Origin of the sequence: Sphingomonas flavescens (assembly GCF_030866745.1) — a bacterium.
GTDB lineage: Bacteria > Pseudomonadota > Alphaproteobacteria > Sphingomonadales > Sphingomonadaceae > Sphingomicrobium > Sphingomicrobium flavescens.
Genome location: NZ_CP133016.1, coordinates 2271584 through 2328055 on the forward strand (window position 1 = coordinate 2271584; position 56472 = coordinate 2328055).

59 protein-coding genes and 2 tRNA genes (1 of these 61 running past the window's edge) are annotated in these 56472 nt (G+C 61.0%); 35 read left to right on the forward strand and 26 right to left on the reverse strand.

The features are described from left to right. Window positions 1-1768, reverse strand: the 5' portion of a protein-coding gene (locus tag QU596_RS11645; RefSeq protein WP_308515679.1) for an amidohydrolase family protein. It extends 1556 nt beyond the left edge of the window; only the first 1768 of its 3324 coding nucleotides appear in the window; its start codon is at window positions 1766-1768; the stop codon falls past the left edge of the window. Window positions 1769-1900: 132 nt separating this feature from the next. On the opposite strand from QU596_RS11645, the gene QU596_RS11650 reads away from it, so the two are divergent. Further along, a complete protein-coding gene (locus QU596_RS11650; protein ID WP_308515680.1) occupies window positions 1901-2185 on the forward strand; it encodes a DUF3297 family protein in 285 nt (94 codons plus the stop codon). Here the strand turns inward: QU596_RS11650 and QU596_RS11655 are convergent. Then, window positions 2158-2370, reverse strand: a complete 213-nt coding sequence (locus QU596_RS11655) for a hypothetical protein (protein ID WP_308515681.1) — start codon at window positions 2368-2370, stop codon at window positions 2158-2160. The genes QU596_RS11650 and QU596_RS11655 overlap by 28 nt on opposite strands. A gap of 222 nt (window positions 2371-2592) precedes the next feature. On the opposite strand from QU596_RS11655, the gene QU596_RS11660 reads away from it, so the two are divergent. The 4 genes from QU596_RS11660 (at window position 2593) to QU596_RS11675 (ending at window position 4145) form a co-directional block, all read left to right on the forward strand. Continuing rightward, window positions 2593-2730 (forward strand): hypothetical protein, encoded by a 138-nt coding sequence (locus tag QU596_RS11660; RefSeq protein WP_308515682.1) that lies wholly within the window; start codon window positions 2593-2595, stop codon window positions 2728-2730. A gap of 148 nt (window positions 2731-2878) precedes the next feature. Continuing rightward, on the forward strand, window positions 2879-3496 hold the full coding sequence (locus QU596_RS11665) for a PspA/IM30 family protein (RefSeq protein WP_420030982.1): 618 nt from the start codon (window positions 2879-2881) through the stop codon (window positions 3494-3496). A 23-nt stretch (window positions 3497-3519) separates the two neighbouring features. Further along, on the forward strand, window positions 3520-3915 hold the full coding sequence (locus QU596_RS11670; RefSeq protein WP_308515684.1) for a PspC domain-containing protein: 396 nt from the start codon (window positions 3520-3522) through the stop codon (window positions 3913-3915). Then, window positions 3915-4145, forward strand: coding sequence for a hypothetical protein (locus QU596_RS11675; protein ID WP_308515685.1), 231 nt, complete (start codon window positions 3915-3917; stop codon window positions 4143-4145). Before QU596_RS11670 ends, QU596_RS11675 begins: the two co-directional genes overlap by 1 nt. Window positions 4146-4222: 77 nt before the next feature. Here the strand turns inward: QU596_RS11675 and QU596_RS11680 are convergent, their stop codons facing one another. Continuing rightward, window positions 4223-6406 carry a TonB-dependent receptor gene (locus tag QU596_RS11680; RefSeq protein WP_308515686.1) on the reverse strand — a complete coding sequence of 728 codons (2184 nt, stop codon included), beginning with the start codon at window positions 6404-6406 and terminating at the stop codon, window positions 4223-4225. 136 nt (window positions 6407-6542) lie between these two features. Between QU596_RS11680 and QU596_RS11685 the strand changes: the two genes are divergently transcribed. The 3 genes from QU596_RS11685 to xth all read left to right on the forward strand — a co-directional run bounded on the left by QU596_RS11685 (window position 6543) and on the right by xth (window position 9675). Then, window positions 6543-7442 carry a cation diffusion facilitator family transporter gene (locus tag QU596_RS11685; RefSeq protein WP_308515687.1) on the forward strand — a complete coding sequence of 300 codons (900 nt, stop codon included), beginning with the start codon at window positions 6543-6545 and terminating at the stop codon, window positions 7440-7442. 1 nt (window position 7443) lies between these two features. Beyond that, the gene (locus QU596_RS11690; protein ID WP_308515688.1) at window positions 7444-8640 is read left to right on the forward strand and encodes a threonine synthase; all 1197 of its coding nucleotides are present in this window, start codon (window positions 7444-7446) and stop codon (window positions 8638-8640) included. 261 nt (window positions 8641-8901) lie between these two features. Beyond that, window positions 8902-9675 carry an exodeoxyribonuclease III gene (gene xth, locus QU596_RS11695; RefSeq protein WP_337250313.1) on the forward strand — a complete coding sequence of 258 codons (774 nt, stop codon included), beginning with the start codon at window positions 8902-8904 and terminating at the stop codon, window positions 9673-9675. 207 nt (window positions 9676-9882) lie between these two features. Here xth and QU596_RS11700 read toward each other — a convergent pair. From QU596_RS11700 to QU596_RS11725, 6 genes are all read right to left on the reverse strand, one after another. Further along, window positions 9883-9957: transfer RNA gene (locus QU596_RS11700), tRNA-Thr, on the reverse strand. A 43-nt stretch (window positions 9958-10000) separates the two neighbouring features. Further along, complete coding sequence (locus QU596_RS11705; protein ID WP_308515690.1) at window positions 10001-10705, reverse strand: VIT1/CCC1 transporter family protein; 705 nt, start codon at window positions 10703-10705, stop codon at window positions 10001-10003. A gap of 25 nt (window positions 10706-10730) precedes the next feature. After that, window positions 10731-11582, reverse strand: coding sequence for a hypothetical protein (locus QU596_RS11710; RefSeq protein WP_308515691.1), 852 nt, complete (start codon window positions 11580-11582; stop codon window positions 10731-10733). After that, window positions 11579-11923 carry a hypothetical protein gene (locus QU596_RS11715; RefSeq protein WP_308515692.1) on the reverse strand — a complete coding sequence of 115 codons (345 nt, stop codon included), beginning with the start codon at window positions 11921-11923 and terminating at the stop codon, window positions 11579-11581. The genes QU596_RS11710 and QU596_RS11715 overlap by 4 nt, the downstream gene beginning before the upstream one ends. Then, the gene (locus QU596_RS11720; protein ID WP_308515693.1) at window positions 11923-13224 is read right to left on the reverse strand and encodes a mechanosensitive ion channel; all 1302 of its coding nucleotides are present in this window, start codon (window positions 13222-13224) and stop codon (window positions 11923-11925) included. The genes QU596_RS11715 and QU596_RS11720 overlap by 1 nt, the downstream gene beginning before the upstream one ends. Window positions 13225-13254: 30 nt before the next feature. Further along, window positions 13255-14595 (reverse strand): replication-associated recombination protein A, encoded by a 1341-nt coding sequence (locus tag QU596_RS11725; RefSeq protein ID WP_308515694.1) that lies wholly within the window; start codon window positions 14593-14595, stop codon window positions 13255-13257. 98 nt (window positions 14596-14693) lie between these two features. On the opposite strand from QU596_RS11725, the gene QU596_RS11730 reads away from it, so the two are divergent. Beyond that, window positions 14694-15326 carry a PadR family transcriptional regulator gene (locus QU596_RS11730; RefSeq protein WP_308515695.1) on the forward strand — a complete coding sequence of 211 codons (633 nt, stop codon included), beginning with the start codon at window positions 14694-14696 and terminating at the stop codon, window positions 15324-15326. Here QU596_RS11730 and QU596_RS11735 read toward each other — a convergent pair whose 3' ends face one another. Further along, window positions 15327-16496 carry a glycosyltransferase family 4 protein gene (locus QU596_RS11735; protein WP_308515696.1) on the reverse strand — a complete coding sequence of 390 codons (1170 nt, stop codon included), beginning with the start codon at window positions 16494-16496 and terminating at the stop codon, window positions 15327-15329. It lies immediately after the preceding gene. A gap of 24 nt (window positions 16497-16520) precedes the next feature. Between QU596_RS11735 and QU596_RS11740 the strand changes: the two genes are divergently transcribed. From QU596_RS11740 to QU596_RS11770, 7 genes are all read left to right on the forward strand, one after another. Next, entirely contained in the window at window positions 16521-17015 is a 495-nt protein-coding gene (locus QU596_RS11740) for a DNA-deoxyinosine glycosylase (protein WP_308515698.1), read from the forward strand. Window positions 17016-17060: 45 nt separating this feature from the next. Further along, window positions 17061-17366: a hypothetical protein gene (locus tag QU596_RS11745; protein ID WP_308515699.1), complete on the forward strand. Its 306-nt coding sequence runs from the start codon at window positions 17061-17063 to the stop codon at window positions 17364-17366. A 78-nt stretch (window positions 17367-17444) separates the two neighbouring features. Then, window positions 17445-18215 carry a MauE/DoxX family redox-associated membrane protein gene (locus tag QU596_RS11750; protein WP_308515700.1) on the forward strand — a complete coding sequence of 257 codons (771 nt, stop codon included), beginning with the start codon at window positions 17445-17447 and terminating at the stop codon, window positions 18213-18215. A 5-nt stretch (window positions 18216-18220) separates the two neighbouring features. Further along, window positions 18221-18562, forward strand: a complete 342-nt coding sequence (locus tag QU596_RS11755) for a hypothetical protein (protein WP_308515701.1) — start codon at window positions 18221-18223, stop codon at window positions 18560-18562. Window positions 18563-18643: 81 nt separating this feature from the next. Next, complete coding sequence (locus QU596_RS11760; protein WP_308515702.1) at window positions 18644-20275, forward strand: hypothetical protein; 1632 nt, start codon at window positions 18644-18646, stop codon at window positions 20273-20275. Next, window positions 20272-20766, forward strand: a complete 495-nt coding sequence (locus QU596_RS11765) for a nuclear transport factor 2 family protein (protein WP_308515703.1) — start codon at window positions 20272-20274, stop codon at window positions 20764-20766. Before QU596_RS11760 ends, QU596_RS11765 begins: the two co-directional genes overlap by 4 nt. A 49-nt stretch (window positions 20767-20815) precedes the next feature. Next, window positions 20816-20891: transfer RNA gene (locus QU596_RS11770), tRNA-Glu, on the forward strand. Window positions 20892-21090: 199 nt separating this feature from the next. On the opposite strand, the gene QU596_RS11775 is transcribed toward QU596_RS11770, so the two are convergent. The 4 genes from QU596_RS11775 to QU596_RS11790 form a co-directional block, all read right to left on the reverse strand. Further along, window positions 21091-22671, reverse strand: coding sequence for a recombinase family protein (locus tag QU596_RS11775; RefSeq protein ID WP_308515704.1), 1581 nt, complete (start codon window positions 22669-22671; stop codon window positions 21091-21093). Next, window positions 22668-23084, reverse strand: coding sequence for a DUF2924 domain-containing protein (locus QU596_RS11780; protein ID WP_308515705.1), 417 nt, complete (start codon window positions 23082-23084; stop codon window positions 22668-22670). Before QU596_RS11780 ends, QU596_RS11775 begins: the two co-directional genes overlap by 4 nt. Then, window positions 23081-23407 carry a DUF3489 domain-containing protein gene (locus tag QU596_RS11785; protein ID WP_308515706.1) on the reverse strand — a complete coding sequence of 109 codons (327 nt, stop codon included), beginning with the start codon at window positions 23405-23407 and terminating at the stop codon, window positions 23081-23083. Before QU596_RS11785 ends, QU596_RS11780 begins: the two co-directional genes overlap by 4 nt. A 275-nt stretch (window positions 23408-23682) precedes the next feature. Then, window positions 23683-24783 carry a helix-turn-helix transcriptional regulator gene (locus tag QU596_RS11790; RefSeq protein WP_308515707.1) on the reverse strand — a complete coding sequence of 367 codons (1101 nt, stop codon included), beginning with the start codon at window positions 24781-24783 and terminating at the stop codon, window positions 23683-23685. Between the two features lie 146 nt (window positions 24784-24929). Here QU596_RS11790 and QU596_RS11795 point away from each other — a divergent pair, with 146 nt between their 5' ends. Further along, complete coding sequence (locus QU596_RS11795) at window positions 24930-25559, forward strand: PEPxxWA-CTERM sorting domain-containing protein (RefSeq protein WP_308515708.1); 630 nt, start codon at window positions 24930-24932, stop codon at window positions 25557-25559. A 9-nt stretch (window positions 25560-25568) separates the two neighbouring features. Further along, window positions 25569-26207, forward strand: coding sequence for a PEPxxWA-CTERM sorting domain-containing protein (locus QU596_RS11800; protein ID WP_308515709.1), 639 nt, complete (start codon window positions 25569-25571; stop codon window positions 26205-26207). 217 nt (window positions 26208-26424) lie between these two features. Here QU596_RS11800 and QU596_RS11805 read toward each other — a convergent pair whose 3' ends face one another. The 6 genes from QU596_RS11805 to QU596_RS11830 form a co-directional block, all read right to left on the reverse strand. Next, complete coding sequence (locus tag QU596_RS11805) at window positions 26425-26970, reverse strand: hypothetical protein (protein ID WP_308515710.1); 546 nt, start codon at window positions 26968-26970, stop codon at window positions 26425-26427. Window positions 26971-27080: 110 nt separating this feature from the next. Further along, window positions 27081-28745: an amidohydrolase gene (locus QU596_RS11810; RefSeq protein ID WP_308515711.1), complete on the reverse strand. Its 1665-nt coding sequence runs from the start codon at window positions 28743-28745 to the stop codon at window positions 27081-27083. Window positions 28746-28760: 15 nt separating this feature from the next. Then, the gene (locus QU596_RS11815) at window positions 28761-31511 is read right to left on the reverse strand and encodes a TonB-dependent receptor domain-containing protein (protein WP_308515712.1); all 2751 of its coding nucleotides are present in this window, start codon (window positions 31509-31511) and stop codon (window positions 28761-28763) included. A 1029-nt stretch (window positions 31512-32540) separates the two neighbouring features. Continuing rightward, window positions 32541-33293 carry a ChbG/HpnK family deacetylase gene (locus QU596_RS11820; RefSeq protein ID WP_308515713.1) on the reverse strand — a complete coding sequence of 251 codons (753 nt, stop codon included), beginning with the start codon at window positions 33291-33293 and terminating at the stop codon, window positions 32541-32543. A 17-nt stretch (window positions 33294-33310) separates the two neighbouring features. Beyond that, window positions 33311-34192 (reverse strand): glycosyltransferase family 2 protein, encoded by an 882-nt coding sequence (locus QU596_RS11825; RefSeq protein ID WP_308515714.1) that lies wholly within the window; start codon window positions 34190-34192, stop codon window positions 33311-33313. 78 nt (window positions 34193-34270) lie between these two features. Then, on the reverse strand, window positions 34271-34825 hold the full coding sequence (locus QU596_RS11830) for a DUF4337 domain-containing protein (RefSeq protein WP_308515715.1): 555 nt from the start codon (window positions 34823-34825) through the stop codon (window positions 34271-34273). A gap of 152 nt (window positions 34826-34977) precedes the next feature. Between QU596_RS11830 and QU596_RS11835 the strand changes: the two genes are divergently transcribed. The 7 genes from QU596_RS11835 to QU596_RS11865 all read left to right on the forward strand — a co-directional run bounded on the left by QU596_RS11835 (window position 34978) and on the right by QU596_RS11865 (window position 41973). Then, entirely contained in the window at window positions 34978-35976 is a 999-nt protein-coding gene (locus QU596_RS11835) for a hypothetical protein (RefSeq protein ID WP_308515716.1), read from the forward strand. A gap of 179 nt (window positions 35977-36155) precedes the next feature. Beyond that, window positions 36156-37475 carry an HD-GYP domain-containing protein gene (locus QU596_RS11840; protein ID WP_308515717.1) on the forward strand — a complete coding sequence of 440 codons (1320 nt, stop codon included), beginning with the start codon at window positions 36156-36158 and terminating at the stop codon, window positions 37473-37475. Between the two features lie 146 nt (window positions 37476-37621). Continuing rightward, a complete protein-coding gene (locus QU596_RS11845; protein WP_308515718.1) occupies window positions 37622-38119 on the forward strand; it encodes a hypothetical protein in 498 nt (165 codons plus the stop codon). A gap of 169 nt (window positions 38120-38288) precedes the next feature. Next, window positions 38289-40028: a sensor domain-containing diguanylate cyclase gene (locus QU596_RS11850; protein WP_308515719.1), complete on the forward strand. Its 1740-nt coding sequence runs from the start codon at window positions 38289-38291 to the stop codon at window positions 40026-40028. A gap of 532 nt (window positions 40029-40560) precedes the next feature. Next, window positions 40561-41007: a hypothetical protein gene (locus QU596_RS11855; RefSeq protein WP_308515720.1), complete on the forward strand. Its 447-nt coding sequence runs from the start codon at window positions 40561-40563 to the stop codon at window positions 41005-41007. 52 nt (window positions 41008-41059) lie between these two features. Further along, the gene (locus QU596_RS11860) at window positions 41060-41674 is read left to right on the forward strand and encodes a hypothetical protein (RefSeq protein ID WP_308515721.1); all 615 of its coding nucleotides are present in this window, start codon (window positions 41060-41062) and stop codon (window positions 41672-41674) included. 56 nt (window positions 41675-41730) lie between these two features. Then, complete coding sequence (locus QU596_RS11865) at window positions 41731-41973, forward strand: hypothetical protein (protein ID WP_308515722.1); 243 nt, start codon at window positions 41731-41733, stop codon at window positions 41971-41973. Between the two features lie 67 nt (window positions 41974-42040). Here the strand turns inward: QU596_RS11865 and QU596_RS11870 are convergent, their stop codons facing one another. Beyond that, window positions 42041-42658, reverse strand: coding sequence for an SOS response-associated peptidase (locus tag QU596_RS11870; RefSeq protein WP_308515724.1), 618 nt, complete (start codon window positions 42656-42658; stop codon window positions 42041-42043). A gap of 249 nt (window positions 42659-42907) precedes the next feature. Here QU596_RS11870 and QU596_RS11875 point away from each other — a divergent pair, with 249 nt between their 5' ends. After that, window positions 42908-43129 carry a hypothetical protein gene (locus tag QU596_RS11875; RefSeq protein ID WP_308515726.1) on the forward strand — a complete coding sequence of 74 codons (222 nt, stop codon included), beginning with the start codon at window positions 42908-42910 and terminating at the stop codon, window positions 43127-43129. A 26-nt stretch (window positions 43130-43155) separates the two neighbouring features. Here the strand turns inward: QU596_RS11875 and QU596_RS11880 are convergent, their stop codons facing one another. Next, window positions 43156-43767 carry a tyrosine-type recombinase/integrase gene (locus QU596_RS11880; RefSeq protein WP_420030983.1) on the reverse strand — a complete coding sequence of 204 codons (612 nt, stop codon included), beginning with the start codon at window positions 43765-43767 and terminating at the stop codon, window positions 43156-43158. Window positions 43768-43923: 156 nt separating this feature from the next. Continuing rightward, entirely contained in the window at window positions 43924-44265 is a 342-nt protein-coding gene (locus tag QU596_RS11885; protein WP_308515730.1) for a thermonuclease family protein, read from the reverse strand. A 316-nt stretch (window positions 44266-44581) separates the two neighbouring features. On the opposite strand from QU596_RS11885, the gene QU596_RS11890 reads away from it, so the two are divergent. The 4 genes from QU596_RS11890 (at window position 44582) to QU596_RS13705 (ending at window position 48078) form a co-directional block, all read left to right on the forward strand. After that, complete coding sequence (locus QU596_RS11890) at window positions 44582-45667, forward strand: calcium-binding protein (protein WP_308515732.1); 1086 nt, start codon at window positions 44582-44584, stop codon at window positions 45665-45667. Window positions 45668-46491: 824 nt separating this feature from the next. Next, a complete protein-coding gene (locus QU596_RS11895) occupies window positions 46492-47349 on the forward strand; it encodes a succinate dehydrogenase/fumarate reductase transmembrane subunit (RefSeq protein WP_308515734.1) in 858 nt (285 codons plus the stop codon). Between the two features lie 104 nt (window positions 47350-47453). Beyond that, the gene (locus QU596_RS11900) at window positions 47454-47768 is read left to right on the forward strand and encodes a hypothetical protein (RefSeq protein WP_308515736.1); all 315 of its coding nucleotides are present in this window, start codon (window positions 47454-47456) and stop codon (window positions 47766-47768) included. A gap of 31 nt (window positions 47769-47799) precedes the next feature. Next, on the forward strand, window positions 47800-48078 hold the full coding sequence (locus QU596_RS13705; RefSeq protein ID WP_420030920.1) for a DUF3761 domain-containing protein: 279 nt from the start codon (window positions 47800-47802) through the stop codon (window positions 48076-48078). 703 nt (window positions 48079-48781) lie between these two features. Here QU596_RS13705 and QU596_RS11905 read toward each other — a convergent pair. Together QU596_RS11905 and QU596_RS11910 are read right to left on the reverse strand one after the other, a co-directional pair. Beyond that, window positions 48782-49588, reverse strand: coding sequence for a DUF5681 domain-containing protein (locus QU596_RS11905; protein WP_308515738.1), 807 nt, complete (start codon window positions 49586-49588; stop codon window positions 48782-48784). Continuing rightward, window positions 49588-50916 (reverse strand): site-specific DNA-methyltransferase, encoded by a 1329-nt coding sequence (locus QU596_RS11910; RefSeq protein WP_308515740.1) that lies wholly within the window; start codon window positions 50914-50916, stop codon window positions 49588-49590. The genes QU596_RS11905 and QU596_RS11910 overlap by 1 nt, the downstream gene beginning before the upstream one ends. A 107-nt stretch (window positions 50917-51023) precedes the next feature. Between QU596_RS11910 and QU596_RS11915 the strand changes: the two genes are divergently transcribed. The 5 genes from QU596_RS11915 to QU596_RS11935 all read left to right on the forward strand — a co-directional run bounded on the left by QU596_RS11915 (window position 51024) and on the right by QU596_RS11935 (window position 54920). Next, entirely contained in the window at window positions 51024-51353 is a 330-nt protein-coding gene (locus QU596_RS11915) for a helix-turn-helix domain-containing protein (RefSeq protein ID WP_308515742.1), read from the forward strand. Then, a complete protein-coding gene (locus QU596_RS11920) occupies window positions 51350-52174 on the forward strand; it encodes an ImmA/IrrE family metallo-endopeptidase (RefSeq protein ID WP_308515744.1) in 825 nt (274 codons plus the stop codon). The genes QU596_RS11915 and QU596_RS11920 overlap by 4 nt, the downstream gene beginning before the upstream one ends. 367 nt (window positions 52175-52541) lie before the next feature. Further along, window positions 52542-53546, forward strand: a complete 1005-nt coding sequence (locus tag QU596_RS11925; RefSeq protein WP_308515746.1) for a UDP-glucuronic acid decarboxylase family protein — start codon at window positions 52542-52544, stop codon at window positions 53544-53546. A 115-nt stretch (window positions 53547-53661) separates the two neighbouring features. Further along, entirely contained in the window at window positions 53662-54717 is a 1056-nt protein-coding gene (locus QU596_RS11930) for a nucleotide sugar dehydrogenase (RefSeq protein ID WP_308515748.1), read from the forward strand. Continuing rightward, window positions 54648-54920: a Rossmann-fold NAD(P)-binding domain-containing protein gene (locus QU596_RS11935; protein WP_308515750.1), complete on the forward strand. Its 273-nt coding sequence runs from the start codon at window positions 54648-54650 to the stop codon at window positions 54918-54920. The genes QU596_RS11930 and QU596_RS11935 overlap by 70 nt, the downstream gene beginning before the upstream one ends. 45 nt (window positions 54921-54965) lie before the next feature. Here QU596_RS11935 and QU596_RS11940 read toward each other — a convergent pair whose 3' ends face one another. Next, window positions 54966-56408 (reverse strand): mannose-1-phosphate guanylyltransferase/mannose-6-phosphate isomerase, encoded by a 1443-nt coding sequence (locus QU596_RS11940; protein ID WP_308515752.1) that lies wholly within the window; start codon window positions 56406-56408, stop codon window positions 54966-54968. Between the last annotated feature and the right edge of the window lie 64 nt (window positions 56409-56472).

Sequence of the window (56472 nt, forward strand, 5' to 3'; positions counted from 1 at the left end):
TCCAGCCGAGGAACTGCTCATTGGGCGACAGCGCGAATTCGGCCGCGTTGGTGGCCTTGAGGTGGGTGATCGGCTCGGCGCCGGTGACGCCGACCGACTTGAAGACCTGGTTGTCGCCTTCCTGGTCGGCGAAGAAGACGCGCTCGCTGTCCTTGCCGAACTGGGGGAGCGAGCCACTCTTTGAGACGCGCTTGGGCTTTCCGCCGGCGAGGGCCTGGACGTAGATGCCTGGGTCGCGGCCCCATAGCGGAGTTGCGAGCTGGCCGTCGTTTCCCTTGCGATAGGCGATGAGGCGGCCGTCGGGCGACAAGGCGGGCTCGCGGTAATAGCCGGGCTCGGTGGTGACGGTGCGCCCGGTGCCGCCCGCGGCGCCGACGACCTTGATCGCGCCGGCCTTGTCGTCGTCCCACGTGACGTAGGCGATCTGGCGGCCGTCACGCGACCAGACCGGATAGGCTTCGCGCTCATCGGCGCGGGTCAGGCGGCGCGGGGGTGAATTGCCGGCGACGTCCTTGATCCAGAGGTTGCCGAGCGCTTCGTAGACCACTCGGCGGCCGTCAGGGCTGGTGTGCGCGAAGCGGGCCATCTTCACGTCGAAGCTGTCCTGCCCGATGCGCTTGTCGACGTGCACCGCGTCCTCGACGAAGCGCGAGCCGGCGACGTGGAAGGGGATATCAGTGATGGCGCCGCTGGCAACGTCGATGCGGTGGATGCGGCCGCCGGCCCAATAGACGATCGACTTGTTGTCCGGCGTCCAGCTGATCCCCGGATATACGTTATGGATCGCCCAGGTTTCCTGCATGTCGCGCTCGAGCTGGTCGGTCAGCGCCGAGATGCGGCCCGATGCGATGTCGAGCAGCATGAGGTTGGACTTGCCGCGCACGCGGCGGACGAAGGCGAGCGTCTTGCCATCGGGCGACGGGGTCGGGCGAACCGCGCCGCCGGGGCCGGTGACGTACGGCTCGATCTCGCCGGTCTGCCGGTCGAGCCGCTGGATAACGTAGATCTGGCCGTTGACGTCCTTGCTGTACTGGAAAATCTCGCCGGGCGTCGCGTCGTCGGAGAAGTAGAGATAGCGGCCGTCGGGCGAGAAGGCGGGCTCGTTGGTGTCCTTCTGCTTCGTGCGCGCCTTGGTCATCTGCACGCCGCCGCCGACGCCGCTGCGGTGGTAGAGCCACATCTCGCCGGCGCCGAGCGAGCGCGACGAGGTGAAGTGCTTGCGGGCGACGAGGAAGTTGCCGTCCGGCGTCCAGTCGGCGCCGTTGAGGAGGCGGAAGGTCTCCTTGGTGATCGCGCGCGGGTTGGAGCCGTCGCGGTTCATCACCCAGATGTTGTCGCCGCCGCCGCGGTCCGAGGTGAAGCTGATCTCGCGGCCGTTGGGCGAGTAGCGCGGCTGCATTTCCCAAGCGATGCCGGTGGCGATCGGGCGCGCTTCGCCGCCGGTGATCGGCATGACATAAATGTCGCCGAGCAGGTCGAAGGCGATCTCGCGGCCGTCGGGCGAGACGTCGAGGTTCATCCAAGTGCCCTGATTGACGTTGATCGGCACGTCGTGGCCAGGTCCGTGGCGCGCGCTGACGTCCCACTTCTGGTCCTTCTTGCCGCCGGTCGGGGCGGAGGCGATGCCCGGCGGCTGGGCCTGGGTCATCGGCTCGGCGGCGCCGGGTTGCAGCAGGGGCGGCGCGACGGGCGGGGTCGGCGCGGGCTGGGCGCCAAGCGGCGCGGACGCGAGCATCGTGGCGACGAGCAGCAGCGAACGGATTTTCATGATGAGACCCCCTGATCAGGGGAGGATGTGTGGCCAGCCGCGTGCCGGAAGGCAATGGCCGGCGACACCGTTGGTCGAACGGACATAGCTGCTGGTTGACCCGGCGACCGGAAAGCCGGTAGCCGCTGCCGCATGGCCGACACTCAGACCGACACCCCGCCCGACCGCCTCTCGCTCGATCCTCGGAGCGAGCATTATGACGAGGCGCTGCTCAGTCGCGGGGTTGGCATCAAGTTCAACGGTCAGGAAAAGACCAACGTCATCGAATATAGCGTGTCCGAGGGATGGATCCGCGTCGCGGCCGGCAAGAGCCGCGACCGGTTCGGACAGCCGATGACGATCAAGCTAAAGGGCGAAGTCGCCCCTTATTATGAAGACGCGGGCGCCGCTCAGGACGGCGACGCCTCCGAGGAATAGCCGTCGCCGCGACGGCGGTCGCGGAACTTCCGGAAGGCCCAGCCGCCAAGCGTGATCGCCGCCAGGGCGGGAAAGCTGCGCCGTGCCAGCGCGGCCGCGCCATAGCCGATGATTGCGCCCTTGGTGCCGCGGTTCGGACCGGCCAGCTTTTCGCCCAGCCACGCGCCTGCAAGCTTACCCAACATCACTACACTCCTTCGTAAAACTGCTTTGCGGTTCGACGCGCCGGGTGCGGTGAATGTTCCCAACCATTGCGTGGGATTCGCCACCAACTGTTGGTTGGGAAATTCCGCCACCCAACTCGCTGACAGATGATTTTCCGCAGATTTCCGGGATTGGCACGCTCCTTGATTAGCATGATGCATCGAGCCGCACAGCAAACGCGGTCGAGAAAAGGGAGATTACCAATGTCGTCGCAGTCGCAATTCACCCGCACCCTTACGGCGCTGGCCGCCGCGCTCTTCATGAGCACGATCGCCATCGGTGCTGCCGTCGGTCCGGCCCAGGCGAATGCCAACCCTGTGAAAGTTTCCATCAATGCCTGAACTTGAGATCCTCGAAGCCAAGGTCCCTGCACGCACGCCTCGCCTGATCGAGGTCGAGAGCGCGCCGAACAGCGGACGTTTTGCCCCGGTTGCCGGTTGGCTCAACGGCCCCGTGTTCAGCCGCGCTCGCGACATCTTCGCGGCGAACATGGCGGACCTGCTGGACCGCGCCGAGGATCCCGCCCGGATGATCCGCATGATCATCCTGGAGATGGAAGAGACTTTGGTCGAAGTTCGCGCCACCGCGGCCCGATCGATCGCCGACATCAAGGAGATGCGGCGCGCGGTCAGCCGGCTGGACGACCTGCAGGCCGACTGGACCGGCAAGGCCGAGCTGGCGCTGAGCAAGGACCGTGAGGACCTGGCCAAGGCAGCGTTGGTCGAGCGGCAGAAGGCGGGCGAAATGGCCGACGGCATCCGCAGCGAGCTGAACGACATGGAGCAGGTGCTGCGCGGCTACGAAGCCGACATCGCCAAGCTTCAGGGCAAGCTCCGCGAAGCCCGCGCTCGCCAGAACGCGATCGCCGCGCGGTTCGAAAGCGCGGTGACCCGCGCCAAGGCCCGCGAGCTGATGCACGGCAGCCGCACCGCGGACGCCTTCGCCAAGTTCGAGCTGCTCGAGCGCCGCGCCGACTTCGCCGAAGGGCGTTGCGATGCGCTGGGGATCACCAGCCTCGAAGACGAAATCGACCAGCTGAAAGCCGACGAGAAGATCGGCGCCGAGCTGGAAGCCATGAAAGCGGCGCTGAAAAGCCGCGCGAACTGAAAAAGGAAAAGGGGATTATGACGATGGCCCGCTACCCATATTCGCTCGACCGCAAGGACGCGAAGATCGCCGGCGTTGCGTCGACGATCGGGGCGATGACCGGCGTGGATCCGACGTTCGTCCGCCTGGGCTTCGTCGCCCTGGCCATCTTCGTCAGCTTCAAGCTGACCCTGATCGCCTACGCGGCGGCCGGCATCTACCTGGTCATGCAGAAGCGCAAAGCGGACCGCACTGACCGCCGGATGAGCGACTTCGACCGGATGGATGAGGTCGCCCGCCGCCGCAGCCCGACGGTGCACGCGATGCGCACCGAGCTGGACGAGACCGACCGCCGCCTGATGGCGATCGATCATCACATCAACAGCCAGAACGATGAGCTGGCGCGCGAGATCGAAGCGCTCCGGCAGGAGGAAAAGTGATGGAACTGCTGAGCATGGCCGTGATTGCCGCAAGCGGATTGACTGGCGTTGCCGCCGCCAGCTGGGCGGGGCTCAAGGCCTGGGGCGGCTGGCTAGAGCTGAAGAAGCTGGAGCTGGCGCATACGGTGGGTGACCGCGCCCTCCCGCCAGCGACCGGGCGGATCGAGATGGCGGACCTGCGCGAACGCGTCCGCAAGCTCGAAGCGATCGCCGCCGGCATCGATATCTAAGGCATCAGTCCCCAGCGCGCCGCCGCTTCCTGGCGCGCAACCCGGTGGCCCGGCGGAAACGCCGGGCCACTCTCCGTTTAGAAGCCTAGCCGCGCGGTGAGACGGATGTCGCGTCCGGCGAGCGGGGCATAATCTTTGAGGTCGCTGGCATGTCGCCGCGCTTCGACATCGAAAATGTTGTTGGCGGTCAGCGATAAGGTCAGCTCCGGGTTGGCGGCATAGGGGTGCCAGTCGAACGACGCATTGACGAGCGTGTAGCCGGGCGTCGTCGTTTCGTTTGGTGCGGCCTTGTTCTGCGACGAGGTGCGCTCGACTTCGATGCGTCCGTCGACCTGGCCGCGCGTGCCGGTCAGGCCGGCCAGGACGCGGAAGGGGGGAATTTCGGGCGCATTGCCGAAGCCCTTGATCTTCGCACGCACCGCGTCGGTGGTGATTTCACCGCCCCAGTCGATGCCGAGCGCCTTGCCGAACTTGACATCGCTCTCCAGCTCAAAGCCGTAATATTTCGCCTTGCCCTGGAGGTGATCGTAAACCGGCAGGCCGTCCTCGATCGCGCCGGTCGGCGCCTGGAAGATGAAGTTGGAGAAGCGGCTGTAATAGACGCTGCCCTGGATGTGCACCGGTCCCACGGTGCGGTGCAGGCTGAGTTCCGCGCCGTTGCTCCGTTCCAGCTTCAGGTTCGGGTCCCCGATGATGAACTGTTCGCTGCCCCCGTGCGGGCCGAAGGCATATAGCTCGCCGATCGAGGGGGCCCGTTCGCTGTGCGAGATCGACAGGCCTGCGCGCCATCCCGGCAGGAATTCGTAGTTCGCGCCGACGGAACCGGACACCGCAGTGAATTTTCGGCTGAACGGGACGGTGCCGACGAGGCTGTTTGAGCCTGCGTCCGCCACCAGGCCTGCGATCAGGGGGTCGGATTTCGCCGTCAGGTCTGCGAAGTCGACGCGGCCGGCGGCTTCCAGCCGCACCTTGCCCGCCTCGATCGACTGGACGGTGAACAGGCCGACGTTCTTCTTACGGCTGTCGGGAAGATACTTCTCGTCGCCGCGGATGCGCGCGTCCTGGCTGAGATACTGGACACCCGTCGTGCCGCCCCAACCGCCGCGCTCGGTCTGCACGAGGTCGGCGCGCATTTCGCCGCCGTTGGAATAAAATCGTGTCCCGACCGCGCCGCTCGGATCGAGTTCGGCGTGATGATATTTGGATAAGCCGCCGCGGAATTCGAACAGCTTGAAGAAGCCGCCAATCGGGGCGTTCACGCGCGCGTCGAGGCGGTTTTGGTGCGCATCGATCGTTGGCGCTTCGGCTTCGACCGCAGGGTCGAGCGAGAAGCGGATCGGCACGCCGTACTTTGAGTCGTGGTGGCTGACGGACAGTCCGACGTTCCAGTCGCCGTCGACGTAAGCCACGCCGGCGGCGGCATCATCCGTGCGTCCTGAGGTATTGGGCAATTTGCCCTTGAGATCGGCCAGCGCGCGGATGTCCGGATCGGTGCTGGCGAGCGCCTGCTTGCGCAGCGGCTCGGACAACAAATACCCGCCAACGTGCAGATCGTCATATTTGGAATAGGCGCCGTCGACGTGGGCGACGAACTTCTTGCCGAGCGGGGCGTCGATGCCGGCGTTGGCTGAGCGCTCATTCGCTGCGCTGCCGTAGTTGAGCAGCACGTCGCCATCGACCTCATCCGGGTGGCGGCGCGGGATACGGCCGTCGATCACGTTGACGACGCCGGCGACGGCCGACGGTGCGTAGAGCAATGCCCCCGGTCCGTGCAGGACCTCGATGCGTTCTGCCGTGAGCGGATTGATCGTGACGGCATGGTCGGGGTCGGACGCTGACAGGTCGAGGCTGCCGATGCCGTCGACAAGGATTGGAGCGCGCTCACCCTGCTCGCCGCGGAGGATCGGTCGCGACGATGATGGCCCGAAGCTGCTTGCGCTGACGCCGGGAAGATCGGCCAGTGTGTCGCCGATGCTGGGCTTCAAATCGTGAGCCAGCTCTTCCGCATCAAGCACTGACACATTGCCGAGCACGTCTCCGGCGCGGCGCTTGGTGCCGGTGATGACGATCGCCTGATCTTCGTCTTCATGTGCGCCGGCAGCGGTCCCTGGTGTCGGTGGCGCTTCGTCGGCGGCTCCGGCGCCGCCATGGTCTCCGTGGTCCACGATCGCCGCGGTGGCCGGGGCCGAGGCTTGCTGAGCTATTGCGGTGGCGGGAACGAAAACGGCTGCCGTGGTCAGCAGCCCGATTGGCAATTTCATGATGATCCTGTCGCGGGGTTTCGTCGCGGCTAGAGCGAATGATATATTATCGCAAGGTGAACGGTTGGTGAAATGTGCCTGCTTTTCGATAAGCGGTGGTTTGAGTTTCGCGGCGGGGCTCGGCTAGGGTCGAGGCATGGCGCACGACCATCACCATCATCATGCGCCAGCGCAGCCCGGCAAAGCGTTCGCTATCGGCATCGGGCTGAACACGGCGTTCGTAATCATCGAGGCCTTTTACGGCTTCTACGCCAATTCGATGGCCCTCGTGGCCGACGCCGGTCACAATCTGTCGGACGTGCTAGGCCTAGTGGTCGCCTGGGCCGGTGCAACGATGGCGCGCAAGTCCGCGACGCCGCGGTTCACCTATGGGCTCAAGAAGGCGTCCATTTTGTCGGCGCTGATCAATTCGCTGTTCCTGCTCGTTGCGGTGGGCGCGATCGGCGCCGAGGCGATACGCCGGCTGTTCCATCCATCGAACACCAATGGCGAATATGTGATCGCGGTCGCGGCCGTCGGCATCGTCATCAACGGACTGACCGCCTGGTTCTTCTCCAAGGATCAGCACGGCGACATCAATGTCCGCGGGGCTTACCTGCACATGCTGTCGGACGCTTTGGTGTCGCTGGCCGTCGTCTTCTCGGGCTTCGTCATCCTGTGGACAGGGCAGCGCTGGGTCGACCCGGTGATGAGCCTCGCCGTTGCCGTCGTCATCCTGTGGGGCAGCATCGGCCTGCTCAAGGAATCGGTGTGGATGTCCCTGGCCGGCGTTCCGAGCGGCATCGACACGGATGAGGTAGAAGCCGCGCTGGCCGAGTTGCCCGGTGTCGCGGACGTGCATCACGTGCACATCTGGCCGCTAAGCACGACCGAGACGGCGCTGACGGCACATATGGTTCAGCCTTCGGGCTCGGCCGACGAGCTGATCAACGCAGCGCAGCACATGCTGCACCATCGTTTCCACATCGAACATTGCACCCTGCAGGTTGAGCGCGGGCACGCGGGCGGCGGGAATTGCGAGACGGAGGATTGTTAGGGTGAATGTCACGCATCTCGAATGCTCGCTGACCGGTGAGCGCTACGAAGCCGGGCATGTCCACAATCTGTCGCGCGCGGGGAAGCCGCTGCTGGTGCGGTACGATCTCGAAGCGGCAAAGCGGGCGCTGACGCGCGAGGATGTGGCAGCGCGTGAGCCAGGCATGTGGAAGTGGCGCGAGTTGCTACCGAACGATGGCGCCCCGGTCAGCCTGGGCGAGATCGAAACGCCGATTGTTGCGTTGCCGAATATTGCGGCAAAAGCGGGCGCTTCCAATCTGCTCGTCAAGGATGAGGGGCGGCTGCCGACCGGATCGTTCAAGGCGCGCGGGCTGGCGATGGCGGTCACGATGGCGCGCCAGTTCGGGGTCGAGAAGATTGCCATGCCGACCAATGGCAATGCCGGTGCGGCGCTGGCGGCTTACGGCGCGCGGGCGGGGATCGAGACGGTGGTGATCTGCCCCGCCGAAACGCCGGAAATCAATGTCACCGAGACCGCCGCCTATGGCGCTCGGGTCTATGTCGCCGATGGGCAGATCGACGAATGCGGCGCGCTGGTCGGGAAGGGCGCGGCTGCCGGGCTGTGGTTCGACTGCTCGACGCTGAAGGAGCCGTATCGCCTCGAGGGCAAGAAGGTGATGGGCTTCGAGCTCGTCGAACAGCTCGGCTGGGAAGTCCCGGACGCGATCTTCTACCCGACCGGCGGCGGCACCGGTTTGATCGGCATGTGGAAGGCATTCGATGAACTGGAAGCGGTCGGCCTGATCGGATCGAAGCGGCCGCGCATGTATGCGGTGCAGGCCGAAGGCTGCGCGCCGATCGTCCGCGCCTTCGAGCAGGGCAACGAGTTCGCGGAGCGGTGGGAGCATGCGGCGACCGTCGCCACGGGCATTCGCGTGCCGAAGGCGGTCGGCGACTTCCTGATCCTGCGCGCGGTGCGCGAGAGTGGCGGCGCCGGCATTGCGGTGGCGGAAGATGCTATCCAGCAGGCGGTTGAAGATGCGGCGCGGGACGACGGGTTTCTGCTCTGTCCGGAAGGCGGCGCGGTGCTCGCGGCGTGGCGCAAGGCGCTGGGCGCGGGCTTGATCGGCAAGGACGAGCGCGTGCTGCTTTTCAACTGTGCCAACGGCAACAAATATCCGCTCCCGGACCGGTCGAAGACGCTGAAGCTGGCGGAAGCGGACCCGGCCGCGCTCTAGTTCAAGGGCGCGCGCGAATTCGCGGAGCCCAGAAACGAGTAAACCCCGCCAACCGAAGTTGGCGGGGTTCCATGTTTCTTTGACCGAAGTCTCCGAAACACAGTCTCTGTTTAGCAGGGATTCGGACGCTGGCGAGTCATATTCGCAGTCGAGCACACGGTATCTGAGGGCGAATCGGTGGATAAGCCTGTGAATCCTGCCGCGACTCGGGAATCTGCGACCGAAATGCGAGTCCGGCGTTCCCGTCCCATGGCCAAGACCCTGCGAATCGCGAGCTACAACATCAACGGCATCAACTCTCGATTTGCGGTGCTCGAGCGCTGGCTGAAGGAGTTTCAGCCGGACATCGTCGGCCTGCAGGAACTCAAGTGCACCGACGACGCCTTTCCGGCGGCGGCGATCGAGGCGCTCGGCTATTCCGCGATCTGGCATGGCCAGCGCGCGTGGAACGGCGTGGCATTGCTGTCGAAGGTGGGAAGGCCGGTGGAGACGCGGCGCGCATTGCCGGCCGATCCGAACCTTGAGCAGAGTCGCTACATCGAGGCCGCGATCTGCGGCATTCTCGTCGGCAACATGTATGCCCCCAACGGCAATCCGCAGCCGGGGCCGAAGTTCGACTACAAGCTGGCCTGGCTCGACGCGCTCAAGGCGTATGCCCAGGATTTGATCGACGGGGAAGTACCCGCGATGCTGATCGGCGATTACAACATCATCCCTACTGACGAGGACGTCTACAAGCCGGAACGGTGGAAAAAGGACGCCTTGTTCGCGCCTGCCGCCCGCGAGAAGTTTCGCGAGCTGGTCGAACAGGGATGGACCGACGCGCTGCGGAAGACGCATCCGGACGAACGGATCTATACCTTCTGGCATTACTGGCGGAATTCGTTCGAGCGGGATGCCGGCATCCGCATCGACCATGCGCTGCTTAGTCCGCCACTGGCCAAGAAGCTGAAGAAGGCTGGCGTCGATCGCACGCCGCGCGGCTGGGAGAAGACCAGCGACCACGGGCCGATGTGGGTCGAACTCAAGCTTTGAGAGTCTGGCCGCGAGAAGTCGCTGGGCCCATAAACGCGTAAACCCCGCCAACCGAAGTTGGCGGGGTTCCATGTTTCTTTGACCGAAGTCTCCGAAACACAATTTTCTAAATAGCCGAAAGGGCCGTTCGTTCCAGCGGATTCGTACGCGCCACTGCAGATAACTGTGCGTGGATCGGTGCGCGACTCTGTGGATGATCTGGAAAAATGGTGCCGGCTGAGGGATTTGAACCCCCGACCTTCGGTTTACAAAACCGCTGCACTACCACTGTGCTAAGCCGGCGCCGCGCGCCGTTTGCTTCATGAGGCGGCGAACGTCCAGCCCTTCAGACCGCGGTGCCGACGAGTCGGCCGATGCCGGCCGTTACCGCCATCGCCGCAGCGCCCCAGAAGGCGACTCGCAGCATGGCCTTGCCGATCGGTGCATCGCCGGCCTTCGCGCCGACCGCGCCGAGGATCGCGAGGAAGATCAGCGATGCGACCGACACGGCTACGATCATCGGCTGGCCGGTCGGGGACAACCAAGCGGCAGCCAAGGGGAGTGCGGCTCCAGTCGTGAACGTCAACGCGGAGGTAATCGCGGCCTGGATCGGGCGGGCCGTGGTCACGTGCGTGATGCTGAGCTCATCCCGCGCATGCGTGCCCAGCGCATCATGGACCATCAACTGCGTGGCAACCTTGTCCGCAGTCTCCTGATCGAGGCCGCGTCCGCGATAGATGTTGGCCAGTTCGGCATGTTCGAACGCCGGGTTCGCCTTAAGCTCCGCTTCCTCGCGCCGGAGATCCGCAGTCTCGGTGTCCGCCTGCGAACTCACCGACACATATTCGCCGGCAGCCATCGACATGGCGCCCGCCACAAGGCCGGCGACCCCTGCGAGAAGAATCTCGCTCTTGCCCGAAGCGGCGGCGGCGACGCCGACGATCAGGCTGGCGGTCGAGACAATGCCGTCGTTGGCGCCGAGCACTGCGGCGCGCAGCCAGCCGATGCGTTCGACCTGATGCCGCTCCGGGTGAAACTTCGTCTCGTCCATGGTCACCTCGCGTCGAGATAGCGCCTCAAGTCACGCCGAATGTCCAGCCTTCGGCTTCTGCAATTGCGGGTGTCAGGCCGTCCGGATCGAACGCACGAGGCTCGGTTTGGGCAAGCTGGCGCATGCCCGCGGCGGTGACTAGCGCATCGGTTTGATGATCGTTCGGCTCGAAGCGCAAGCGGGCGGGCGGACTGCCGAGACCCTTCAGCGCGAGGTTGAGATCAGCGCGGCTGCGAAGCTTCACGCCAGTCAGCCCGGCGCGGCGAAGATATATCCGCGTATAAATCTCGACGATGGCGCTGCGTCCGGCCGGCAGCGGGTCCATTGGCCAAATCGCCACCTTGCCGTCGAGACGATGGAGAAGGCGCATTCCTGCGAAGCTGGCCTTGGCGACCTGCGCGGCGCCGATGGCATCATAAGCGCTGGCCGTCTTGCGCCCGCCCTGCGCGTTCAGGCGCGCGTCGCATTGGCGAAAGCGGACGAAGTCGGCCTTCACTCCATCGGCGATACCGAAATAGAAATGACGGCGATGTGCGAGTTCCAGGAAGCTCGCGGCGCCGAGGTCCTCGTCATCGCAACGATGATCGACATAGGCCCAGAATTCGCGCGCGGTCTTCGGCACATCGGGCTCGCCAATGAGATATTCCCCGCGCTCGACGATGGGTGGAGCGAAGCTGAAGTCGAAGCCAAACAGCGTCGGCTCCTTCGCCGCCTGCCGCAGCAGCCAGTCGGCAACTTCGACGCGCGACCAGACATGCCCGGGCCGGATCAGCCGCGGCGCGGCATCGCCCCGCGCTTCTGCGATGGCGATGCCCTTGTGCCGTTTGCCCTTCGCGCCGGACCAATCGATCGCGACGTAGGCGGAAAAACGGTTCACTTCTTCTTTCGCGGCCGCGCCTTGGGTTTCGCCGCAACCCAATCTCTGGCGCGTTCGATCGTTTCGCGAACCCGCTCGTCGTCGGCGCTGTTGTAACGGACAAGAACGGCGTCCCAGCCTTCGTAGTGCGAGGTCTGCCAGAAGGTGTCGGGGTCAGTTTCCTTCAGCAGTTCTATCGTGCCACGGTCGATTGCGAGCACGAACGACGTGTCTGGTTCATGGCCGGTAGACAGAAAGCTGCGGCCGCTTGCGGTCGCCTTGACCGCTGGGCGGCCGTAGCTGGCTCCCAATTCGGTGCCTGGCAGGGTCAGCGCAAAGGCAACCGCATCATCCCAGGTCATCAGACCAGCGGCGGCTGCTCGTCGGACGGCGGCGGCGTGCTGCGCAGACGCTTCGGCGGCGCTGGGCGAACCGGCGGCGGTCCCTGATCGGTCCATTGCTCGAGCATCCGTGCGGCGGCGTCACGCCCACCGAGCCCGAACGCAATCGCCGTGGCCACAGCTGCCGAGCCGAGGATCAGGCCGAACGCCATCATCACGATCTGGTCAGCCAGGCCCATGAAGGTCAGGCCGATCGCCGTAAACAACGCAATGATCGCGTAGCGGACGACCGTCTGGGCATAGCCGCCTTCGCCGGTGCCGCTGCCGACGAGGTTGGCGATGATCCGCGCGAGGAAGATGCCGACGACGATGATCAGCGACCCGAAGATGACCTTGCCGCCAAGCTCGGTCACCTGCGCGAGGAAGATGGCGATCGTTCCGCCGCCAAGCTGCTTGGCCGCTTCGATCGAGGCGGCGAGGATGATCGCGACCATCGCGATGTTGGCGACGATCCGCGAGGGGAAGGCGCTCGCGGGAAGGACGCCGGTCGAGCGGATTGCGTCGTCGAAGCCGGTTGGCGGCAGGATGGCTTCGATGATCGTCTTCAGGAACCGTGCCGCGACGAAGGCTATGCCGATCCACAGCGCTGCCGCGAGGACGCGAGGGATCGCGGCCAGGATCTCGTTGAGCATGGTGATCGCCGGGCCGGAAATGGCCTCGACTCCCAGAACCTGCAGCGCCGCGATGGCGACGGGAATGATGATCAGGGCGTAGACAAGCACACCACCCGCACGGGCAAGGCTGGCGCGGGTCGATCCGGGCGTCGTGCCGGCCGGAACCGCGTCCGGCGAGGTGCGGACGGTGCCTTCGGTCGAGCCGATACCGACGCGCGCAAGCAGTCCGTCGACGTTCGCGGCGATAAGCACCGTTTCGGTCAGTCGGCGCACGATCCGCGCGACGATCAGGCCGATGAAGAAGATAAGCCCGGCGCCGATCAGCTTGGGCAGGAAGGCGAAGATCGCCGTCACCAGCTCGTTGATGGGTGCGAGGATTTGCGCGAAGCCGAGGAACTGCAGGGCGGCCAGAATGCCGACCAGCCAGATGATCAACTTGGCTATGGTGCCCAGCTGATGGCCGACGGTTTCATCGGGCGAGCCGGTCATGTGCTTGCGGAGCGCCGGCGTGCGGTCGATCGCTTTCTGGATGATCCATTTGACCGTGCGCGCGACGATGTAGGTCGCGATCAGGATCAGGATGGCGATCAGGATCTTGGGGCCCCAGTTCATCATCTGGGCCTGCCAATAGGCGCTGGTGTCGTACATGGCGGTGCTCCCTCCGGAATGCGTGCGCGGTTAACCCGCGTCATCTTCGCTTTGTTGCAATTGCTGTCGCCGTTGCTGCCAATAGTCCAGCCGCTCTTTCACCCGAGCCTCGAAGCCGCGGTCGGTCGGCTGGTAAAATTGCTGCGGCTCCATTTCTTCGGGCCAGTAATCCTGGCCTGAGAAACCCTCGTCCGCATCATGATCGTAGGCATAGCCTTTGCCGTAGCCGACATTCTTCATCAGCTTCGTCGGCGCGTTGAGGATGTGCATCGGCGGCATCAGCGAGCCAGTATCCTTGGCGCTCCGCCATGCCGACTTCTGCGCCACGTAGGTCGCATTCGATTTGGGTGCCGTCGCCAGATAGAGGCACGCCTGCGCGATGCCGATCTCGCCCTCGGGCGAGCCGAGGAAGTCGTACATGTCCTTGGCGGCCAGGCATTGCACGAGTGCGTTGGGGTCGGCCATGCCGATGTCCTCCACGGCCGCGCGGGTCAGCCGGCGCAGCAAGTATAGCGGCTCCTCTCCGGCGACGAGCATCCGCGCAAGATAATATAGCGCGGCCTGCGGATCGGAACCGCGGATGCTTTTGTGCAGCGCGGAGATGAGGTTGTAATGACCCTCGCGATCCTTGTCGTAGACGGGCACGCGGCGGTTGAGCAGGTCGCTGAGCTCGGCCGGAGCGAGCGGCTGCTCAAGCTCGACGGAGAAAAGGGTCTCGACCTGATTGAGAAGAAAGCGACCGTCGCCGTCGGCACTGGCGATCAGCGCATCGCGCGCTTCAGCGGTGACTGGCAGCGCGCGGTTCTCGAGCGTTTCGGCGCGCTTCACCAGTTCGTCGAGCGCGGCATGATCGAGCCGGCGGAGGATGAGAACCTGGCAGCGCGACAGGAGGGCCGCGTTGATCTCGAAGCTCGGATTTTCGGTCGTCGCACCGACCAGCGTCACGGTGCCGTTCTCAACGAACGGCAGGAAGCCGTCCTGCTGGGCGCGGTTGAAGCGGTGGATCTCGTCGACAAATAGCAGCGTGTGCTGCCCGGCCCTGGCGGCGGTCTGCGCTTCGGCGAACACCTTCTTCAGGTCCGCGACGCCTGAGAACACCGCGGAGATGGCGACGAACCGCATGCCGACCGCGCCGGCGAGCAGCCGCGCGATCGTCGTCTTGCCGGTGCCGGGCGGCCCCCACAGGATCATCGACGCCAGCCGGCCCGCCGAAACCATCCGGCCGATGGCGCCTTCAGGGCCCGTCAGATGCTCCTGTCCTACAACTTCGCCGAGTGTTCTCGGCCGTAGCCGGTCGGCGAGCGGTGCGCCGGCCTGCGTCGCTTCCGCCTCGCGTTGCTGCAGTTCTTCGTCGGCAAACAGGTCGGCCATCGGCCTTTCCCATAGGCCCCGCACGAAAATATGCACAAGGCGCCTTGTCGAAGATGTTACTAAGATATATCTAAGCTACATCAAAAGGAGAAACATCGATGCGACATCGTCATCATGGGTGCGGCCCGCGAGGCCGGTTCGAAATCAATCTGCCTGAAGGCCTGATGGCCATGCGGGGCGGACGCGGGTGGCAAGGCAGCTGGGGTCCGTTCAACTTCGACTTCGGCGACGAAGGCGGCCCGGGTGGACGCGGCCGGGGTCGGCGTGCCCGGCGCATGTTCGAAGGCGGCGAACTGCGGCTGGTGCTGCTCAAGCTGATCGCCGACGAGCCGCGCCACGGCTACGACCTCATCCGCGCCATCGAGGAACTCACCGGCGGCGAATATGCGCCCAGCCCCGGCGTGGTTTATCCAACGCTCACCCTGCTGCAGGACATGGGGCTGATCGAGGAAGCGCCAGGCGAGGGCGCGCGCAAGCCCTTCCAGATCACCAGCGAAGGTCGGGCGCATCTCGAAGAGCGCGCGGAAGAAATCGAGGGGCTGCTTGCCCGCCTTGGCGATCTCAAGCCGGCTGAGGGATCGAACGCCGGGCCGGCCATCGGCCGCGCGGTGAAGAATTTGATGACCGCGCTCCGCCATCGTGTTGGCCGCGACGGGCTCGACGATGATCTGCTGCACGAAATTGCGGCGATCCTGGACGAAGCGGCCCAGCGCATCGAACGCGTGAAATAGCTACTTTCCGGTGATCCGCGTCAGGCGCTCACGTTTCACGATGGCGTGCTTGTAGGCACGGATCACCGCTGAATTGATCGTGTCCCAGTCCATCGTCTTGGCATATTCGAGCCCGGCCTGACCGTGGCGGTGCCGCAATTCGGGATCTTGCGCATAGCCCGCGAGGGCAGCGGCAAATTCCTCCGGCTCGGTCCCGTCGACCAGGGTTCCCGTCCGCCCCGGCTGCACAATATTGGTGGCACCGCTCGACTCTGCGGCAAGGACCGGCAGCCCGCAGGCCATTGCTTCCAATGTAACGTTGCCGAATGCTTCGGTAATGCTCGGATTCAGCAGCAGGTCGGAGCTTGCCAATGCCCGCGCAAGGTCGGTTCCGGTCTGTTCGCCTAGGAAAATGGCCTGCGGGAGTTGCTCCGCGAACCACGGGCGGGCCGGGCCTTCGCCGATCACCAGTACGCGATGCTTCAGGCCGAGCGGCTCGAACGCATGGATCGCATCCGCGAAGACGTCGAGCCCTTTCTCCATGACCACCCGGCCGAGAAAGGCGATGACCATCTCGTCGTCGGCAATGCCGAGCGAGCGTCGCCATGCCATGTCGCGGCGTTCGGGATTGAACTGCTCACGGTCGATACCGCGCGTCCACATCGCGATGTCGCGGTTCATCCGCTGCGCGCGGAGGATCGCCGCGGTCGATTCCGCGGGGGCCAGCACCACCTCGCAGCGATGATAGAAGCGCCGCATCAGCCCGCGCGCGAGCGGCTCCAGCGCCTGCAGATGATAATAAGCAAGGTAGGTGTCGAAGCGGGTGTGAACCGAGGCGACCACCGCGATCTTGCGCTTCCGCGCCCAGCTTACCGCGCGATGCCCCGAGATGTCGGGGCTGGAAACGTGCACGACGTTGGGATTGAATGCTTCGAGGTCCCGTTTCACCCGCGGCGTCAGCCATAGCGGAAAGCGATATTCCTCACGACCCGGGATCGGTACTGCGGGGACATCGACAAGGTCGCCCGTTGCCGGAAAGGCCGGATGCTCGACCATGGGCGAATAAACGCGCACCTGCACGCCTTGCCGCAACAGGTACCCGACCAGCCGGTTGAGCGCCTGGTTGGCGCCGTCGCGGACGTAATTGTAATTGCCCGAAAACAGGGCCACGCGGAGGTCGCTGGCATGCACGGCGGCGGGATGTAGGAGTTTCTTGTGGGCGTCAAATACGGGTTGCCGCCGATCGCCGCGCCGGACGCCCGCCTCTTCATCCTCGGTAGCCTGCCGGGCGATGCCTCGCTCGCCGCCCGTCATTATTATGCGCATCCGACCAACCAGTTCTGGCGGCTGCTTGGACAGGCGCTCGGTGAGGATCTCCATGCTCTCAGATATGACCACCGGCTGGCGCGGCTGCGCGAGCGACAAATCGGCTTGTGGGATGTCGTCGCGTCGGCCAGCCGGCCTGGCAGCCTCGACCAAGCCATCCATGACGCTCAGCACAATCAGATCGCGCATCTGCTGACCGATTACCCGCAACTCCGCGCGATCGCCTTCAACGGGGCGGCATCGTCGACCATAGGACGCAGATTGATTGGCGCCGCGGGCAATGTCGAACTCGTCGACCTGCCGTCATCCAGCGCAGCCAATACCAAGCCATTCGCGGATAAGGCGCGCGACTGGGGCTTACTCGCGGCGTTCCTTCAGCCGTAGGAGCCTCAGCTTGCGCCGCGCGTAGTTGGCGTCATGATGAACATCGTGACCGAGATCGAAGAAGAGTTGCCTGAAGAGGGCGGTGAGGACAGCGACAAGCGACTGTCGATGGTGGACGAAGCCCTGGTTGCGGGGACGATCGCCAACACCAACGGCCTGCTCGTGATCCTTGCCAAGCTGGTGGCACGCGGCGTGTTCGACCGGGCTGACCTGCAGGCTTTTTCGGACAGCTATTCGAAGCCGCTCGACCATGTCGGCATGCGCGAGAACGAACTCGTAAGCCAGATGCAGGACCAGATGGAATCGACGCTGGCGGAGCTTATGCGTTTTCTCAGCGAACGAGACGGCTGACCTCGGCACAATCATGCTTGACTCTGTACCATGGTACGGAAGCTACAACTGGCGGCCAATGGCGAAAGGAGCCGAGTAATGGCCGATTTATCCAATCATCCAACGACCGCGAAATCCGCGCGGATTTATCGCATGGTGATGCCGCACCATGTTTGTCCCTGGGGTCTGAAGGCTCTGGACTTGCTCAAGCGGTCGGGCTTCCAGGTCGAGGATCATCATCTCGCCACGCGTGAGCAGACGGACGCTTTCAAGGCCGAGCACGGGGTCCAGACGACACCGCAAATCTTCGTCGGGTCGAAGCGAATTGGGGGCTACGACGACCTCCGGCGCTATCTTGGCAAATCTGTCGTTGACCCGAACGCCACGAGCTATCGGCCCATCGTGGCCCTGTTTGGCATGACGGCGCTGCTGGCGCTGGCCGCGGCTTTCGCGGCTGATGGACAGATCACACTAAGCCGTGCCCTGCCTTGGTTCATTTCCATCTCCATGACCGTTTTGGCTATGCTCAAGCTGCAGAACGTAAGCAGCTTTTCGGCGATGTTCCTGAACTACGACCTGCTGGCGCGCCGGTGGGTGCCCTACAGCTATGTCTATCCATTTGCGGAGGGCGCGGCTGGCATCCTGATGACTGCAGGGATATTGAATTGGCTATCGATCCCCATCGCGCTCTTCATTGGCACGATCGGTGCGGTGTCGGTGTTCAAGGCGGTCTACATTGACCGGCGGGAGCTCAAATGCGCGTGCGTCGGGGGATCGAGCAACGTTCCGCTCGGCTTCGTCTCCCTGACCGAAAACCTGATGATGATCGGCATGGCGCTCTGGATGCTGAGCATGGGAGCCGTTATCTGACCCGCGTGCCGCAGAAGCTGATCCGTCTGTTCGTCCTCCTAGCGATGATGTTGCTGCCGCTGGGCATGGCGCATCCCGCAGCCGCGCAGGCGCGATCGATGGCCGAAACGACTGAGATGGCCGGAATGACGATGCCCGACCAGCATTGCCCCAATGGCGATCCTCAGCACGGCGGCAAGGCGATGCCTGGCGAATGCACGATGGCGTGCGCGTCTGCCTTGCCCGCCGCCGACCCGCCACAGCCGTTGCTCAACCGTGCAACTTCGTTGCGCGTGAACGTCCCGCACTTCGACCGCCTGATTGGCGTCCTCCCCGAAATCGCTACCCCGCCTCCGCGACGCGCCTGACATCGAACCGGCGCGGCCCTGGTCGCGCATAATTTGATGAAGAGGCGGCGCAGCCGCCGCCTCCAGTCGCGGAGATTGATTGTGAAAAGCTTGTTTTTGGCCACGGCTGCCGCCGTGGCGATCGTAATGCCGGTCGCCCCATTATCGGCGCAGCACCAGCACATGCCCGGCATGTCGATGCCCATGCCCCCGCAGCCGAAGACGGCACCGAAGAAGCCCGCTTCCAAAAAAGTGGCGCGGAAAGTGGCACCGACGAAAAAGGCCGCCACCGCCAAGCAACAGAAGAAGTCGCCGACCGCAAAGTCGAAACCGGCAAAGGCCGAGACGGCGAAGCCTGTGATGGATCACGGCACGATGCCGGCGAGCACGGAAGTGATGCCGGTGGAACAGGGCGTCATGCCCATGGATCACGCAATGCCAATGGATCAAGGCGCCATGACGATGCCGGCGTCGCCCACGACTGGCGCAGAATCTGCGGATCACGCCCAGATGAATCACGGCGCGATGGACCATTCCACCATGAGTGCGGGGACTCATCAGATGTCGATGACCGGCGCGCTTGGCGCTTATCCGATGGAGCGCGAAAGCTCGGGCACGGCGTGGCAACCTGATGCGTCGCAACATGCGGGTCTCATGGTCATGAAGGGCGATTGGACGCTGATGGCGCACGGCGTGCTTAACCTGGTGGCGGATCAGCAGGGAGGCCCACGCGGAGACGACAAATTGTTCTCCTCGGGAATGCTGATGGCGATGGCGCGCCGGCCGCTCGGCGATGGAACTGTCCAGTTCCGTGCGGCTCTCAGCCCCGACCCGCTGATGGGGAAGAGTGGATACCCGCTGCTGCTGGCCAGCGGTGAGACCGCGAACGGACGCGACCGGCTGATCGACCGCCAGCATCCGCACGACTTCTTCATGGAATTGTCGGCGTCGGTGTCGCAGAACATCGGTTCGCGTGGCAGCGTCTTTCTGTACGGCGGGCTTCCGGGTGAGCCGGCATTCGGGCCGCCCGCGTTCATGCATCGCGAGGCAATCATGGACTCGCCCGAAGCGCCGATCAGCCACCACTGGCTGGATTCCACGCACATCAGTTTCGGCGTGCTGACGGCGGGGGTGGTGATGGACCGGGTCAAGGTCGAGGTCAGCCGCTTCAACGCGCGCGAGCCGGACCAGCACCGCTGGAATATCGAGACGGGACCGCTGGACTCGACGGCTGTTCGTCTGTCGTGGAACCCAACGCCTGAACTCGCGCTGCAAGGCAGTTGGGGCTACTTCAAGGATCCGGAACAGCTTGAGCCGGGCGTGAACCAGCGCCGCTGGTCCGCAAGCCTGCTCTACGCCCGCGACGTCGCGCCGGGCTGGAAATTGGCCGGGACGCTCGCCTGGGGCCGCAAGACGGTCGATCATCACAACGACGATGCCTTAGTCGCCGAAGCGTCGGTCAAGCACGCGGCGTGGACGATCTTTGGCCGAGGCGAAATCACCGAAAATCGCGAGCTGCTCGATATCGAGGAGCACGGTCCTGCCTACCGCGTGGGCAAGGTCTCGTTGGGCGCCGTTCGTGACTTCCGGATCGCGAAGAATGTCGCATTTGGGGTCGGTGGCCTCGCGTCGTTGAACTTCGTTCCGGATGACCTGGCACCATTGTATGGCGGCAAGAACCCGACCGGAGCCATGGGCTTCGTTCGTCTCAAGCTGGATGGAGGCCACGAGTGATCATTAAACGCCGAATGATTGCAGTAGCCGCCCTCCTGAGCGCCGCGGCAACGTCAGCGAAGGCGCATGATCCGCAGGCCTCGGCGTTTGCCGCTTCGGCGGTCGTGGCTCCGGCCGCCCGTCCCGCGGCAGCCATTGTCGACGCTTTCCACGCGGCGTTGCGTAGCGGCGATCTCGAAGCTGCCGCGGCGCTGCTGACGGACGATGTCCTGATCTACGAGGGTGGCAGCGCGGAACGATCCAAGGCGGAGTATCGGGCCGAACATCTGCCGGCCGATGCCCAATTCTCCAAAGCGACGGTGTCGACGGTGACCAGACGCAGCGGCCGGGTCATCGGTCCAGCCGCCTGGATCACCAGCGAAGGGCAGACGAGCGGCGAGTTCCGCGGTCGGAAAGTCAACAGTCGGTCGACCGAAACGATGGTGCTGGTGCGCCTGGGCGGGAAATGGAAGATCAGCCACATCCACTGGTCTTCCGCCGCGGTTCGCTGATTGACTAGCGCGGCGTCCGCCCACATATGGCGCCCGCTCTGTACAGCAGGGCCCCTTCGTCTAGCGGTCTAGGACGTCGCCCTCTCACGGCGAAAACACGGGTTCGAGTCCCGTAGGGGTCACCAGTGCATAAGTGATTGTATTAGCTGGACTTTTTATTCCTTTTGGGACTCGCAAATTTGGCAGTTTTCAGCCACATTGCGACGCCCTCACCGCGCTCTTCGGTCACTGGAGAACTGCTCTCGCGAGTGTGAGACTGCCAAACTCACTGGTTTTCTCTTCCGCCGAAATTCCGTGTCTTGAGTTGGATGCGGGCGGCCGCTCCTAACGGAGTAGCAGTGCTTCCTGTTCGGGCCAGCTGAGAGGCAGGCCATCGAGGTTCTGCAAGAACCGATTGGTCAGTCTCGCTGGTTGATTACCACCGATGATCGCATCGACGATAGTTGGCGATAGGTAGCTCAGACGCAGCAGTCGCTTGAACCGTTCGGTCGACCGACCGAACAACTTGGCCACGCGGTCGAGCTCGAGGTTCGGCTTCGATTCTGTAAGGATGCGAGCCCGTCGTCCATCGAGCAGTAGGATAATCAACTGCGGATCGGGAATTGGCTTGTCGATGACGGTCACCTTGCCGACGATCAGCTTGGCGTCGTTGCCTTGACGCACGCGCTCGATCGAGCGCTCAAGCGTCGCGCCGTTATTCAGCTCAACGGTAATGACCGCATCGCCAATAATGACTTTGCGAATTTGTTCGATAACCAGCTCGCGCCTGGCAACTTGGTCTTCACTCGATAGCGTCGCGATGGTCCGCTCGACCTCGACTTGACTGTCAACGCTAGTTACGCGCGACCTCAGCTGCGCGCCGAGCAACTCAACGATGATGCTCTCCACGCTTCTGGCCGCGATACGATAGGGCCCGGCGCTCCCTTCGCGGATGGTCTTGAGGTGGGTAACGTAATAGCGGAAGCGCTGTCCGCTGCGCACGGTATGGACCGGGCCCATGGTCCGGCCATGCCGATCCACGATCAGCCCCTGCAGCAAACTGGCGGACACGAGCTTGGGTCCACGCACCGCGGAATTGTTCAGGGACGCAAGGACCGATTGCGCATCTTCAAAGACTAATCGATCGAGGACCGGTTCATGCTGACCTTGATGGATCTGGCCGCGATGCGTGATCTCACCGACATACAGACGATTGGACAGCAAGCAGCGGAGCGAGCCGTATTCGAAGTGTCTGCCGCCGGTCACTTTGCCTACACGCTGTCGCTGCTTGGTCTGTAGTCCTTCGCGCTGCGCCCAGCGTAGCGTTGCTTGGACCGACTTGAGCACGACGAACTGGGCAAAGATGGCGCGAACGGTGTCAGCCTCGGCTTGATTGATCACCAACTTCTTGTCGACCACGTCGTAGCCTAGCGGCACCGTGCCACCCATCCACATCCCCTTGGCCTTTGATGCCGCAATCTTGTCACGCACCCGCTCGGCGCCGACCTCGCGTTCGAACTGCGCGAACGACAAAAGAACGTGCAGCATCAGCCGACCCATGCTGGTCTTGGTGTTGAACGACTGGGTCACACTGACGAACGAGGCGTTGGCCTGCTCGAGCTGTTCGACGATGCGGGCGAAGTCGGTGAGGCTGCGGGTCAGTCGATCGATCTTGTAGATGACGATGACGTCGATCTTGCCGGCCGCAACATCGGCGAGCAGCGCTTTGATGGCAGGGCGCTCCAACGTTCCGCCTGAAATCCCGCCGTCGTCATAGCGCTCGCGCGCCATTCTCCAGCCTTCCTGGCGCTGGCTCGCGATGTAGGCCTTGCAGGCTTCGTATTGCGCATCGAGACTGTTGAACTCCTGATCCAGTCCCTCATCGCTCGACTTGCGCGTGTAAATGGCGCAGCGGACGCGGCTCATTTGATCAGCCCGAAGAATTTGGGGCCGGACCAGCGCGTGCCGGTGATCTTGCCGGCGATTACACTCAACGATGAATGGCGAGCTCCCTCATAGATGAGGCCAGCCTCCGTCACGTCGACCACGTAGGTCCTGCCGCGCCAGCGGCGGACTAAGCGGTTGCCGGGGCGCAGTGTCACTTTGGGCGAGGAGCGCTGCCTCGGCCGCTCATCTCCTGAGCTAAGGATAGTCAAAGCTTTGCTCGACAGCCCGCCGAGCGAATGTTCCTGCAGCCGCCACGCGATGCCGCGGGCAAGCAGGTCGGGCGTTAACGCGACCGATGGCGCAGCCTTGTAAAGCTCGCGCCACCGGTTGGTTAGTTGCTTGCGACTGGATCTCCGCAGCGAGGCGATCTCTTCGTCGAGCGACGCGCTCATCGTGGCTCCACGGCTCGATAAGTGCGCAACCCGTCGATCTTGTCGCTGTCGATGGCATAGCCGAGCTTCTTGAGCCCGGTCATCGCGGCCCGAACCGTATGCGCCAGCCAGCCCGTGGTGGCGGTCATCTGATCGATGGTCGCGCCCTCATCGCGGACCAAAAGGGCAGCGAGCTGATCACGCTTTATTGGGTTTTTGGTAGGAGCCTCATCCGTCGCGTTCGGCTGTGCTGACTCCTTCGGAGTGGATGGCTTTGGCTTGCGAGCAGCGCGCGGCTTCGCGGTCTTCTGAGGCGTTTCGGCAATCTTGGCCTTGGTGGTCATGGGTGGTCTCCCGGCTCGGAGCGACACATCTCGCTCCCACCACCCAAAGCCCGGTCAGTCAGACCAGGCGGCGCGTCGGGACTTTGCGCCGATCCGACTCGCACAGCGACCAATGCTCAGCTTGCTCGTGAAGTCGAATGGAATTTCCGGAATGCGCCCTTCGCAGCTGTTGGCAGTCAGCTCGGTCCAACCCGCAAGCGGACGTTCGTTCAGGCAGTTGCTGATGTCTGCTTTCGACCCATTGCGGACATTAGCTCATCACTAGCCGGCTGAGACTAACTGACTACATTTGGCGGCCGAGTAATGCCCATAAGCAGGCGAACCAGCTCAGCTTGTCGCTTCGACCCCGTCTTCGCGAAGACCGACCGCAGCTGTGTGCGCACGGTCATGGCAGACGTGCCGCCGGTCCGCGCGATATGCTCGATTGTAGCACCCTCAGTAATCGCGCGAGCGACGCGCGCTTCGGCGGGAGTCAAATCAAACAACAGTCGCAGCAGGTTCTGATCAGGCAACAGCCGATTAGTGCCGTTGGCCACGAGCAGCAAAACGCCGTCGGAATCACCGACCTCCCTGGCGCGTCCTGTGAGCGGTATCACATGAACGACCATCCGCGACCATCTCTCGGTCGGTCGCAAGGCGATTGACGCGACCTGCCCGGCGGAGCGCTTGCCAGAGAGAATTTCGGCGATTGCCGTTTGAAGAAACCTGTCGGTGAAGCATGAGGCGCCGGGCCTATTGTCGACAATCGAGCCAACCTCATTATCGAAGACGGAATTATAAGCTTTCAGTCGGCCGTCACGGCCAATAATCGCGGCTCCCACGCCACTCAGCTGCAGGCCTTCGACCAAAGCCTTGTTGCGTGCGCTGTTCACTTGCGCGGTAAGGCTGAGTGCGCGGCCAATATGTGGCCGGAGGCGATCAAGGGCGGAGACCGCCTTCTCGGCTGCACCATGCGTGTCGAAACCTTCAACCGCCATGTAGAGCGCATTATTCGACGCGCCCGGGAACACGGAGGCGGCGCCGGCGATAAGGCCACGCGGAATCATAAACTCGCGTTTGACGGGAAGCGCTTCGATCTGTTCGATGGTCCGATAAGCGGTCTCCGCTCGGAATCCTGGATGTGGATCAGCAAATAACGGACCGATGTGCTCCGTGTTCTCGGCCCATCCTGCGGCGGCATAATCCGACATGTGACGTTCAAGCGAAGGCGCGCAGGTCCACGTCGGTCCGGCTGCTGTGACCGCGATGAAAACTCCACCGCGGGCACCCACCGCTTTGCCAATTTGCTCGAGGACTTCCGGCCAACGTTCGGTGACAACCGCAGCTTCGTAGATGCGGTCTATAATGTTGGTGAAAGGATGCTCCTGGGTACGCAACCAACCCGCCTGCTGAGTTCTGGCAAAGTACGGCAGACTAGGCGACGCGCAACGGGTAAGTGAAAATTTAATGAATACCCCATCTGAGGGATGCGTGCGGTGCTTGGAAGGTGGGACACTCAGCCGACGATTGAGCGGAGGGGTGCGTGCTTAAAAATATCGTTTGTGCAGCTTTGCTGTCGGTCGCGACGCCGGCCTGGGCGTTAAATATCGTGGATACCGGACCTGGAACAGGGGAAGGTCCAAGTTGGACATTAGATACGTCACAGTCTTTAGCGGCTCAATTTTTCACATCCCAGGATTACACCGTCACGGACGAATATCTATGGATGGTCAGCCAGAATGCATTCGGATTATACCGCGCGAGTATCTATTCGGACAATGGAACCGACCGTCCAGCAGATTTGCTATACTCGTCTGACTTCGTTGTCGGTCCAGCCAATACTTCGAATTGGTATGGGGTGTCGGGGCAAACTTGGAACCTTTCGACGGGCACATATTGGGTCGTTTTTTCAGCTATCACTGGATACGGTTATACGCCCTCGGGGTCACAAAGTCCGTTGGGCAACGAGGCTAGCTCGAACAACTTCGCCAATATTTGGAACCCCAACGATAGTCTTCAGCTGGGCGTGATCGTGCAGGGAAAGTCTGGACTCACGGGTGCGTCCGGCGCCGTGCCAGAGCCGTCGTCTTGGATAATGATGCTCGTAGGCTTTGGCGCGCTCGGGATGGCGATGCGTCGCACGCACGCCACGCATCTTCCACGACTAGCTTAGGGGGTTTCGATGCACACAGTGCAGCGGCTATTACGACTCATCGCAGTCATTACGGCAATTTCCGTTACTGCATCTGCCTCGGCAGCAACGCTTGTGGTCAACAGTTCCGGGATTCTAACTGGAGCCACGGGCGTTAGCATCAATGGTCATCTGTATGATGTGCAATTTCTGGAGGGAACCTGCACTACCTTGTATTCAGGGTGCGACGCCAACTCAGACTTCGACTTTTTCAGCAACTCGGCCGACGCAGCGGGTGCCGGTCAGGCGTTGCTTGATCAGGTTCTTATTGATGGTCCAGCAGGCAACTTCGACACAGATTTGAGCAAAACCTACGGCTGTACTGTACCGGGGCTTACAAGCGGCCTCTGCACCTTTCTGATTCCGACCGTCGCGGGTGCTGCAGGCTTTCCGACTACCGTATTGTACACGACCAATGGTGCATCGGACTTGGCTGATAATCCGAGCATCGTGAGCAGCTATCCACCAACTTTAGACACGACGGGCACCTTCGCGGTCTACGCAAAATTCACCGCGTCCACTTCGTCTGTTCCCGAACCCGCCACTTGGGCAATGATGCTTTGTGGCTTCGGTGCTCTCGGCTTGACCTTCCGTCGCAGCCAGAAAATCTCTCTAATCCGCGTTGTATAAAGACCAATCGGTAGCGATATAGACCTCCGCCTCCGATCGGGCCCGCTTCTTTCAAAACCAACGGAAGCGGGCCATCTCTTTTGATGTGCCGGCGCGCTTTTAGGCGTTCTGGACTTCCTTCAGTCGACTGAGCCATGTCACTGCGACAGGGCTGGCGCTAACGAAAGCGAGTTCCTCTGGTGGTCGCATTACGTCCGCTTTCCACCCAAAGCGGACGTTAGTGATGTGTGGCCTGCGACCTTTCAGATGCCTTCGCGGAGCTTCCGTCGCTCATCCATTTAATCGACCTAATTTGGTCCACGATCATGAGGTGGTCATAGCTACCAAGATGGCCGAAGTTGCCCGGCGCTACTGTTCGCCTGCCTATGAAGTCGATCTGATAGATGCCGTCGCGGTGCGCCTTTGGCTCTCTATCATTCGCGAATGTTAGCCAAGTGCCTCGACTTTCCATCCAGTTGCACGTCTTCGCCGGTTCAGGACAAAAGTTCGACCACTCCCATCCTGTCTGCCACAGCCCAGTCCAACGCCGTGCAGAGGTCATCTCGAAGCAACCTGTATCGTCTGGCCGCCAGGCGCTCAGCCCCTCGTAGCGGATTGCATTCAAACATTGATTTTTCATGCTGGGGTTGGCCGCTTTGAAAGCTTCGTAATCAGCATCGGAAAGGGCTGGCTTGCGATTTTCGCAGCTGCTGAAAGCAAGCCCTACGAGGCATACGACGAGCGGTAATCGCATCGAATGAAGCTGCGACAGATTGCGGCGCACCGCAACGTCCGCTTTCCACCCATTGCGGACATTAGCGACGCGTCTGCTTTCGACCCCTACCGGCCCGTTGGCTCGCGTTCGGCTAAACGAGCCAGACAAACAGCAAGGGATTACTTGAGCTGCCCATAGACGGTGCGCCCGCCGAGTACCGTCGCGCGCACCTTCAAGTCCCTAATTTTCTCGGCGGGGACCTTCAGAATGTCGTCCGAAAGCACGACGAAATCGGCGTACTTCCCCGGCTCGATGGAGCCTTTCAGTTTCTCCTCGAAGGTCGTGTACGAACCGTTGATGGTCACCGAGCGGATCGCGTCCTCGCGGCTGATGCCCTGGCTCGGCCCGAGGCGTCCGCCCCAGCCGGTGCCGCGGGTTACCTCGCCATAAATTTCCAGCAACGGCTCCGCATGGTAGGAAATCGGGCCGTCCGAGCCGCCGGCGAACATGATCCCGTTCCTGAGCCACTCGGCGTAGGGTTCGCTGCGGTCGGCGAGCGGGCGCTGCCACGCTTTGAGGATCAGGGCCCCGAGCTGGTAATTGTGCATGTATTGCGAGTTGATGATCAGGCCGAGCCGCTTCACGCGATCGTAATGCTGCGGACCGAGAAGGAACGCGTGATCGATCATCCACCGCCGCTTGCCGATCGGCGTTTGCGCGTTTGCGAACTCGAACGCGTCGAGGCCTTCATTGATTGCCGCATCGCCAACTGCGTGCGGTCGAAGCCGGTAGCCGTATTTGGCGACGAGCGCCGCGAATCGCCTGAATTGCTCGGTCGGCACTTTCTGCAACCCGCGGTAGCCCGGCTTGCCTGGATAGTCATGCTCGAGGAGCGCCGTGAGTTCGGCGCCGTCGAGGCCGGTCTCGCCTATCTCGTCGGCGCGGAACATGCCGTCGCCGTCGTTGCCGGGCTTCGGCAGTGCGCGTAGCTCGTTCTCGACCCTGTCCAGAGGCTCGGCAGAGTCAACATTGTAGGCGAAGTCTACCCGGACGGTGAGCAGTCCCTGCTGCCTGAGACGCCGATACATTGCAGCATCTTCCGCGCTACCGCTCGGATCCCCGACACTGGTCAGACCATGACTGTTCACGAGCGCGAGCACGCGCTTCATCCCGGCTAGCTGCTGCGCATCGGTAGGCTTGGGGATGAACTTGCGGACGAAGCGGCCGGCATTGTCCATCAACAGACCAGTAGGCTCGCCATGGGGGCCCTTGTAGATTTGCCCGCCCTGCGGATCAGGCGTGTCGCGGTTCACTCCAGCGAGCTTCAGGGCAACGCTGTTGGCGATCACATAATGAGGTCCGGGGACGGTGACCGGATTGTTTGGTGCAACGGCGTCGATATCGGCGCGCGTCGGGAGCCGGCCCTCGGCGAGCTGATATTCCCACCAGCCGCGCGTGCCCACGATTGGTTCACCGGGCTTGCACTGCCTGGCGCGGGCCGAGATCGCAGCCTGAATGTCCTTGATCGAATGGACGTGGGTGAGGTCGACCTCAGTCTCGAGATCCTTGCCGGCGGCGAGATGGACGTGCGTATCGTTGAATCCGGGCAGCACGGTCTGGCCGTGGAGATCGAAGACGCGAGTGTTTGGTCCCCGCGTCTTCAGCACCTCGGCATCGGTGCCGACGGCGATGAAACGGCCACCCTGGATTGCGGCCGCATGCGCGATCGAGAAACGGGGGTCGACGGTGACTATGTGCGCGTCGCGGATGATGAGATCGGCCGGCGCAGCGAGGGCGGTCGTCGAAGTCAGTGCTGCAATGGCTAACGTAAGTGAACGCAACATGGGTCTTGTCCTTGGCTAGAGGGTGAAGCGGGCGCCGAAGCGGAAGAAGCGACCAACGACATCGTAGAACTGGCCGTTGGTGCTGCTCTCGTTGATTCCACCGGCGGCACCGGACGGGATCATCGGCGGATCCTTGTCGAGGACATTGTTGATCGATCCGAAGAGCTCGACTGAGCGGCTCCGGGAAAGCGCCAAGCGATAGCTCGCCGACGGGTTGAGGTAGAGGAAGGCCGGCACGCTGTTGCGATTGATCGAATTGGCGCCGCTGCCCTCGTGCAGAATGGTGCTGAACACGTCGGGGCCGACGAATCGCGCCTGAAGGCCGATGTGGGCCGGACCGCGGTCGAAATCGAGGAATGCGTCAGCGGTCCATTTGGGCACGCCACCAGTGCGGTTGAAGTTGCTCACCTGGCCGAGCCGGTCCTGGACTCCGGCAGGCGTGGTCGAGGTCAGCCGAAGCACACGCGTCGCGAGCAGTTTTGCAGAGAGCCTGCCACCCAGGAATTGGGGTTGGGAATAGTTCAGCTCAAAGTCCACGCCGCGCGTCGCCGCTTGCGCGAGGTTCAACCTCGTATTGGTGATGAAGGCGATGCTTCCGTCCGGATTAAAGGTGATCGACTGGCAGTAGAGCGCGTTGCCGGCGAAGCAGCCCTGCGCCAGCGTCGGGGCGCCGAGCGTCGCGATCGCGTCCTTGATCTTGATATCGTAGTAATCGATCGAGGCGGTGAGGCGCGGCACGAACGAGGGCTGGAAGCTTGCTCCCGCCGTCAGCGTGTCCGCTTTCTCCGGCTCCAGGTTTGGGTTGCCCGCGCTGATCTCACGGATCTGCACCGAGCGGCCGAGTACCGGGTCGAACACGTTGGTGTTCGAGCTTCCGCCATTCTCGAACAGTTCGCTGATATTCGGCGCGCGAATGTCCCGGGATCGCGTCGCCCGGAAGCGCAGGCCCGCGAGCGGCTCGTACGTAGCGCCAGCTTTCCAGGTGTAGACGGTTCCGCTCAGCGAATAATGGGTCCTGCGGACGGCACCATTAAGGTCGAGGCCCCTCGCGATCGGCGCTTGTGCCTCGGCGTAGGTCTCGAACACCTTGATCGTTCCGACCTCCGGAAGCTGGTTGCCGAGAATCCAGCCGCCGACCGAGCCGTTGGCGTTGACGCGCTGCGAGATGGGATCGGAGGTGCCCAGCGCATGGTCGCGGCGGGCTTCAGCACCGATCGCCAGAGCGACCGGTCCGGCCCAGGTCGAGAAGGGCGTGCCACGAAGGTTGGCGGCGGCAACGGATTGAGTAGTAACGAGGCGGAAGTGGGCCGTGCCATTGACGTAGGGATTCACGGCAAGCGAACCGTCCGCGAATACGTTGACCGCGATGCAGCCGGGGGCGCGCGAGCGGCAGACGATCTGCCCCGTCGTCTGATCGACGACCGCGTCCACCGCATTCAGATACTCGAGCTGCTTTCGGTTGTTCGGCCCGAAATCGAGGTCGTAGATATTCTTACCGTATTGGACCGAGGCGTCGGCCGTCCAGGCCCCGAAATGGCCGGTCAGACCCGCGACCGCCTCATAGGTGGCGTCATCGCGATCGAGCCTGATCTTGCCAATGTCATTGCTGACGCGTCCGATGGTGATCGTCTGGAGATTGTTGGCGATCATCAGGTCGCGCACTGCGGCGGGCAGGAATGCGTTGTCGCGGCGGATCACCAGGTTGCCGCGGTCGCGCGGCTCCTGGCTTGCTCCCCCCGTATCCGAGAAGCCGCCGGAGAATTCCGTGAATAGCCGGACGTCGGGAGTAAGGTCGAACTTGGCGCTGGCCAGCGCATTCACTGACTCGATCGGAGTACCGAGAAGCGCGAGGAGGTTCTCGTTCTGGTCGACCCCATGGCCCCCGATCATCGTGGAGCCGAAGACCTGGCCGAAGCTGTAATTGTAGGTAGTTCCGAAGGGGCCGAAGGCGATCCCGCGAAGCGGTCCGCTGACGATCAGGCCGCCCGGCGTCGTGATCGCCGAATGGACGTTGGGTGAGATGATGAAATTCGGGAGTCCGTTGGCGGGGAAGGCGGGGTTGGTGATCAGCCCCACGTCGCGCAAACCCCAGCTGCGGGTCAGCTGCGTGCCGATGCCGCCGATCTTCACATAATCGAAACCGGCCATGACGCGACCGTGCCCTCCTGCGAAGCTCGTTCCTGCGGCGAGCGAGAGACGATGCTCCTCGCCGTCACCGCGCTCCGAAATGCCGCCCTGCACCGTGCCGCGGATGCCAGTGAGCTTTTTCTTGAGCACGATATTTACGACGCCGGACACGGCATCGGAGCCATAAGCCGCCGAGGCTCCGCCGGTCACGACCTCCACCCGGTCGACGAGCAGGGTCGGAACCACCTTCACGTCGACGGAGCCGGTAGCTGCGGTCGGAACGTGGCGGCGCCCGTTGATCAGAACGAGCGTCCGGGTTGAGCCGAGGCCGCGAAGGTCGGGATTGATCTGGCCGCCGCCGCGCGAGTTGACGCCGGCGGTGTTGGGCGAATCCATCGGGCCGAAGCTCGGGATTTGCTGAAGGACTTCGCCCATTGTCGCCGGAGAGCGATCTTCGATCGCCTGACTGCCAAGCACTGTGAGAGGGGTCGGCGCCTTAAAACCCGCGGGGAGTCGCGAGCCTGTGACCACGATCTGCTCTGCGGGCTGCCCGGGCTGGGCTGCGCGAAGAGCCGAGCTCAGCAGCATGACTGATGCGGCGGACAGGCGGTAACCCGCGCGAAACGGAACAGGATTCATGACAGACCTTCAGGAAAGCGAGGCAATAAAAAGGCCCGCCGGTGGGCGGGCCAATCGCGTCTGGGGTGAGGGGGGTTAGCCCTTACGCCATCGCCATTCGCGCGCGCCCGTCAGTTCCGTGTGCCAACGCCACCAGCGCGCTGCAAGCGCTGGTGCCTGAGCCGGAACGGTTGAGGGGTTCGTCATGATGCCTACGGCTAATCCAGGCGCGCGACGCGCGTCAAGGCGGCTGTTTACGAAGGAGGGCAACCGATCCACCCAGTGGCTGGTGTCCGCTTTCCACCCAAATCGGACACTACGATACCTCTTCCGCGCTAACGATGACAATCACTAGAAGAACGCTCGTCGACCTGAGCTTGCTGGGTTGAAGAGGAGGAAGAGAGCGTAAGGAGGCAAGGAAAGGTCCGGTAGGTTGCCCACTACCGAACCCGACCTCCCGAGGAATGCGCACTCGGATAGGTCGCCTGTAGAGCCGTGTTATGACAATCGCCTTGACGCAGCATTAAACTTGGCGTGGCGGTGAGACCGTCGCAGAAGCTCAGTCTGAATCAGCGTTCCAGAAGTCGAAGCTGTGCCACGGTGCTTGAGCACCGCTATCCGTGTCAGTGAGGGAGATGTGGAGGTACCCTTGATCGTTCAGCTGTGATGCGATCGAGAGAGCGCGTTGAAGCGGCATCGGCTCCGAAAAACGAACTGGTCCGTCATTGCTCCAGCCTTGGACGGTATAGAGCCCAGCGGCACTGCACAGTTCGGGAAAATTGCTCGAAGTCATCGGTCTCGATCTTCTTGTGGTACGGCTATTCAAACATCAACGGATGAGCACTCAGTGGGCTGCTCAAAGGACAGTTCGTTGCGACGGGTGTGAGTGCGCGAGCAAGGTCAACTAATGACGGTGAACGACTTCCGTACGGCTTGGGACCCACCGCGCTTGCGTCTGTAAGGTGCTGGAGGCCATTGTTACGTTCAATTGAGCTTGGACCGCTATAATCATAGGCCAAGGCTTTCAGGAGCTCAGCGCAGATTCTAGAATTAGAAGCTGATCCATTTCCGCAGCGCTTCGGCTTCCTTCAGCCGCGCGACGCTGATTGGATCATCAGCAAGCTCCGTATCGCCGGGATGGCAGATCACAAGGTGAAACTGACCCCGCGCAGTAAAGAAGCGTGGGAGAAGCAATTGGAACGGTGAGCGGAAGTCGTAAAAGCCAGCGAAGCTATCATTGCATCGCAATCCGGCACGTCGCGCCGCCCTTGCAAAGCCGGCCGCCTGAAGAGCGTTGACTAAGCTCTTCACGCGGAACGGCCGGCGGAGGATTCGCCATAATTTGTCCTCGCATGTGCGCAACCATGCGCGAGGTGCCCGACGAGAGGTCGCCTCGATCACGACCCTGCGAATTCCGGGTAGAAAATGCACATGCTGATGTCCGTCAACGAAATCCGGCGGTCGGCCCATCACTTCCTCGAAGCGTTCGAACTGTGCATTGACCTCGCTACCGATGGCGCCGATCGGCAGTCGTCTGAGGAATGCCATACCCCCCAGCCGGCCCGCGCTTGGAAGTTGATCGCCTTCAACAAGCTCGGGAGTATCCACGCACGGCGCTTCATCAGTCAGGACAAGGTGCAGCCCGATTTCAACATCACCCGGGAGATCCTTGAGCAATGCCGCATCGGCAGGCCAGCGGCGTGAAGCTGCCATACAACTGATCGCATTCAGCTTACCTGATTGGGCAAGCTCCACAATTGTTCGACTGATACCTGCCGACATCGCGAAGTCGTCGGCGCACATGATCGCGCGAGCGCCCACTAGGATGTCCGTCGGTTGCGTGCTGCCGAGCCAAGTAAACCTCGCGCCGTCAGTCTTGGACCCAGGAAGTCATAGAAGAATTTCGATTGAAATCGAGCGGGAGTGAAGTGGTAAGCAAGGCGCTCGCCCAAACTCCACCGGAGCACCGGCAAATCCCGTTCCCTTCGCGAAGGGCAGCACCAGAAGTCGCGGCTGCATCTAAAATGGCCGAACCGACTGACGCGATGAACGATCTCGTGGTCTTCCAAAATTAAGTTCCACCGGTCTGCATCGAAGCCGCCCGAGTGGCGAAGGACGTCGGTGATAAAAACTTGGCCAGCGCCGCCATTGTGGCATTGGTTTGGAAGAAGCCATGTTGCACAAATGAGATGCGCGGCCGCTAAAAACCGCCTTGTGCTTCGCCAATGAGATCGAACGTAGTACGCCTGTGCGCCGACACACTTGTCGTGTTTCAGCAGCCGGGTGGCGCTTTCAAGATAGTTTGGAGGATAGCTGGTGTCGGCGTCGAACGTGGCGACGAAAGGGGTGCGAACCCAGGCGAGGCCGGCTCGAAGCGCATGGACCTTGCCCGGCTGTCGCTCGTCGAGGAGCACATAGGCAAGCCCAAGCCGCTCGCATTCTGCCTCTGCAATTGCGCGACTTCGATCAGTCGACCTGTTGTCGACCAAAATCAGCTCAGGACGCTCGTACTGTGTTGCGACGCTGCGGAGCGCTTCAGCGATGAACTCCTGCTCATTGAAGAAGGGGATGATCACCGTCCATTGGGGCTGCCGCCACGAGCGCTTTAATGATTTTCGTGGGTCAAGCGCGGCGAAGTTTTCCATCGCAAAGTCTAACGCGGGTCGCGAGTGCATGTGCAGTTCAGCTGCTTCCCTTTCCATGCTCTGCTCACCCGTGGTGATGGGTGATCCTAGCAACCAGGAAAAGCTGGGAAAAATTATCTTGCTGTAATGCCGCGTTTAGCCGAACAGGTTGCTTAGAATATCGGGATGAAAGCCCCAGCCGGCAAACCCGCACAGTGTCATGAAAAGACCAAATCCGCCGAAGACCCACGCGGCCCACAGCGGTAGCCAACTTTCAGTCAGAGCAGCGACGGCTGCGATCGAAATGGCAGTGGCCAGAGAGGCTTCGGCAGCGTCGAACTGATCGTCGTGAAAGTTAAGGGCGTCGTATCGGTGGGCATATTGCTTAGCCTCAGCTGAGAGCTTGGGACTTTCCACACGATACTTGGCTGCTTCATTGTCGAACGAAGCGATGGCGCTGGCTGCAACCGCGCTCCGCTGAGCTGCTTTCAACTGGGTCCGCGCGGTCTCGACGATATGAAGCTTCGTTCGGGTCGCCTGATATTCGCTCCAACGATCAAGGCCGTTTGCCTGCGCCTGGGCCATTGCTTGGACGATATTGCCGTCCTTTATATTACCGAGCCCCATTGCGACTGAGAGCACAACTACGGTCAGCGCCACCAGGCGGTTGAGCCGCTTGTCGTTGGCTTCTGCGTTAAGTTCAACTTCCACCGAACGACAATTTCACAAGGCTTGTGAAGCTAAAAGTGAAATCACTATCCGATCCACCCATTTCTACCGCTGGCCTAGGCGAGCAATCATTGCTCTTGCGCCTGTACTTACCTCGGCTAGGCTAACGCGAGTTAGCATTGGGGGGCTAGTTCATGCGTCTTAAGTTAGCGTGGGCACTTGCCGCGCTTCCATTCGCCACGACCGCTAATGCGGCGAACATCTACATGGCTTGCTATTATCAGGATGATGCAACCGGCGCTCATCCGATCACCCGTCTCTTCACACTGAAGGGTGACGCCATCGCCGACTCTTATCCTACCTGGAGCTACGAGGGCATCAAGGATTGGGAAGCGCAATTCGCGACCAAGCCAGACGAGGTTCGCGGCACGTCCGATTATACGGACAAGAACATTATTGGCCAATTTGCGAAGTTCGCCGAGGCCCGTGGCGACAGCCATTCCAGCTGCGTAGTGACTACGATGAAGCCTCACGCTCTCGCGTGGTTCCAGATGCTGAGCGCGAAGTCATGGTTTAAGCTAGACGTTTCGAGAATTGCCGACTGGCGCCCGGACTCCCGCGCTGGCGTTGTCGCTGTAACCGACTGGTCCGGAAATGCGATCGAGGGTGCGACTGCGGATGGAGCGGAGGGCAAGGCAGACACGTCCATCGAGCGGTCAGAAGCGATTGACGGCAAGCCGAGCCGGCACAAAATGACCAATGCCGAGGCTGATGCGAAATACGCGGCCGACATGGCAGAGTATAGTAAGCAGCTCGCCGAGCGGGAGAAGCAGGTCGAGGATTACAAGCGCGCCCAGAACGACCTCGAACGCATAAAGCAGGAGCAGAAGCTCCAGGTTGAGCGCGCTGCGGCCGAATATCAGCGCCAGTTGGAGGCACATGCCCAGACCGTCCGCAATCAGCAGCTCGAATATCAGAAGGAGCTCGCCCGCCCGAAAGATGTGCCCAATGCCGTTTATCGAGGTTTCTGGGGTCCCGACTGCGCAACCGCCCGCCTTACCGCGACGCAAGGCGCTGGCACGTCGTCCACCACCCGGTTCAGGGAGGTGACGACGTCGCCTGACAGCCGCGGCTGCATCGCTCAGGGTTGGTGGTGGAATCTCGCTGGAGAGGGGACTGCTACTCGCCAGTAAGGATCGAAAGTCATCGTAAGCGAAATGTCCGCTTTCGACCCATTGCAGACATTAGCGCCTCAGGCCCGATCGCGGCCTAAATCGGATAAGACGTGTAAGCCCGATTTGTTAAGCAGCGCGAATTATAGGCCGTCTAAATGTACCATCGGCCGATTATTGAGCGAACCAGCAGGCAATCCATGTCACTCGCTGAATTGGTCGGTGCGTTCAGCTACGCGCTCGACATCACCGAGGGCCAGCCGCCGGGACATTGCGTGCGCTCGTGCTGGATTGGATCTCATATCGGAAGGGCTTTAGACCTTCCCGCACCCGAACTGCACGACCTGTATTACATGCTGTTGCTCAAGGATCTCGGCTGCAGCAGCAATGCGGCGCGCATTTGCGAACTTTACCAGGCCGACGACCGGGCGTTCAAACAAGGTTATAAAACCGTTGGGACGAGCCTGGCGGCGACGCTTCATTTCGTCTTCGCGAAGACTGCGCGATCAAGCAGCTTCACCCAACGTGCCGCAGCGGTCGGGAATATTCTGCGAAACGGTAAGCAGATCGCCGACGAGATGATCCTGTCGCGCTGCACGCGCGGAGCGGACGTTGCGCGCAAACTCAGGTTCTCGGAAGCCGTTTGCCAAGGCATTTACAGGCTCGACGAGCATTGGGATGGATCGGGGCGACCCGACGGCCTTCGCGGTGAGACTATCCCGCGGTTCTCCCGCATAGCCCTGCTGGCACAGATCGCGGACGTATTTCATTCGCATGCGGGACGGGACGCCGCGATCGCGGAAATAAAACGCAGATCCGGAAGCTGGCTGGATCCCTCATTGGTTCAAGCGTTCGAGCAAGTTGCCGCCAACGACAGTCTGTGGGCGGGTCTGACGTCACCTTTCCTCGATGCTCGGCTCGTAGCGCTAGCGCCGCCCGAAGAAGCGGTCGAGGTTGATGACGATTATCTTGACGCGATCGCTGCTGCCTTCGGCGAAGTTATCGATGCCAAGAGCCCGTACACGGCTGGCCATTCCTCGCGCGTCGCACTTTTCGCAGCTTCCATCGGAAGGGAACTGGGCGTTCCAGCTAGCCGCGGCCGCTGGCTTCATCGCGCAGCACTACTTCACGACATCGGCAAACTCGGTGTGTCCAACACGATCCTGGACAAGCCGGGAAAGCTCGAGGAGGCCGAATGGCAGGTGATGCGCATGCATGCCGCGCATACACAAGAAATCCTTGGCCGCGTTGGGGTCCTAGCAGATCTTGCTCCTGTCGCAGCCGCTCACCATGAGCGTCTTGACGGATGCGGTTACCCACTGGGCCTAGTCGACGCTCAGATCACGCGGGAGACACGCATCATCACGATCAGTGACTTCTACGATGCGTTGACCGCCGACCGGCCCTATCGAGCGGCGATGCCGGTGACCGAGGCGCTAGCCATCATCCAATCCGAGGTTGGAACCGCGATTGACCCTGCATGCTTCCAAGCTCTGCAAGCGGTAACGGATCGGTTCTAGACCTGACGCCGCTGAATCAGTGCCTGCCAGAAACGAGGTCCGCCCAATTTTCCCTTCCGGGCAGAACCAGCTAGCTAGTGCCCGCAATGCGACTTTAGTTTAGCGTCCGCTTTCGACCCATTGCGGACATTAGCCGTTGGATTACTTTGGCTGAGGTGGACTGGCTGAGACAGTACTTTTTCGGTGAGCCCTTCCGTTTGCGATCGCGGCTCTCGGAGGAGGAATGTGAGCGTCGCTTTGAACAAACAAGCCGTAGCGTTCCCCCGCTCATTGCCGATACGACCCCTGCGGCAACTTGGAAGCCATTCTTCGGCAAGAAGCGTGTTTATGCCTGGTATCCGTCAAGACGACGCAGTCCATGGTTGCGAGGCTCATTTTACGCCGACGGCGCTCACACCATTATTGAAGGCCGCGCTGGCGCTGATTTTGTGACACTCACAGGTGCCCTGTTCCTCGAAGCGGGCCTCCTTTACGGCGCATGGGGCCGACCTTTGTTGCCGTTAGTGCTGCTCACGCCCATCCCAATAGTATTCTTTGTGACCCGGCGAAGTAGTTCAGATGGCGAGCCGCTGATCGATTTCATTCAAGAACTCTTGGACGCCCAAAATGTGCTCGCAAGACCCGGCGATCCAATCCGCCGCTGACGACCGGCGAATGTCAGCTTTCCACCTAAATGGGACATTTGGGTGGAGACCATAAATGCATCTTAAAATCCGCTCTCGACTTATCGGACGCTGAAAGCACCGTTTCAGCTCAGTTATGAAGGTGATAGTAACTAATCCAAATTAATCCGATCCTATGGTCGGATCATTGGTGACGCGCAGCATTCGCGTGTCTTTCTTCTACTTCGCATTCGCCGCAGCTGCACTAACGACCACCCGGTACGACGGCGGCGTGGCTTTCTTCTGGCTGGCGACAGCCTACCTTATTGCGGAACTGAGTGTAGTGCGGCGACGCCAATGGCCGCTTCTTCTAACGGCGGGCTTCGTAACAACAGCTATAACCACCGGCCTGTTCGGCTTCGGCTGGCCAGCAGCCATCCCAATGGCCACCGCTAATACCCTCGAAGCGTTTGTTGCGGCTTATTACATCCGCAAACATGCGCCTGAGACGGCTTTAACGACCTTAAGCTGGTTAGGGAGATTTACGCTTTTTGCCGCGATCATTCCTCCGGTTTTCAGCGCGTGCATCGCGTCTGGCGTCGCCTTTTGGCTAGGAAAAGATCCTAGTAGCGCCGGCCTACATTTTTTCCTCGGCCACGCGCTCAGTAATCTGACTTTCGCGCCAATTTTCACCCTGCTGCTGCAGGGCGAGATCACCAAGAGTGTCAGACAGATGGCTGGCAAGGTGTTGGAAGCAATTTGTTTAATGGGTCTCAGCGTCGCGACAACCATCCTTTGCTTCTCCCAAAATCAGCTCCCGCTGTTGTTCCTCCCAATATTGCCCATCATCGTCGTAACATTCCGGCTGGGACGCGGCGGCACTGTCCTGGCCGTGCTATTCCTGTCGGTGTTTGGCGGCGCAATGACCATGCTGGGCATTGGCCCAACTCAGCTCGTCACTGGCACTCAGGGGATGCGCGTCCAGTTCTTGCAATTCTACCTTGCCATGACGGTTCTTACAGCTTGGCCCGTAAGCGCAGACCTGTCGAACCGTTCTCGTCTTCACCGGAAACTGCGCAACAGTGAAGCTCGATACCGGCTACTGGCAGAGCATTCTTCTGACATCCTGATGCAACTCAATGTCGACGGGTTCATACGTTACGTTTCACCCTCGGTGCAGCAACTGGGAGGTTATGAGCCTGAGGCATTAGTCGGAACTTCAGCGGGCGAACTCGTGGCGCCGCAGTATCGCGAGTTGATCCGCGGGTTGCACAAAGCCACCATGCGAGACCCGAACACGACGCACTGTTTTGAATATGAGGCCGTGGTCGCTGCTGGCGAAAAGCGCTGGTTCGAAACTCACGCGCGGGCCATCCTCGATGAGCGTGGCGAAGTCGACGGCACGCTAAGCATTATTCGCGACGTGTCCGCACGAAAGGCTACAGAACAGGCGCTGAGCATAGCCGCGTCAGTGGATCCGCTGACCGGCCTCCCGAACCGCCGCGCGTTTCAGCAAGCTGTTCAGCAACGCGTTGGCGATCGTCGCAAGCCCAACGTTCAAGATTGCATCGCTGTCCTCGACATCGACCACTTCAAGCACGTTAACGACACATACGGGCACGACGCCGGTGACCTGGTGCTTCAGAGCTTCGCTTCGATCGCACGCTGCTCGCTCCGCGAGACGGAACTTGTGGCCCGCATGGGCGGGGAAGAATTTGCCATCTTGTTTACCGACACCACCATTGAGCAGGCCCGGACGATCTGCGAACGCCTCCGCGCCGAACTTGCGGAGTCCATTACGGTGATCGACGGCAGCGCAATCCGTGTGACCGTCAGCGGTGGCGTAGCCCGGGTGGGGCCAGAGGGTTTCGAACACGCTTTAAAAGTCGCTGATATGGCGCTTTATCGAGCCAAGAATAGCGGACGTGATCAGCTCGCAATTGCCGCCTAGATCAGCACTGACTACAACGATTTAAATGCGCGATCGAAAGGGTCGGTTTGCGACCCATTAGGGCCGTTGGGCGGAAGTGCTTCCTGAGCTGGGGATCATGGCCGACCCTCACCGGCGTTGCTCAATCCGGCGCAAAAATAAGCCTGCTATTAATGCTTTCGTCCGCATCCTCACCTGGTGTCCGCGCGATCTCTATGCCCATCGATTTTCTGCAAAGGACATAATCCAGTCCAAGTACTGGTCAGTGAGCGCGAGGCTCTCGCCGTCAACGAGCCTGCCTTGAAGGACGCGATTACCTGCAAAAACTGCGGATTGGTTTACGTTCGCAATGCCCGAGGGAAACCGCACGTCCTCGGCACGCTGCGTCTCGCGGGACAATTCTACACTTGGAAGTCTGCCTACGTTGCACAAAGCAGCAACGAGGCGGGCTGAAGTTGGATCGCAAGCTTCGGTTCTGAGCCGAAAACCGGCGCCTCCTCGGTGTCCGCTTTCGACCCATTGCAGACATTAGCCGAGCGGCTGGGCTCTCCTGATGAAAGCCTACGTCGTTCGCCCAAGTATCGAAGTATTTGACGGCAGTGGCACCCTCTCGGCTGATGCAGACAGGGCCCTCCGCGTCATTGCCGAAATGGTGGCGGACTGTCTGCAACAAGGTGACGACACGAGCCATCACGCGGCGGTATGGGAGGGGTCGACGCAGGTAGCCACGCCCCCAAAGGTCATCGCATTGCCGGATCGACCGAGCCTCGTTGCTCTGGCCTTGAGGCTGTTAGACCCGAACGAACTGCTTGGCGGCGACGTGAGATCGACCGTGAACTGTCGGGCAGCGACGTTCGGCCAAGACGGGCAGGCAATGCTTTGTCTCAGGCACGAAGATGCAACTCCTACAACCCCGAAAGATGCGTTGGTCTCTGTTGCTGACTGTTCTGAGCATTTGGCAGGCACTGATTTGTTCGATGGAGGATGGCCATCAGTCTAGTGTCCGGTTTCGACCCATTGCGGACATTAGACACGCGGTCCAATGTTCGGCCATGCGGGCTCAAATACTTTGGTTCCCCCTTACCGCAGCTTTGCTCGTGGCTGCTTGTGACAGACCGGCGATTGACGCCTCACAAAGCCTGGTAGGCGCGAAGCAACTTCCAGGTGCCAAAACTCTGCGGCAGGAGATCATTCAGCTTAACCGCAGCTACGGCGGCGCCTCCTCAAGTTTGCTGTCGTATGAGTTGGGGCCAGACAACGGTCTGACCGTTACGGTTACACACCGCGATCCCGACACTTGGAAAGACATCACCGACGCTAAGGAGACGTCCAATCTCTCCACGCAAACGGCGTCGCAAGCGCGGAATGAACTCTGGAGGCTTCGTCCCGAAGCACTGCAAGGTGTGGAGGAGCGGGTCAGCCCCGCAGATTGTCCAACACCGCCAACGGACACGTTTCCGATCGCCGCTGTCGTGTTCATCGCGAAAGGTACGAAGCCCGGTATCAACGACCGGGTAGCAGTCGTAGACGTGCCTGCTCAATACACATGCGACACGCTCCAGGGCAGGGCTGCCCGCAACCTTATCGAAAAGGTTTTGCAGCAGTTTCCGCATTCAAAAGTCGCCGCTGAGTTCGACCGACGCCGCCCCACAGTGGTCATTCCATGAGCCTTCCGCTTCCCACCCATTGCGGACATTAGCCGACCCGCTTTACCCTGACGCGTATGCTGATCCCTTATTGGATTGAATGTGATGGTTCGCCCGGAGTGGGCATCACTGCGCAGTCAGAGGCTGATGCGTTGCTCCTCCTCGAAAAGGCCTTCGGTAACCAGCGCGGACCAACCCGTGTCACTCGGATCCATGACGCGACCGACTTAGATCAAAACCATGTGGTTCCGAACATGGGCAACTGGCTCAAGCGGGGCATCTGGTATCCGCTTGGCCATGAGAACATCGCTGAGTTTTAGCGTCAGCTTTCCACCCATTGCAGACATTAGCCCTCGATCGGCCCTGGAGTGTTTTAGTGTCTAGGCCTTAGCCCGCAGCGGTAGCACTTCGCCGTACCCAGCTGTCGGTCGTGCGATCGCAGACCATCAAATCTGGATAGGGGCGGCACAAAAGGTTTGCCGCATCGGGTGGGCCGTTGAGCCATTCACGCCAGTCCTGACGCTTGAGGATGACTGGCATTCGATCATGGACGTCAGCCACGTGGATGCAGGCCTCCGTCATGATCATCGTGTAAGCAGGACCCCATTCTGGCGTATCACGCCAAATGCCCGCCACGGCGAAAATTTCTTGGTTGGGGAGCGAGAACCAGGTCCTAGTTTTGGCGCCCTTCTCTCCCTCGGCTTCAGCAAAAGCGCTCACGGGAATAAGACAGCGCCGCTCCTGGAAGCTGAAGCGCCACATGAAGCTGTCCAGCTTGTCCGACCGCGCGTTATTCACCGGTTTGGGCTTGCTGCCGGGCTTTGAGTCTCGTGGCTTGAACGGGAATCCCCAGACCATCGAGCGCAAGGCGCCGTTGACCAAGACGATGCCGGGGTAGCCCGGGTAAGCCTCTCCACCGCCGGCGTTCCCGACTTCGCCGACATAAGCGTCGAACAGCTGGGCGACTTCCTCGTTGGAGTTTTTCAGGCGGTAGAGATTGCACATGGACGATTCCTAATCCCGGACTGAGCCATTCGACAACGGTCAGTCACGCATTCGTCGATACAGCTGCCGCCACGCACCTTCCGTGGTCGGGAAACGATCTTCCCCGGGCGATTTGTTGGTGGCCCGCACCCAGTTAGGACGCTGCCCACAGGCCGCGCACTTCAATCGATAGTGAAGTGTTGCAAGCTGAGTGTTCCAGCCGCGTAGCAGGCAATATCGATTGAACCGCTCGGCGCTGAGGATGCTGATGTGACCGCACCGGCATTCGACGTGCACGTTCGCGTTGAGGCGGATCAAATCAAGCAAGCAGTCGAGCCGACTATTAGCCGCCATTATGGGCGCCGGCGCACAGACCAGATCACAGTCGACAAGGCGGTCAGCAGCGCCGCCAATCCCATCATCATCGAACCATCAAGCACAAGCATCTCGCGACTCCATCGCATTGCTTGTTCCATTTTTGTTCTGGTGTAGGAAAGGCGAAAGTTGCTGCCTCGGGCTTAAAGCTCCAGCGCTTCCGACATCTCCAAAGCATCATCCACTTCGACGCCAAGGTAGCGCACCGTGCTCTCCAGCTTGGTATGCCCAAGCAGCAGCTGACACGCTCGCAGATTGCCGGTCTTTTTGTAGAGCAGCGCTACCTTCGTTCGCCGCAAGCTATGAGTGCCGTAGCCGGCTGGATCTAGGCCAACGAGCTGGACCCATTGGTCAACGAGCCGCGCATACTGTCTGGTCGTGATCGGGCGGCCGTGTCGCACCCTGCTTGGAAACAGAAAGTCGTCAGACTTTAGCGAGCGACGATCGATCCACGCGGCAATGGAGCGCCGTGCCTGCTCGGTAATCTCGAACTGGACGGGGCGACCGGTCTTCTGCTGCATTACCATGACACGAGACCTGACACCGCTTGCGGTCATGACATCGCCGACCCGCAGTTTGACAAGGTCACACCCGCGTAGCTTGCTGTCGAGCGCGAGGTCGAACAGGGCCAAGTCCCTTAATCGGTTACTGACCTGCAGGCGGACGCGGATGCCCCAGACATGAAAAGGCTTGAGAGCAAGCTTGGCGCCAGTCGGCCGGCGGCCAGGAAACCGAAAAGCAGGTGAGTAGAGCATCGGACGAACTCCAGCTGAGCTGAAGTCGGTACGCGTCGCCATCGTCCAAGGTCCGCCTTGGTTAGCCAACCACCAAGGAAAGCGCCAATACGAGAACGGTGGCTGCGAGGATCAATCGCCAGCCGGGATGATTTGCCGGCCGCTGGCCTTTCGCACTCAACGGCATGCCCGGGCAATGATCCGTCCGTTGTCCCACTTTGGTTTGTAGACTGCCTGGGCTCGCTGAAGCTGCCAGCAGGACAGGTTGACCGCTCCCGCCCATACGACAGCGACGGTCCGGCCAAATCGGTCAACGGTGACAGCTTGATACCTCACCCGGCCGTTTCGCCGGGCAGCAATCAGGCTGCGCTTCGAAGCCTGTCCGTCGCCTGCCGTGCAAACTCTCCATGCGGGGCAGTGGGAGATTTCCGGCGCATCGATGCCGAGCAGCCTGATCCGCTCGCCTCCACACCGTAGCGAGTCACCATCGACGATGTACGCGCTGGGACAATCGATCATGTTCCAACCTTAGTCGCTCGCCGCAATCGCGCTAGCGTCTGCAATGGGTGGAAAGCAGACGTTTGCGCTTACCCACAGTCTTCCGGCAGCACTAGATACACGCTCTGACGGGACCGACGCGCCACACCATCCTGCGAGTGGATCGCATTAATTTGTCATTAAACGAAGTCGGCGGCGTGTGTTATTGTCGCAGCGACTGTTTCTAAGTGAGTCGATCTCGCGTCGCGCAACGCCACGCGGAGAAGTAAGGAGCGGTATGGTTGTCAAACGTGCACATGCATGCGCTTCTGGGGGCAGTTAGGGCAAGGAGATGGGTATGCTGAGGAGCAGTACGACGTCCGTTGTCGGCGGGAACGGCAATGACATTCTCCGAGTGCCTTCAGGTCACTCGCTTTTCGATACAACATTCGACGGCGGAAAGGGTAGCGACACGCTTGACCTAACGAATTACTCTACGCGGGGCGTCACTATTCAGCTTATTGACGGATACATTCACTCCAACGGCAGCTCTGTCACAGACGTGGCCTACACGGGTGTCCCTGCGGCTAGCGCGCCGCTAACTGGAAGCGTCCGCGGCACAATCAAGAACGTCGAAAATCTCACAGGTTCTGCGGGCAACGACGTATTAGTCGTCGATATTAAGGGAGTGGTCACGACCATCAACGGCGGGGATGGCAACGACTACCTTTACGCGAATGTGTATGACAATTCTGCCACGCTCATCGGCGGACATGGGAATGACTGGCTCCTGTCGCTAGCGCCTTCAACTACGCTCGTCGGTGGCACGATGGACGCAACCGGCGCTCACGGCGACGGCCAGCGCGACTTTTTTGAACTTGGTCCGTACGCGACGATCCTCGACTTTGAGCTCGGCACTGATCGCCTGATTTTCAGCAGCAATCATAGCATGGATGCTGCGTTCGCGGCCGGACAATGGATAAGCGATGGGAAGGGCGGCTCGACGTTCATGGTCAACGGAGCCGCTGAAGTAACCCTTGCCGGAATTGCTCCCGCCTTGGCCCAGACGATCGATTACGGTTTTCACTACGTGCCGGACAACGGAGTGCTTCAGGGCTCTTCAGGCAAAGATGTTCTACAGACGAACGTCAACCAGGTCGACCGCGTGATCGTCGGAGCAAATAGCAACGACGACATCGTGACCCATTTTGATCCAGCCATGGACGTGCTTCAGTTCAATGACGGGCTGCAGCCAAATTGGAGCGACTCCGTCGTGAACGGAATGCCCTCACTACTGGCAACCTTTGCTGGTGGATCGCTCACGCTGACCGGGCTTACAACCGCGGATCTGGCGAACATGCACATAGACGGCGTTTCAGGTTTCCCTAGCACCTCCACGCCGATGCTCAGCTACTGGTCTGTAAGCACTGACCACCTAGTTTAGCAGTCACTGCCTCACGCGTTCTGCTCCCCATTGTCCTGGTGCCGGGTTCGAGCATGCTCGCGGGTGGCTTACTGATCTTCGGAGATTGCGAACCAATCATTAGCGGCATTGCGCTCGAGTCTAATAAAGGCCGCGGACCAGATCTCGGAAAGTTCATTAGCGATAATTCCCGAATGTCTGCTTTGGGTCGAAAGCGGACGCGGCGGCCTCATCTCCGATCAGGGAATACGGCATAGATGGCTGCCCATGACAGTCCCGAAAGTGCAAACCCGAAGAGGCTCCAAGTCGTCTCGCCCAATGCCCATAACGCCGCTGAGATCGCGGCCGTGACTGTCAAGGTTGAGGTGGCTGCGGGCAGTCTACGCATTGTCGCAGCTTAGCGTGATCAGCTAACGGCAGGAATGGGTGGAAAGCGGACATCCAACCGAATTGCCGATGTTATCCTCATCAGTCTACGACAACGCTCTTGCGATTCCCGTTGAGGCGTGGCCTGATACCCATCCATTTCTGCTAAGGAGCATGCGCAATGGATAAGTTGATTGTTGGGCTTGCCGCCTTCGGGCTTCTTATCACCTCAACGTCCGCGGTCTCGGCGCCGTGTCGAGACGCCAAGGGGAAATTCGTGAAATGCCCGACCGTTGCCGCGAAAACTGTGCGGTGTAAGGATTCGAAGGGCAAGTTTGCAAAATGCGGCACGCCGGGAGCCAGGCCCGTCAAATAATCAACGCGCGCGCGACTGAGCGCACATTGGCGCGGCGCCGGTGGCGAATCAACGCAGCAGTGTTCGGACTGCGCTGTGACGCGGCAATAAGCAGGGGATAATAATGGCCGACGAGAAACCGCAGACTGATTCCACTGATGTCACGCGCGACTGGCGCGCAACGCACGGACAGAAGTCGGCTGCAACCAGGCTGCGTATCTTCGCAATTATTGCTTGGGTAATCGCGATCGCGACCGAAATCGCCGGCGTGGTCATGCTTCGCCAGCACAAATTCGACCATGGCAATCTTGCCCTACTCATTGGACTTCTCGTTGGCATTGCGATCTTCGCCATCGCCGGTAGCCTCTTGTGGAAAGCTGCAAACCGCAAGGATCCTGCGCGAGAGGCCGACAGAGCCCGCTTCTTCTTCCAGAACCAGCTTGGCGCGATCGTCACGGTGATCGCTTTTCTTCCTCTCCTTGTTCTCATCTTCATGGACAAGGACATGGATCCCAAGAACAAGAAAATCGCGGGCGGTGTCGGTGTAGCGCTCGCCGCACTAGCGACGTTTATCGGGATCGACTTCAACCCGCCATCGGTCGAACAATACACCAAAGACATGAATACCTGCGCCGAGCAGATTAAGACAGGTCAACCGACAACCGCCTGTTCACCGGAGGTCGCTGACCAGGCGCAGGAAATCGCGCGCGATTCCAAAACGGTCGCCGACGCGACCAAAAGCGAAGCTAATCCCAATGGCCAAGACGTGGTCTATTGGATTGCTCCTGAAAATGGCGCCGCGCGATCGTCGACGCCACACGTCTTTCACCTTTGCCAAGGCGTGAGCCCACTCAAGGGCAAGACTGTCAACGAGGGCTCCGTGACCAAGGCCTACGCTGAGAATGCGACGCGAATTACAAAACAGATTCCGATGGAGCAGAAACAATGCGGATTTGCCGCTGCATCAAGCGCCGCAAACTAGCCTTTACGGAAAAGTTTCGTTTACCACGGACGTTCATTGCCCAACATTAATTGATATTATATTTTCGTTTCGCTCGGAGTTCTGACGAACAGGGAGAGATGAAAATGCGCGTTATCGCAGCTTTGGCCATGGCCGCAGCCGTAGCGACTGCAGCTTCGGCGCAGACCTACGTGCACGGATACACGCGTGGCGATGGCACTTATGTGGCGCCGCACTATCGCTCGAGCCCAGACAGCAGTCTGCTCAACAACTATTCCACGCGCGGTAACGTCAATCCGTACACTGGTCAGGTCGGAACCCGCGATCCATATGCCCAACCGTCGCGCGCGCCGTCGTTCGGTAACTACTCAAATCCCTATTCGACGTCCCCGACGCAGCCGCGCTCCAACAGCAGCTGCATCTTCGCGTCGCCCTGCTAAGACAGACCTGTTCTGTCGCTGAGACAAGCCGATGCTGAAAAGCATCTTCGCGGCGGCGTTTGCGCTCGCGTCACCGCTGTCTCTGGCCTCCATACCTACATTTGCGAGCTACAGCTCGCTTGCGGAAGCGCGCGGGTATTGCGGTGGCGGCAGTTACGTCAATTCGCGGGGGCACTGCGTGCAACGCCCGCGCTATGCGGCATCGGCGCCGGCGGGAGCGTCGGCACGTTGTCGCGATAACACGTATAGTTTTAGCGAAAGTCGTCGGGGCGCCTGCAGCCATCATGGTGGCGTTGCCAGCTGGCTTTGAGGTTGCGAACTCGCCGCATCCCGATGATGGAAGGCTATGACGTCGGAAAGCAATCCGAAATTTGATGCCAAGCCCGAGATCGCGCGTTGGGAACTTTACAGCTTGGCGACCATGCTTGTTTCGACCCATGGGGACGCAGCCGAGGCTCATGCTAGCATGCGACTTTTTGAGGCACAGGACGTCGCGGATGAGGCGGCGGAGATTACTTGGTCCGGCGTGCTGACACAGCTGCACCGGCTAAGGTCCGGGGGCTGAAGCGCGGGCCGCTACCCAGCACAATACGGGAAGCTCATTCTCCGCAGCATTCCGTAAGGCTGATGCTACCGCAGTGTCTGCTTTGGGCCGAAAGCGGACATTAGCTTCGGACCGATTTGCCCGCGATCCAATAGATGATTTCAAAGACAGCGATGGCGGGCCAAGACCATAGCCACACGAACAGAGTCACTTCATCCGGACTTCTGCGGGGTAGCAATAGGCCGCTTTTCGCGAGTTCGTTAGGGAAGCAAAATCCACCGCAACGCACTCCATAGCGGGCTGGCCAGCCAAGTCTGATGGAGAGGTAAAGCCCAAGCGCACCCCACACGACTACCGCTGCGACCAAAACGACCAGCATCCGCCGGTCAGGCGCTCGATCAACCTGGCTCACCTCCGTAGACAATCAGCTTTCGCTAATATCCGCAATGGGTCGAAAGCAGACGTCGGATCAGGCGCAATAGTCGTCCCGCAATCGCCGATTACGCCTTAATTCTTCGAGCGCTTCACCTTCGCGAGAAGCCCCCTCCATGATGGATCGGTTCGCAAGCTTCGCCTTGTACCGACCGGGCACGATGTCGTTCAGGATGTCGAACATCCGCTGCTCCCAATGCCACTCCTCGAGCCAGCGTGCTTTGCGGTTAGGATCCCGTGCTCGGCGATATTTATCAGCGAAAAAGTTGACCTCGTCCTGGGCTTCCGACCGCCGCTGTAGCGCCTGCTCCAGGCGATCACGCTGCTCTTTGGTCTGAGGTCCCTCAATCCGAACGCTGCCGGTCGAGGGGTCGAGGATCATATCGTCGGGATGCGGGATGGGCCGCGGCGGCTCGAGACCAGCTTTCTCGTGTTTGGCAATCACGTCACTCCATTGGTGCTTGAATTCGACAGCGTTGCCAAAGAGTTCCATGCGCGCCCGATGGTCATCCTGCTCCATGCGCGTGACCATTTCCGCGAGCGTACGCTGAGCGAAGCGATTGCCCTTGAGTGCTGAAACGCCCATCGCGCGGAACACCGCTTGGATGGCCGGCAGCTCGATGATTGCATCGCCCTCGCGCAGCGCAATCGGACGATAGGCTTCCTTGCGCAAAAATTCCTCGGCAGCCTTGAGCCCATATCCATGGTCGGGAGAGGCGGGGTTTTTCTTCCCCTTTGGTCGGCCTCGCGGATTACCCGAGACGCCTTTCTTGAACCGGTGCTCGGCCGGCGGCTTGCCATAGCCGACGACAAAGTCGCGCGTGGGCGGATCCTCACGCGCCATCAGGCTGCCTCGTCGCCCAGGCTCAGCCCGAGACGCTCATCGGCGACGTCCTCGAAGAATGGCCCGAAGTCAGCGAGCCGGGCCTTCTTGCCCGTCAAAGCCTCCCAACGCCGGACGATCGTGTCGCAATAGCGCTCGTCATATTCGATCAGGCGCGCGGATCGACCGGTCTTCTCAGCGGCGATGAGCGTCGATCCTGATCCTCCAAAACCGTCGAGTACGACTTCCCCGCGGCGCGAGCAGTCCCGGATCGCATCTGCAATCAGCGCCACTGGTTTGACGGTCGGATGCATGGCGAGTTCGTTGGACCGATCAGCGGAAATCGAGCTGATCCCCGCGTAGTCCCACACATTCGTGCGATAGCGACCAGTGTCGCCTAAGCCAAAGCTGTTGGTGTGCGGCGTAGTCCCTTGCTTGAACACGAATATCAGCTCGTGCTTCGAGCGATAGAATGCGCCCATCCCGCCGTTCGTCTTGTTCCAGACGACAAGGTTCTTGAGTTCGGTGAAGGCGCTGCTTCCCGCGGCAAGCAGTTCACCCATATGGCGCCAGTCCATGCATACGAAGGCGATTGCGCCGTCCCGCATCACCCGGCTCAGATTGCTAAGTGTCGAAGCTAGGAAGTCCGTAAACTGCGCCTTGCTCATTTCGCCCGACGCGAAGGCAAACTCGCGATGCTTGACCGCGCCAAGCCCGCAGACGTTACCGTTGATCGCGACGTTATACGGCGGGTCGGTAAAGATGAGATCGGCATGACCACCGTCCATCAGGCGATCGAGCTGGGCTGCGCTTCGCGTATCGCCGCACAGCAATCGGTGCCGGCCCAGCGCCCAGAGATCGCCCTTTCGCGACACTGGCGGACCGGCCGCGACCGCCACCTTGTCTTCCGGCGTATCGGGGTTGACGGGATCGGACTCACTTGCCTCGTCGAGCAGGAGATCGATTTCGGCCAAGCTAAAGCCGGTTACCTCGACGTCAAACTCAAGATCAACCAAGGCCTGCAGCTCGATCGCCAGGATCTCCTTGTCCCAACCAGCATTGAGCGCGAGCTTGTTGTCGGCAAGAACGTAGGCGCGCCGGTCAGCCTCGGACAGATGAGACAAAGCGATCGTCGGTACACTCTTCCACCCGAGCGACTTCGCGGCCTCAACCCGGCCGTGGCCGGCGATGATCTCGCCGTCGTCAGAGACGAGCACCGGATTGGTGAAACCGAACCGTTCGATCGATGCCGCAATTTGGCGCAGCTGCGCTTTGGAGTGAGTCCGCGCATTTCGCGCATAAGGACGCAAGCCATCGAGAGGTCGATCGATAATCTTAACGCTGGACATGGCCCACCCCGGATCAACGTAAACGATGATGGTATTATGAAGTGAACGCTTGCTATCGTCAATCGCGGGCTTATGCTATCGGTCTACTATATTGAACGGCTCGCCTCATGAACTTCGCGCGAAAGCTCAGCCAACTTCGCATAGCCAACCGGATGTCGCTCCAGGACGTCGCCACGGCGATTGGCGTATCCAAAGCCCACGTCTTCAACCTTGAGAAGGGAACGACAGCTAACCCTTCGATGGAGCTGGTCGTGAAGCTGGCGACGCTTTTCCGCGTGCGGGTGAGCGATCTCGTCGGAGACAATCCTGAAGGTGACGATCAGCCGCCCGAGATGGTTGCTATGTTCCGCGATCTCAAAAGCTTGGACGAGGCGGATCGTGAGACAATCCAGCTCTTGATGCAAACGATGAAAAAGCGCCGCGAGGGCAGGGGATGAGTGTCAGCCGCCTCGACCTCGATGAGGTAGGGTCGGCGAGCGGACTGGCAGCCAAAATTCACGAGCTGTGCCCGGATCTTTCGCTCGACTTCGATATCGAGGCCTTGTGCCGGCAACTCGACATCGACCAAATCAAGCGGATCGATACGCACGCCTTTGCCGCAGCGTTAGTGACAGACGAGAACAAGGCCTTCGGGTCGATCCTGCTCAGTTCAAAGACGGGGCGGCGGCGAGCCCGCTTTTCGATCGGCCACGAGCTCGGACATTTCCTGATGCCGTCCCACATGCCTCGGGAAGGCCAATCCTTTGCATGCTTGGCCGACGACCTACGGCTTGGCGACGCTCGCGAGCAGGATCGTGCTAGGCGCAAGGAAGCCGAGGCCAACAAGTTCGCCGCGGAGCTTTTGATGCCCGCAGCGAAGGTGAAGTCTCGATTTGCATCGCTCGAACCGGATTTGGTTGAAGTCGCCCGCCTCGCCGACGCTTTCGACGTCAGCAAGGGAGCGATGCTCAGACGATACATTGATCTGCACCCAGCCGAGCTCGCTGCAGTCGTCCTCCAGTGGAATAGGGTTGTGGCAATCTACCGCCCAAACACGTTTCCGTGGATCGAAGCCAAAATCGGCCAATTGGTTCCCGTGGACTCTATCGCCCACGCGCACGAACTTGCTCCCGGCTCAACCAGCGAGGTTGAGGAATGCGACCTCGAAACCTGGCTAAACGACTATTCGGCTAAAAACGTCGAGGTGTTGTGCGAACAAGTAGCGGCGCAACAGGGAGGGTTCTCGACAGTTTTGCTCTTAGCCGAGCTGGCTGACTAGCTAGCGCCGCTCTTCCGCAAATCAATTGCCTGTTCTCGCGCGAGCGCCTGCGCATAAATCCCTGATCCGCCGTTTTCGCTTCGCTATTCGAAGATATCCAATTCCCTGTTCCGGCGTGTAGGGAATTTGGCTCGGAAACGGCGGATTTCGGGGGCTAATCGCGGCCTGGAACGGCCATCCAAACGCCGAAATGTCGACGTTTCCCTGTAAATTCCCTGTTTAGCAGGGATAACAGGGTGAGAGCGGTTAGCTACGCACTGCCTGCGTCACCAACCACCGCATCTTCATTCAATCGAGTTCCGCGCTATTGGACCAATCGGCGCACTTTGCGTTGTGCCGGTGAAGGGAACGAGCTTTGGAGCATCGGGTGCAGCAGATTGCCCTCGTGGCCGGCGGCGCAGGATTCATTGGCGCCAATCTGTGCGACCGTCTGCTGCGTGACGGCGCGCGCGTCATTTGCATCGACAATTTCCAGACTGGACGGGCAGAGAACCTGCGGGCGTTCGAGGGCGAGCGAGCGTTCGAATTCATCGAACGGGATGTGATCGATGAGCTGCCCGAACATCTGTCTGACGCGGGCCTGACGCACATCTACAACCTCGCATGCGCGGCGTCGCCGCCCCACTATCAGGCCGATCCCGAACACACGATGCTGACCAACGTGCTCGGGACACGCAACCTCTTGCGGCTTGCAGAGCAGACCGGTGCCCGGTTTCTGCTGAGCTCGACCAGCGAAGTGTACGGCGACCCGGAGGTCCACCCGCAAACGGAGGATTACCGCGGCGCCGTCAGCTGCACGGGACCGCGCGCATGTTACGACGAGGGCAAGCGCGCTGCTGAAACGCTTGCCTTCGACTTCTTTCGGGCTCGCCGCGCGGACGTGCGTGTCGCGCGTTTGTTCAATACCTACGGGCCCAAGATGCGCTGCGATGATGGGCGGGTAATCTCCAACGTCATCTGCCAGGCGCTCGCCGGCGATGACATCACGATCTACGGCGACGGTTCGCAAAGCCGAAGCTTTTGCTTCATCGACGATATGATCGACGCGCTGACCGGCCTGATGCACAGCGAACAAGCGGCCGGGATCCCGGTCAACCTCGGCAATCCTGACGAATGGACCGTCAATCGGCTGGCTGACCTGATCGTTGCGATGACGGGAAGCCCATCACGGATCATCCACCATCCGCTACCCGTGGACGACCCGAAGCGCCGCCGGCCCGACATCACTCGCGCACAGGCATTGCTGGGATGGCAGCCGGTCACCGATCTCAGGCGCGGATTGGGCGAGACGATCAAGTGGTTCGAAGAAGAGCATAACCGCGTGGCTCTGCCACTCTACGCGGGTGCCGCGATCGCAGTCGCGGCCGAATAGGATAGCGACGACGTGGCCGGTTGCGCCGCCGAAAAATTTTAATGCCCGGAACAACCGCGTTTGAATTCCGGAGGTTTGCCGCCCATGCAGCTACGGAACGACGAACAGAGGCTTAATGACGCGTATTGTCGTGATCGGATTGGGATACGTCGGCTTGCCGCTGGCAGTTGCATTGGCACGCAAGTTTGACGTGATTGGCTTTGATATCCACGTCCATCGAATTGCTGAATTGCGGCAATTCCAGGATCGGACAGGCGAGGTCGCAACGGCCGAGCTCCAGGCGTCTAGCTTACGAGTCACCTCAGATCCTAGCGATTGCGCTGGCGCCGAAATCTACATCGTCACCGTTCCGACACCGGTCGATGCCCGGAAGCGGCCGGATCTCGGTGCGGTGCTCTCAGCGACAGAGATGCTGGCCGGGCTGCTGGATCCGGCACGCCGCCCCACCATCATCTACGAAAGCACCGTTTATCCCGGTGTCACGGAAGAAATTTGCGGTCCCAGGATCGAAGCCACTTCCGGCCTGAAGCGCGGCCCTGACTTCAGGCTCGCGTATAGCCCGGAGCGCATAAACCCGGGCGATAAGGTCCACAGCGTAGATAAGATCACGAAAGTGATTGCCGGAGAGGACGCGGAAGTCCTGGAGCAACTCTCCACCATTTATGGCGCCATCACTACTGGCGGAGTGTTCCGGGCCGCCTCTATCAAAGCTGCGGAAGCTGCCAAGGCCATCGAGAATGCTCAGCGGGATATCAACATCGCGTTCATCAACGAAGTCACGCAAATCTTCTCAATGATTGGGCTCTCGATCGCAGATGTGCTTGCGGCCGCCAGGACCAAATGGAATTTCCTCAACTTCGAGCCCGGGCTGGTCGGGGGCCACTGCATCGGCGTTGATCCTTTCTATCTAAGCTATCTTGCCGAGCAGGTCGGGCATGATCCGCAAGTCATCCTCGCTGGACGCAAAACGAATGACGAAATGTCGACCTGGATCGCCGATTGCCTTCATAGTCTTCGTGGTGCCGCCGGGACTGCCTTGGTCATGGGATTGACCTTCAAGGAAGACGTCCCGACCTCAGAAACAGCCGGTCATTCGATCTTGTGCGGCGGCTGCAATGGCTCGGGCACAAGGTTGTCGTCGCCGACCCGATCGCCTCTCCCGCTGAGGTGAGGGCCGAGTCTGGGCTTGAGCTTACCGACCCCGTCGTCGGCGCTTACGACTTGGTGATTGGAGCCGTCGCGCACCGTCAGTACAAGGATTTAAGCGAGGGTGAGTTGGGGCGTCTCGTTTCGCGCGGCGGGACGCTCGCCGATCTCAAGGGCATTTGGCGGAGTAGAGATTTGCCGGCTGAAATCAGTCGATGGACTCTTTGATCGGCTGCAAGGAGCGCGGCCACGCCGTCTGGTCAGGCGCCGATCTCAACTTCCTGGCACATCGTCGGTGCGTCCATAAACGTCGTCGAAGCGGACGATGTCATCTTCGCCGAGGTAGCCACCACACTGCACTTCAATAAGTTCGAGCGGCTTATCGCCGGGGTTCGCGAGGCGGTGCTTCGTTTCCACCGGGATGTAGACTGACTGGTTTGGCCCCAACATCGATACTTCATCGCCGACCGTCACTTCAGCAGTGCCCCGCACCACGACCCAGTGTTCCGAGCGCTGATGATGCAATTGTAGCGAAAGCGTCTGACCCGGTTCCACGACGATTGTTTTGACCTGAAAACCGGGGCCCGAAGAGATCGACTCGTAAGATCCCCACGGGCGAAACACTTTTGCCGGAGAGACGACGCGGTCGTTTTGTACTTCGGCCACCAAGCTCTTCAGGTCGGCCATTCGTTCCAGCGGCGCTATCAGCACAGCGTCGCGGACCGCGATCACAGCCATATTGTCCAGACCGGCGACCGCCAGCGTCGATCCGCTATCATTACGAAGCAGTGAGTTGCGGGTGTCGAGCGCAACCACGTCACCCTGAACCACGTTGCTGTTGTGATCCTTATCACCCAGCTTCCAGACCGCGTCCCAAGAGCCCACGTCGGACCATTTCATGCTCACAGGCACGACCATGCCGCGATTGGTTTTTTCCATGATGGCATGGTCGATCGAGATGTTCTTCGCTTCAAGAAACGCATCGGTTTGTGGGCGCACGAAGAGCTCGTCCGTCGTTGCAGCAGCAACAGATCGCTCAATGGCGTCAAGGCTGTCCGGAAGATACCGACGCATCTCGTCGATCAGCGTGCTGGCCTTCACAAGGAAAATGCCGGCGTTCCAGAAGAAGCGGCCGCTCGAGAAATATTCGGACGCAGTCTCCGCGTCCGGCTTTTCGACAAAGCGTGCGATGGGCCGAACTCGAGCGCTTGGCTGCTCCGCGGCGCCAGCCTCAATGTAGCCATATTGAGTATTAGGTTCGGTTGGCGTGGCGCCAAAGGTAACAATGGCGCCAGCTTGGGCATGGTCGCATCCGCTTTCGATCGCCTCAATAAACGCTGCGCGATCGCCGATCACATGATCCGACGGCATTAGGAGCATCAAATCGTCTGAACCCGCTTTCAGCAGCCAGGCAGCAGCCAGTGCTGCCGCTGCGGAAGTGTTGCGTCCGGCAGGCTCGAGCAGGATAGCTTTAACTGGGGCTCCGATGTCGATCAGTTGCCGCTTGATAAAGAAACGCTGCTCCTCACCGCTGACGATGAGTGCGGGCGCGAATCTGTCACCGCTCAGGCGCGCCGCAGTCTCCTGAAGAAGCGATTGCTCGCCAGTCACCGGTAGCAGCTGCTTCGGGAATGTCTGCCGTGATACCGGCCAGAGCCGGGTACCGGCACCCCCGCACAAAATCACGGGGCGGATGGGTGTTGCGTCAGCGATCACACGCTTGCCTACTCATACCGTCTGCTATGCCGAAGATCATCACGATCGTCGAATGGCAGTCATC

Excerpts from the sequence above, each read along its gene's own strand:
- QU596_RS11650 (WP_308515680.1), top strand. The coding sequence starts at position 1,901 with ATGGCCGACACTCAGACCGACACCCCGCCCGACCGCCTCTCGCTCGAT.
- QU596_RS11655 (WP_308515681.1), bottom strand. The coding sequence starts at position 2,370 with ATGTTGGGTAAGCTTGCAGGCGCGTGGCTGGGCGAAAAGCTGGCCGGT.
- QU596_RS11660 (WP_308515682.1), top strand. The coding sequence starts at position 2,593 with ATGTCGTCGCAGTCGCAATTCACCCGCACCCTTACGGCGCTGGCCGCC.
- QU596_RS11665 (WP_420030982.1), top strand. The coding sequence starts at position 2,879 with ATGGCGGACCTGCTGGACCGCGCCGAGGATCCCGCCCGGATGATCCGC.
- QU596_RS11670 (WP_308515684.1), top strand. The coding sequence starts at position 3,520 with ATGGCCCGCTACCCATATTCGCTCGACCGCAAGGACGCGAAGATCGCC.
- QU596_RS11675 (WP_308515685.1), top strand. The coding sequence starts at position 3,915 with ATGGAACTGCTGAGCATGGCCGTGATTGCCGCAAGCGGATTGACTGGC.
- QU596_RS11680 (WP_308515686.1), bottom strand. The coding sequence starts at position 6,406 with ATGAAATTGCCAATCGGGCTGCTGACCACGGCAGCCGTTTTCGTTCCC.
- QU596_RS11685 (WP_308515687.1), top strand. The coding sequence starts at position 6,543 with ATGGCGCACGACCATCACCATCATCATGCGCCAGCGCAGCCCGGCAAA.
- QU596_RS11705 (WP_308515690.1), bottom strand. The coding sequence starts at position 10,705 with ATGGACGAGACGAAGTTTCACCCGGAGCGGCATCAGGTCGAACGCATC.
- QU596_RS11715 (WP_308515692.1), bottom strand. The coding sequence starts at position 11,923 with ATGACCTGGGATGATGCGGTTGCCTTTGCGCTGACCCTGCCAGGCACC.
- QU596_RS11720 (WP_308515693.1), bottom strand. The coding sequence starts at position 13,224 with ATGTACGACACCAGCGCCTATTGGCAGGCCCAGATGATGAACTGGGGC.
- QU596_RS11725 (WP_308515694.1), bottom strand. The coding sequence starts at position 14,595 with ATGGCCGACCTGTTTGCCGACGAAGAACTGCAGCAACGCGAGGCGGAA.
- QU596_RS11730 (WP_308515695.1), top strand. The coding sequence starts at position 14,694 with ATGCGACATCGTCATCATGGGTGCGGCCCGCGAGGCCGGTTCGAAATC.
- QU596_RS11750 (WP_308515700.1), top strand. The coding sequence starts at position 17,445 with ATGGCCGATTTATCCAATCATCCAACGACCGCGAAATCCGCGCGGATT.
- QU596_RS11775 (WP_308515704.1), bottom strand. The coding sequence starts at position 22,671 with ATGAGCCGCGTCCGCTGCGCCATTTACACGCGCAAGTCGAGCGATGAG.
- QU596_RS11780 (WP_308515705.1), bottom strand. The coding sequence starts at position 23,084 with ATGAGCGCGTCGCTCGACGAAGAGATCGCCTCGCTGCGGAGATCCAGT.
- QU596_RS11785 (WP_308515706.1), bottom strand. The coding sequence starts at position 23,407 with ATGACCACCAAGGCCAAGATTGCCGAAACGCCTCAGAAGACCGCGAAG.
- QU596_RS11800 (WP_308515709.1), top strand. The coding sequence starts at position 25,569 with ATGCACACAGTGCAGCGGCTATTACGACTCATCGCAGTCATTACGGCA.
- QU596_RS11810 (WP_308515711.1), bottom strand. The coding sequence starts at position 28,745 with ATGTTGCGTTCACTTACGTTAGCCATTGCAGCACTGACTTCGACGACC.
- QU596_RS11815 (WP_308515712.1), bottom strand. The coding sequence starts at position 31,511 with ATGAATCCTGTTCCGTTTCGCGCGGGTTACCGCCTGTCCGCCGCATCA.
- QU596_RS11820 (WP_308515713.1), bottom strand. The coding sequence starts at position 33,293 with ATGTGCGCCGACGACTTCGCGATGTCGGCAGGTATCAGTCGAACAATT.
- QU596_RS11825 (WP_308515714.1), bottom strand. The coding sequence starts at position 34,192 with ATGGAAAGGGAAGCAGCTGAACTGCACATGCACTCGCGACCCGCGTTA.
- QU596_RS11835 (WP_308515716.1), top strand. The coding sequence starts at position 34,978 with ATGCGTCTTAAGTTAGCGTGGGCACTTGCCGCGCTTCCATTCGCCACG.
- QU596_RS11840 (WP_308515717.1), top strand. The coding sequence starts at position 36,156 with ATGTCACTCGCTGAATTGGTCGGTGCGTTCAGCTACGCGCTCGACATC.
- QU596_RS11855 (WP_308515720.1), top strand. The coding sequence starts at position 40,561 with ATGAAAGCCTACGTCGTTCGCCCAAGTATCGAAGTATTTGACGGCAGT.
- QU596_RS11860 (WP_308515721.1), top strand. The coding sequence starts at position 41,060 with ATGCGGGCTCAAATACTTTGGTTCCCCCTTACCGCAGCTTTGCTCGTG.
- QU596_RS11865 (WP_308515722.1), top strand. The coding sequence starts at position 41,731 with ATGCTGATCCCTTATTGGATTGAATGTGATGGTTCGCCCGGAGTGGGC.
- QU596_RS11870 (WP_308515724.1), bottom strand. The coding sequence starts at position 42,658 with ATGTGCAATCTCTACCGCCTGAAAAACTCCAACGAGGAAGTCGCCCAG.
- QU596_RS11880 (WP_420030983.1), bottom strand. The coding sequence starts at position 43,767 with ATGCTCTACTCACCTGCTTTTCGGTTTCCTGGCCGCCGGCCGACTGGC.
- QU596_RS11885 (WP_308515730.1), bottom strand. The coding sequence starts at position 44,265 with ATGATCGATTGTCCCAGCGCGTACATCGTCGATGGTGACTCGCTACGG.
- QU596_RS11890 (WP_308515732.1), top strand. The coding sequence starts at position 44,582 with ATGCTGAGGAGCAGTACGACGTCCGTTGTCGGCGGGAACGGCAATGAC.
- QU596_RS11895 (WP_308515734.1), top strand. The coding sequence starts at position 46,492 with ATGGCCGACGAGAAACCGCAGACTGATTCCACTGATGTCACGCGCGAC.
- QU596_RS11900 (WP_308515736.1), top strand. The coding sequence starts at position 47,454 with ATGCGCGTTATCGCAGCTTTGGCCATGGCCGCAGCCGTAGCGACTGCA.
- QU596_RS13705 (WP_420030920.1), top strand. The coding sequence starts at position 47,800 with ATGCTGAAAAGCATCTTCGCGGCGGCGTTTGCGCTCGCGTCACCGCTG.
- QU596_RS11905 (WP_308515738.1), bottom strand. The coding sequence starts at position 49,588 with ATGGCGCGTGAGGATCCGCCCACGCGCGACTTTGTCGTCGGCTATGGC.
- QU596_RS11910 (WP_308515740.1), bottom strand. The coding sequence starts at position 50,916 with ATGTCCAGCGTTAAGATTATCGATCGACCTCTCGATGGCTTGCGTCCT.
- QU596_RS11915 (WP_308515742.1), top strand. The coding sequence starts at position 51,024 with ATGAACTTCGCGCGAAAGCTCAGCCAACTTCGCATAGCCAACCGGATG.
- QU596_RS11920 (WP_308515744.1), top strand. The coding sequence starts at position 51,350 with ATGAGTGTCAGCCGCCTCGACCTCGATGAGGTAGGGTCGGCGAGCGGA.
- QU596_RS11930 (WP_308515748.1), top strand. The coding sequence starts at position 53,662 with ATGACGCGTATTGTCGTGATCGGATTGGGATACGTCGGCTTGCCGCTG.